The sequence below is a fragment of the Enterocloster aldenensis genome, assembly GCF_003434055.1.
Lineage (GTDB): Bacteria > Bacillota > Clostridia > Lachnospirales > Lachnospiraceae > Enterocloster > Enterocloster aldenensis.
The window spans coordinates 53834-111345 of the sequence record NZ_QVEX01000017.1 but is presented as its reverse complement, the minus strand read 5'-3'; the positions used below and the strand labels follow the sequence as shown (position 1 = coordinate 111345).

Annotated in this window: 58 protein-coding genes and 3 pseudogenes (1 of these 61 cut by a window edge); 48 read left to right on the top strand and 13 right to left on the bottom strand. The window is 49.1% G+C overall.

Going from position 1 to position 57512, the window contains the following annotated elements; genetic code table 11:
* Together DWX59_RS23880 and DWX59_RS23875 are read left to right on the top strand one after the other, a co-directional pair.
* Nucleotides 1–147, top strand: a pseudogene (locus tag DWX59_RS23880) (transposase); its annotated part reaches 759 nt to the left of the window's first position; the annotation flags it as partial.
* A gap of 208 nt (nucleotides 148–355) precedes the next feature.
* Nucleotides 356–680 (top strand): annotated as a pseudogene (locus tag DWX59_RS23875) (transposase); the annotation flags it as partial.
* A gap of 242 nt (nucleotides 681–922) precedes the next feature.
* Here the strand turns inward: DWX59_RS23875 and DWX59_RS23870 are convergent.
* Entirely contained in the window at nucleotides 923–1120 is a 198-nt protein-coding gene (locus DWX59_RS23870) for a hypothetical protein (RefSeq protein ID WP_117562242.1), read from the bottom strand.
* Nucleotides 1121–1148: 28 nt separating this feature from the next.
* Nucleotides 1149–1412, bottom strand: a complete 264-nt coding sequence (locus tag DWX59_RS23865) for a helix-turn-helix domain-containing protein (protein WP_235845156.1) — start codon at nucleotides 1410–1412, stop codon at nucleotides 1149–1151.
* A gap of 700 nt (nucleotides 1413–2112) precedes the next feature.
* On the opposite strand from DWX59_RS23865, the pseudogene DWX59_RS23860 reads away from it, so the two are divergent.
* Nucleotides 2113–3045, top strand: a pseudogene (locus tag DWX59_RS23860) (IS256 family transposase); the annotation flags it as partial.
* A gap of 300 nt (nucleotides 3046–3345) precedes the next feature.
* On the opposite strand, the gene DWX59_RS23855 reads toward DWX59_RS23860, so the two are convergent.
* Nucleotides 3346–4281, bottom strand: coding sequence for a hypothetical protein (locus DWX59_RS23855; protein ID WP_117562238.1), 936 nt, complete (start codon nucleotides 4279–4281; stop codon nucleotides 3346–3348).
* 945 nt (nucleotides 4282–5226) lie between these two features.
* On the opposite strand from DWX59_RS23855, the gene DWX59_RS23850 reads away from it, so the two are divergent.
* The 11 genes from DWX59_RS23850 (at nucleotide 5227) to DWX59_RS23800 (ending at nucleotide 14963) form a co-directional block, all read left to right on the top strand.
* Complete coding sequence (locus DWX59_RS23850; RefSeq protein WP_117562236.1) at nucleotides 5227–6513, top strand: 4Fe-4S dicluster domain-containing protein; 1287 nt, start codon at nucleotides 5227–5229, stop codon at nucleotides 6511–6513.
* Entirely contained in the window at nucleotides 6510–7436 is a 927-nt protein-coding gene (locus tag DWX59_RS23845; RefSeq protein WP_117562234.1) for a DUF1848 domain-containing protein, read from the top strand. Before DWX59_RS23850 ends, DWX59_RS23845 begins: the two co-directional genes overlap by 4 nt.
* 16 nt (nucleotides 7437–7452) lie before the next feature.
* A complete protein-coding gene (locus tag DWX59_RS23840; protein WP_117562232.1) occupies nucleotides 7453–8328 on the top strand; it encodes a glycerophosphodiester phosphodiesterase in 876 nt (291 codons plus the stop codon).
* A gap of 279 nt (nucleotides 8329–8607) precedes the next feature.
* Complete coding sequence (locus tag DWX59_RS23830) at nucleotides 8608–9261, top strand: undecaprenyl diphosphate synthase family protein (protein WP_117562228.1); 654 nt, start codon at nucleotides 8608–8610, stop codon at nucleotides 9259–9261.
* 305 nt (nucleotides 9262–9566) lie between these two features.
* Nucleotides 9567–10298 (top strand): LytR/AlgR family response regulator transcription factor, encoded by a 732-nt coding sequence (locus DWX59_RS23825; RefSeq protein WP_117562226.1) that lies wholly within the window; start codon nucleotides 9567–9569, stop codon nucleotides 10296–10298.
* A gap of 403 nt (nucleotides 10299–10701) precedes the next feature.
* On the top strand, nucleotides 10702–12516 hold the full coding sequence (locus DWX59_RS23820; protein WP_117562224.1) for a phage tail sheath subtilisin-like domain-containing protein: 1815 nt from the start codon (nucleotides 10702–10704) through the stop codon (nucleotides 12514–12516).
* 84 nt (nucleotides 12517–12600) lie between these two features.
* On the top strand, nucleotides 12601–13026 hold the full coding sequence (locus DWX59_RS23815; protein ID WP_117562222.1) for a phage tail protein: 426 nt from the start codon (nucleotides 12601–12603) through the stop codon (nucleotides 13024–13026).
* A gap of 166 nt (nucleotides 13027–13192) precedes the next feature.
* Entirely contained in the window at nucleotides 13193–14005 is an 813-nt protein-coding gene (locus DWX59_RS23810; RefSeq protein WP_117562220.1) for a phage baseplate assembly protein V, read from the top strand.
* Between the two features lie 108 nt (nucleotides 14006–14113).
* Nucleotides 14114–14497: a DUF4280 domain-containing protein gene (locus tag DWX59_RS23805; RefSeq protein ID WP_117562219.1), complete on the top strand. Its 384-nt coding sequence runs from the start codon at nucleotides 14114–14116 to the stop codon at nucleotides 14495–14497.
* A gap of 32 nt (nucleotides 14498–14529) precedes the next feature.
* Nucleotides 14530–14703, top strand: coding sequence for a hypothetical protein (locus DWX59_RS28900; RefSeq protein ID WP_165642847.1), 174 nt, complete (start codon nucleotides 14530–14532; stop codon nucleotides 14701–14703).
* 14 nt (nucleotides 14704–14717) lie between these two features.
* A complete protein-coding gene (locus DWX59_RS23800) occupies nucleotides 14718–14963 on the top strand; it encodes a spore coat protein (protein ID WP_008726341.1) in 246 nt (81 codons plus the stop codon).
* Between the two features lie 56 nt (nucleotides 14964–15019).
* Here the strand turns inward: DWX59_RS23800 and DWX59_RS23795 are convergent, their stop codons facing one another.
* The 3 genes from DWX59_RS23795 to DWX59_RS23785 form a co-directional block, all read right to left on the bottom strand.
* Nucleotides 15020–15625: a cytidylate kinase-like family protein gene (locus tag DWX59_RS23795; RefSeq protein ID WP_117562217.1), complete on the bottom strand. Its 606-nt coding sequence runs from the start codon at nucleotides 15623–15625 to the stop codon at nucleotides 15020–15022.
* 546 nt (nucleotides 15626–16171) lie between these two features.
* Nucleotides 16172–16606, bottom strand: a complete 435-nt coding sequence (locus tag DWX59_RS23790; RefSeq protein ID WP_117562215.1) for a hypothetical protein — start codon at nucleotides 16604–16606, stop codon at nucleotides 16172–16174.
* A 181-nt stretch (nucleotides 16607–16787) separates the two neighbouring features.
* Nucleotides 16788–18152 carry a PspC-like choline-binding domain-containing protein gene (locus tag DWX59_RS23785; protein WP_117562213.1) on the bottom strand — a complete coding sequence of 455 codons (1365 nt, stop codon included), beginning with the start codon at nucleotides 18150–18152 and terminating at the stop codon, nucleotides 16788–16790.
* Nucleotides 18153–18433: 281 nt separating this feature from the next.
* Between DWX59_RS23785 and DWX59_RS23780 the strand changes: the two genes are divergently transcribed.
* The 11 genes from DWX59_RS23780 to clpX all read left to right on the top strand — a co-directional run bounded on the left by DWX59_RS23780 (nucleotide 18434) and on the right by clpX (nucleotide 35605).
* Nucleotides 18434–20497: a thiamine pyrophosphate-binding protein gene (locus DWX59_RS23780; protein WP_117562211.1), complete on the top strand. Its 2064-nt coding sequence runs from the start codon at nucleotides 18434–18436 to the stop codon at nucleotides 20495–20497.
* A 91-nt stretch (nucleotides 20498–20588) separates the two neighbouring features.
* Nucleotides 20589–21536, top strand: a complete 948-nt coding sequence (locus DWX59_RS23775) for an NAD-dependent epimerase/dehydratase family protein (protein WP_117562209.1) — start codon at nucleotides 20589–20591, stop codon at nucleotides 21534–21536.
* Nucleotides 21537–21549: 13 nt separating this feature from the next.
* Nucleotides 21550–22683, top strand: coding sequence for a class I SAM-dependent methyltransferase (locus tag DWX59_RS23770; RefSeq protein ID WP_117562207.1), 1134 nt, complete (start codon nucleotides 21550–21552; stop codon nucleotides 22681–22683).
* Between the two features lie 8 nt (nucleotides 22684–22691).
* The gene (locus tag DWX59_RS23765; RefSeq protein ID WP_235845155.1) at nucleotides 22692–23840 is read left to right on the top strand and encodes an NAD-dependent epimerase/dehydratase family protein; all 1149 of its coding nucleotides are present in this window, start codon (nucleotides 22692–22694) and stop codon (nucleotides 23838–23840) included.
* 6 nt (nucleotides 23841–23846) lie between these two features.
* Nucleotides 23847–24836, top strand: a complete 990-nt coding sequence (locus DWX59_RS23760) for a glycosyltransferase family 2 protein (RefSeq protein ID WP_117562205.1) — start codon at nucleotides 23847–23849, stop codon at nucleotides 24834–24836.
* The gene (locus DWX59_RS23755; RefSeq protein ID WP_117562203.1) at nucleotides 24833–27046 is read left to right on the top strand and encodes a glycosyltransferase family 2 protein; all 2214 of its coding nucleotides are present in this window, start codon (nucleotides 24833–24835) and stop codon (nucleotides 27044–27046) included. Before DWX59_RS23760 ends, DWX59_RS23755 begins: the two co-directional genes overlap by 4 nt.
* 7 nt (nucleotides 27047–27053) lie before the next feature.
* On the top strand, nucleotides 27054–28064 hold the full coding sequence (locus DWX59_RS23750) for a glycosyltransferase family 2 protein (protein WP_117562200.1): 1011 nt from the start codon (nucleotides 27054–27056) through the stop codon (nucleotides 28062–28064).
* A 111-nt stretch (nucleotides 28065–28175) separates the two neighbouring features.
* Nucleotides 28176–29594, top strand: coding sequence for an undecaprenyl-phosphate glucose phosphotransferase (locus tag DWX59_RS23745; protein WP_117562198.1), 1419 nt, complete (start codon nucleotides 28176–28178; stop codon nucleotides 29592–29594).
* Nucleotides 29595–29687: 93 nt separating this feature from the next.
* A complete protein-coding gene (locus DWX59_RS23740; RefSeq protein WP_117562195.1) occupies nucleotides 29688–32489 on the top strand; it encodes an LCP family glycopolymer transferase in 2802 nt (933 codons plus the stop codon).
* Nucleotides 32490–32629: 140 nt separating this feature from the next.
* Nucleotides 32630–34063, top strand: a complete 1434-nt coding sequence (locus DWX59_RS23735) for a S1C family serine protease (protein ID WP_117562192.1) — start codon at nucleotides 32630–32632, stop codon at nucleotides 34061–34063.
* A gap of 123 nt (nucleotides 34064–34186) precedes the next feature.
* Complete coding sequence (clpX, locus tag DWX59_RS23730; protein WP_117562189.1) at nucleotides 34187–35605, top strand: ATP-dependent Clp protease ATP-binding subunit ClpX; 1419 nt, start codon at nucleotides 34187–34189, stop codon at nucleotides 35603–35605.
* Nucleotides 35606–35716: 111 nt separating this feature from the next.
* Here the strand turns inward: clpX and DWX59_RS23725 are convergent, their stop codons facing one another.
* On the bottom strand, nucleotides 35717–37513 hold the full coding sequence (locus DWX59_RS23725; RefSeq protein WP_117562187.1) for a S8 family peptidase: 1797 nt from the start codon (nucleotides 37511–37513) through the stop codon (nucleotides 35717–35719).
* Nucleotides 37514–37632: 119 nt separating this feature from the next.
* Between DWX59_RS23725 and DWX59_RS23720 the strand changes: the two genes are divergently transcribed.
* Nucleotides 37633–38121, top strand: a complete 489-nt coding sequence (locus DWX59_RS23720) for a signal peptidase II (RefSeq protein ID WP_117562184.1) — start codon at nucleotides 37633–37635, stop codon at nucleotides 38119–38121.
* Nucleotides 38122–38242: 121 nt separating this feature from the next.
* Here the strand turns inward: DWX59_RS23720 and DWX59_RS23715 are convergent, their stop codons facing one another.
* Nucleotides 38243–38602: a TIGR04086 family membrane protein gene (locus DWX59_RS23715; protein WP_008726403.1), complete on the bottom strand. Its 360-nt coding sequence runs from the start codon at nucleotides 38600–38602 to the stop codon at nucleotides 38243–38245.
* Between the two features lie 152 nt (nucleotides 38603–38754).
* Between DWX59_RS23715 and scfA the strand changes: the two genes are divergently transcribed.
* The 5 genes from scfA (at nucleotide 38755) to DWX59_RS23690 (ending at nucleotide 42619) form a co-directional block, all read left to right on the top strand.
* Nucleotides 38755–38901, top strand: coding sequence for a six-cysteine ranthipeptide SCIFF (gene scfA / locus DWX59_RS23710; RefSeq protein ID WP_002566540.1), 147 nt, complete (start codon nucleotides 38755–38757; stop codon nucleotides 38899–38901).
* A gap of 135 nt (nucleotides 38902–39036) precedes the next feature.
* Nucleotides 39037–40437 carry a thioether cross-link-forming SCIFF peptide maturase gene (gene scfB / locus DWX59_RS23705; RefSeq protein WP_117562181.1) on the top strand — a complete coding sequence of 467 codons (1401 nt, stop codon included), beginning with the start codon at nucleotides 39037–39039 and terminating at the stop codon, nucleotides 40435–40437.
* A gap of 4 nt (nucleotides 40438–40441) precedes the next feature.
* Complete coding sequence (tgt, locus tag DWX59_RS23700) at nucleotides 40442–41587, top strand: tRNA guanosine(34) transglycosylase Tgt (RefSeq protein WP_117562179.1); 1146 nt, start codon at nucleotides 40442–40444, stop codon at nucleotides 41585–41587.
* A 48-nt stretch (nucleotides 41588–41635) separates the two neighbouring features.
* On the top strand, nucleotides 41636–41917 hold the full coding sequence (gene yajC / locus DWX59_RS23695; protein ID WP_117562177.1) for a preprotein translocase subunit YajC: 282 nt from the start codon (nucleotides 41636–41638) through the stop codon (nucleotides 41915–41917).
* 87 nt (nucleotides 41918–42004) lie between these two features.
* The gene (locus DWX59_RS23690; protein WP_117562175.1) at nucleotides 42005–42619 is read left to right on the top strand and encodes an HAD family hydrolase; all 615 of its coding nucleotides are present in this window, start codon (nucleotides 42005–42007) and stop codon (nucleotides 42617–42619) included.
* A gap of 857 nt (nucleotides 42620–43476) precedes the next feature.
* On the opposite strand, the gene DWX59_RS23685 is transcribed toward DWX59_RS23690, so the two are convergent.
* From DWX59_RS23685 to DWX59_RS23670, 4 genes are all read right to left on the bottom strand, one after another.
* Nucleotides 43477–44511 carry a site-specific integrase gene (locus tag DWX59_RS23685; protein WP_117562173.1) on the bottom strand — a complete coding sequence of 345 codons (1035 nt, stop codon included), beginning with the start codon at nucleotides 44509–44511 and terminating at the stop codon, nucleotides 43477–43479.
* A 190-nt stretch (nucleotides 44512–44701) separates the two neighbouring features.
* Entirely contained in the window at nucleotides 44702–45460 is a 759-nt protein-coding gene (locus DWX59_RS28895) for a zinc ribbon domain-containing protein (protein ID WP_166460286.1), read from the bottom strand.
* Between the two features lie 19 nt (nucleotides 45461–45479).
* A complete protein-coding gene (locus DWX59_RS23675) occupies nucleotides 45480–46193 on the bottom strand; it encodes an ImmA/IrrE family metallo-endopeptidase (protein WP_117562170.1) in 714 nt (237 codons plus the stop codon).
* A 5-nt stretch (nucleotides 46194–46198) separates the two neighbouring features.
* Nucleotides 46199–46534 (bottom strand): helix-turn-helix domain-containing protein, encoded by a 336-nt coding sequence (locus DWX59_RS23670; protein WP_117562168.1) that lies wholly within the window; start codon nucleotides 46532–46534, stop codon nucleotides 46199–46201.
* Between the two features lie 183 nt (nucleotides 46535–46717).
* On the opposite strand from DWX59_RS23670, the gene DWX59_RS23665 reads away from it, so the two are divergent.
* Nucleotides 46718–46924: a DNA-binding protein gene (locus tag DWX59_RS23665; protein WP_117562165.1), complete on the top strand. Its 207-nt coding sequence runs from the start codon at nucleotides 46718–46720 to the stop codon at nucleotides 46922–46924.
* A 142-nt stretch (nucleotides 46925–47066) separates the two neighbouring features.
* Here DWX59_RS23665 and DWX59_RS23660 read toward each other — a convergent pair whose 3' ends face one another.
* Entirely contained in the window at nucleotides 47067–47891 is an 825-nt protein-coding gene (locus DWX59_RS23660) for a hypothetical protein (RefSeq protein ID WP_117562162.1), read from the bottom strand.
* Between the two features lie 95 nt (nucleotides 47892–47986).
* Here DWX59_RS23660 and DWX59_RS23655 point away from each other — a divergent pair, with 95 nt between their 5' ends.
* The 16 genes from DWX59_RS23655 to DWX59_RS28885 all read left to right on the top strand — a co-directional run bounded on the left by DWX59_RS23655 (nucleotide 47987) and on the right by DWX59_RS28885 (nucleotide 57423).
* Nucleotides 47987–48211, top strand: coding sequence for a hypothetical protein (locus DWX59_RS23655; RefSeq protein WP_117562160.1), 225 nt, complete (start codon nucleotides 47987–47989; stop codon nucleotides 48209–48211).
* Nucleotides 48208–48528 carry a hypothetical protein gene (locus DWX59_RS23650; protein ID WP_117562158.1) on the top strand — a complete coding sequence of 107 codons (321 nt, stop codon included), beginning with the start codon at nucleotides 48208–48210 and terminating at the stop codon, nucleotides 48526–48528. Before DWX59_RS23655 ends, DWX59_RS23650 begins: the two co-directional genes overlap by 4 nt.
* A 15-nt stretch (nucleotides 48529–48543) precedes the next feature.
* A complete protein-coding gene (locus tag DWX59_RS23645; RefSeq protein WP_117562155.1) occupies nucleotides 48544–48780 on the top strand; it encodes a hypothetical protein in 237 nt (78 codons plus the stop codon).
* A 26-nt stretch (nucleotides 48781–48806) separates the two neighbouring features.
* Complete coding sequence (locus tag DWX59_RS23640) at nucleotides 48807–49151, top strand: hypothetical protein (protein WP_117562153.1); 345 nt, start codon at nucleotides 48807–48809, stop codon at nucleotides 49149–49151.
* Between the two features lie 157 nt (nucleotides 49152–49308).
* The gene (locus DWX59_RS28890; protein WP_166460291.1) at nucleotides 49309–49476 is read left to right on the top strand and encodes a hypothetical protein; all 168 of its coding nucleotides are present in this window, start codon (nucleotides 49309–49311) and stop codon (nucleotides 49474–49476) included.
* Nucleotides 49477–49479: 3 nt separating this feature from the next.
* Complete coding sequence (locus tag DWX59_RS23635) at nucleotides 49480–50463, top strand: hypothetical protein (RefSeq protein WP_117562150.1); 984 nt, start codon at nucleotides 49480–49482, stop codon at nucleotides 50461–50463.
* Between the two features lie 11 nt (nucleotides 50464–50474).
* Nucleotides 50475–51215, top strand: a complete 741-nt coding sequence (locus DWX59_RS23630) for a PD-(D/E)XK nuclease-like domain-containing protein (RefSeq protein WP_117562148.1) — start codon at nucleotides 50475–50477, stop codon at nucleotides 51213–51215.
* 11 nt (nucleotides 51216–51226) lie between these two features.
* Nucleotides 51227–52774, top strand: coding sequence for an ATP-binding protein (locus tag DWX59_RS23625; protein ID WP_117562146.1), 1548 nt, complete (start codon nucleotides 51227–51229; stop codon nucleotides 52772–52774).
* 16 nt (nucleotides 52775–52790) lie between these two features.
* Complete coding sequence (locus DWX59_RS23620) at nucleotides 52791–53222, top strand: hypothetical protein (protein WP_117562144.1); 432 nt, start codon at nucleotides 52791–52793, stop codon at nucleotides 53220–53222.
* Between the two features lie 18 nt (nucleotides 53223–53240).
* Nucleotides 53241–53996, top strand: coding sequence for a hypothetical protein (locus DWX59_RS23615; RefSeq protein WP_235845154.1), 756 nt, complete (start codon nucleotides 53241–53243; stop codon nucleotides 53994–53996).
* Between the two features lie 32 nt (nucleotides 53997–54028).
* A complete protein-coding gene (locus DWX59_RS29470) occupies nucleotides 54029–55036 on the top strand; it encodes a DUF4373 domain-containing protein (protein ID WP_235845153.1) in 1008 nt (335 codons plus the stop codon).
* Nucleotides 55008–55304, top strand: a complete 297-nt coding sequence (locus DWX59_RS23605) for a LexA family protein (protein ID WP_117562140.1) — start codon at nucleotides 55008–55010, stop codon at nucleotides 55302–55304. Before DWX59_RS29470 ends, DWX59_RS23605 begins: the two co-directional genes overlap by 29 nt.
* Nucleotides 55243–56853: a hypothetical protein gene (locus tag DWX59_RS29465; RefSeq protein ID WP_235845152.1), complete on the top strand. Its 1611-nt coding sequence runs from the start codon at nucleotides 55243–55245 to the stop codon at nucleotides 56851–56853. The genes DWX59_RS23605 and DWX59_RS29465 overlap by 62 nt, the downstream gene beginning before the upstream one ends.
* A complete protein-coding gene (locus DWX59_RS23595) occupies nucleotides 56831–57010 on the top strand; it encodes a hypothetical protein (protein WP_117562138.1) in 180 nt (59 codons plus the stop codon). Before DWX59_RS29465 ends, DWX59_RS23595 begins: the two co-directional genes overlap by 23 nt.
* 20 nt (nucleotides 57011–57030) lie before the next feature.
* Nucleotides 57031–57234, top strand: a complete 204-nt coding sequence (locus tag DWX59_RS23590) for a hypothetical protein (RefSeq protein WP_166460290.1) — start codon at nucleotides 57031–57033, stop codon at nucleotides 57232–57234.
* Between the two features lie 15 nt (nucleotides 57235–57249).
* A complete protein-coding gene (locus DWX59_RS28885; RefSeq protein ID WP_166460289.1) occupies nucleotides 57250–57423 on the top strand; it encodes a hypothetical protein in 174 nt (57 codons plus the stop codon).
* Nucleotides 57424–57512 lie beyond the last annotated feature (89 nt).

The window sequence follows — 57512 nt, the reverse complement described above, 5'->3', positions numbered from 1 at the left end:
TTCCAACGATTCCTGCTGCGGGGTAAGAAGAAGGTAAAACTGGAGATTCTCTTGCTGAGTATGGGGTACAATCTAAATAAACTATATAAAAAAATCCAGAATGAGCGGGCTGGAAGCTATTTGTTTGCTTTAAAAGCGAGTGCATAAATACAAGAAAAGCCGTATGCTTATTAAAGTATGTCCAAAATCAGAAGGAAGTCGAACGAAAATGATTTTCTCCTGATTTTTTTGGCTCTTTGTCAATAGTTGGGGTGGGATTTGTTAAAATCCCGCCCCAATTCTAGGGAGTATCCCAAAGATTGTGTAAACCTCCAAACTGATGTAAGATAGAATGACTCAGTTTGGAGGTTTTATTATGGCAAGGAAAAATGACACACCACAGAAAGCGGCAATGCGGGAACTCATGAGCGGTTACTTGAAGCAGAACAATGTCAAGATCAAAGATGGCACAGATGTCAATGCGATTATGCGGGACATGATGAGTGTCCTATTGGAAGGTGCCCTCGATGAGGAAATGAATGAGGAACTTGGATACTCCAGGTATGATTACCGCAACAAAGAAACAGACAACAGCAGAAACGGACATTCCCAGAATACCATGCATACCAGCTACGGAGATATGGAGATTGATATCCCGCGGGACAGAAAAAGGGGAATACGAACCTCAGGTGGTTAAAAAATAGTATTTGATTTTTCGATATTTAAAAGCATTGAACTGTGAAAACCATTGCAAATACAGACTTTTTCACCCGTTATAACACTTATTACAACAATGATTTTTACCGCTTTGGTGCCAAAATGGTGCCCAGATTTCCTTTGTCGATATAAAGCGATATGGGCAGATATAAGAAAAATTATAATATGAGAGGGCGAAAACACTTGTTGCTTTCGCCCTCTTGGTTTGGTTGCTTATATTATTTTTTTACTCAAAATCTTCATATTCTTTCTTTAATCTTTCTGCATACTCCTCTTTGCTCTCGTCATCATACAAATATTTTTCGAGTGTTTTTTCGCTTATCTTTCCATCATTTACATCTTTAAGAGTATCTTTCGCAGCTTCTTCACCAAACATATCAAAAATTTTGCTAAAATTAATAATATCTAATTTGTTATTCCCCATTGTAGTTATCTCCTTTTTACAATTAATTTTACTTTCGTAAATACTTGCTAATGGTCGCCTGGGATACTCCAAGCATAAGTGCAATCTGTTGTTGTTTATAGCCTTGTTTGCTTAAATCTTTTGCTTGTGCTATTAAGGCATCTCTACCCATATTTACAGCAAATTGGGCGGTGGTTTGTATAACACCATGCAGTTGCTTTGTAAGTGTAATGGTATGCTGGATACCATCTTTAGTGCCAGATACAGTTGCTATCCCTGCTTTGGAATTGAAACTCTGTTTTACATCATTCAAACCAATCTTTGTAACCAAGTCGCTAATTGCAACTAAAAAGTTTTGCGACTGTTTTTTTTTATCTCGTGGCTCATAATAAGTTCACCTCACTCATGCCCATTATAAAGTGATAATTTTTATAACTTTACAATAATATGGTGAGCGGGATTTATCAAGAGTTTTATTGTAAATTATAAGCACTTGAAGATATTTAGTAAGAGTTTAATTCACTAACAACGACATAAAATCTCTCTTATTGTTGAAATTAAAAACAAGTAATTTTACGGAAAGGGTACCACTTTCCTATGCTTGCTACGGAACTTTTTGCAAAAGGAACGGAAAGGATAAACTGAACAGATAGTAACTTGCTTTGAAAGGTTATGCAGTTAAATAGCATTTTTGCAGGAAAAGGTATAATCTCTTGACCCATCGGTTTTAGCTCTGTAAAGCCTTTTCTTTTAAGGCTTGTAGAGACTCTAATGCGTAACATAGTGGTGTAAAGCAAAGTAGCCATAACTGGTCTCTGTCGGTGCGATAATACTGTCCCGCACTTGTGTTTATTGCCTTATTTGTGGTGCTAAAATGGTGACCAACTTTACAAAATCAACTTATATGGAGATATGAGAAGATATAAACAAAAATGGGCAAATCATTTAAAATAAAGGGTTTTCCCTTACTTCTATAAACACTCGCAAGAAGTTATAAGACGATTTTCGTCTATCAAATCAATAAAAAATATCAGAATACCGTCACCCAGGACATGGAAGAAAAAATCCTCTCCATGTACGCCAAGGGCATGACCACCAATGATATCGAAAGCCATATGCGGGAACTGTACGGCATTGAGATTTCAGACAGTACCATCAGCCGTATCACGGACAAGATCCTGCCTATCGTAAAGGAATGGCAGGAACGGCCATTGGAAGAGATTTACGCGGTGGTGTTCCTGGATGCCACCCACTTCCACGTACGCAGCGAAGGGCGTATTGTAAAACAGGCCGTGTATATCGCCATAGGGATTGATATGTCCGGAAGGAAGGATGTCCTTGGTATGTATGTTGGGCAGAATGAAAGCGCGGAGTTCTGGCTTTCCATCCTGAACGGATTAAAGAACCGGGGTGTGGAGGATATCCTGATTGCGTGTGTCGATGGGCTTTCGGGTTTCCCACAGGCGGTAGAAGCCGTTTATCCCCAGACAGAAATCCAGCAGTGTATCATCCATCAGATACGCAATACCACCCGTTTTGTCTCCTACAAAGAGATCAAACCGCTGATGGACGATTTGGAGAAAGTGTATGCGGCACCGACCGAGGAAACCGCGCTATAGGAATTGGACAGTTTTGATGAAAAATGGAGTGGGAAATATCCTAAAATCGCCAAGTCCTGGCGTGATAACTGGGTAAATCTATCCACCTATTTTAAGTATCCAGAGGCAGTCAGACGCCTGATTTATACGACAAATACCATTGAAGGATTTAACCGTCAGCTGAGAAAAGTGACCAAATCAAAGACGGTATTCCCATCCGATGACAGCCTATTAAAAATGCTGTATCCTGCAATGATGGATATCACGAAGAAATGGACGGATCACCGTCAGGATTGGGGGCAGATCCATTCCCAACTGGAAATATTTTTTGAAGAACGGTTGTCCTGATTATAAGCAGTGTAGGGCAGCCCCGCTTGACATACCCAGAATCCGTATTATAATACAAACAAAGGGCAAGGCCCAGAAAGATGGCTTTGCCCTTCGTAACTATCAACTTATCTTATTTCAGTTTTTTGAGTTTACACAAACTTTGAAACGGTCTCGAAAGATTACTGGATTCACGGTTTTTCTGGAACTAAAAAACTGTTAAGCAATACGTGAATTGTCAGGAGTTTTGCCTATATAGCTGAGATGCTTCTTGAGTTGGATGTAATTTTTAATAAAGGGGGCGTTTTGGACTTGATTTTTTTATGACACAACCCGATAACTCCCTCTATCCGGCGTCGCCGTATCCCATTCCGGCATCCAGGCCCCATCGCTTCCAACCCAATAATACATCTCAATCGCATTGGACTTCACATAGCAGTCAGATTCCATATATCCATTATAATTAAAATAATACCACTTATCATTAATGATTCTCCAGCAGTCTGTTGCATAAGTTCCATCCCCATACTTAAACCTCCAGCCGGAGTAAGCCTTTTCCCATGTACCGTTTCCGCGGGACCAGGCATCCTCACGGGTCAGTACCTTGGCATCGGAGTCAGCCGACCAGCCGCTGGATTCTGTGGTATAGGTGCCAAGCGCACGTACATTAAATGTATATCTGCCTTCTGTATTAATATACGAACTGAAATCATGTGAACAACCCGTCTCTGTTACTGTGGCCAGCAGGCGGTTATTTTTATACAGTTTCACCTCATATTTTTCTGAACCCTCTACTTCGTCCCATACAGCAGTATCGCCATTCCAGCTTGTAGCCGTGGTTGCAGGCAGATTGCCGGAAATCTCGGGAAGGTAGACCTGCAGGATTAGTGAACTTCCATCTGATTCAATGTGGGATTCCTTATACTGCACTCCCAGACCGGACAGGGTAAAGTTATTTCTCTTAATGTCAGAGAAGCGGTATCCATCCCGGGCGGATAATTCCACCTCAGCTTCAGGTCGCTCACCAAAGATCCAGGTGTCATCGTCTTTTACATATACCGTTCCCTCAACCTTATACTGGCTACTGCTGGAACTGGCATAGATGTTGCCTACAATATCGCCGCCTCTGGGGGATTTATCCCAGGAAAAGGATAGGGAGACGGAAGTAATGGATTTTTCCTGGGCATAGGCGCTGATAAAACTGCCGGCAGCCAGGCAGGCTGCTAAAATAGAAATTGCAATTACTCTTTTAAACATAGAATTACTCCTTTCCATAGGAATTAAACTGGTAGATGAATGTTTAGTGATTATTTTTATTGTAACGTATAATCGGGAAAATGTCTAATGTTTGCAGAAAAATGATGGAATGCTGGAAATAGTAGAATACTGGAAATAGTGGAATACTGGAAATAATGGAATACTGGAAAGGATGGAATAAGGGCAGCAATGGAACACTGGAAATGAAGAGATATTCAACATAAAAAGGGAACAGATAAAAAATATAAATATTTAAAAAATCATTACGGAAAATGGTCGGATTTCATGATGAAAATTAAGATTACATAATAGCTCACATATACTATAATAGATTAATAGGTATATTCATGGTCGTAGTATTGTCAAATAAAAGAATGTAAGCAGCGCCCTAATATAGAAGAAAGAACAAATGAACGAGATGCATAGAAAAATGGCATGCAAGATGATGAAGGTATATAAACATAAAAATAAATGCATAAAAGAAAGAACATAGATGTACGGAGACTTAAAAGTAGAGAGATATAAAAAAGTATAGGTACATAAAAGTATAGGTAAAAAAAGCGTAGGTAAAAAAAGTATAGGTACACAAAAGCGTAGGTAAAAAAAGCGTAGGTACGCAAAAGCATAGATACATAAAAGCATAGGTAAACAAAAGCATAGGCACACAAAAGTGCAGAGTCATAAAAGCGCAGAGTCACATAAACACAGAGTTATATAGCACAAAGTAACAGATTCATTAAGCCACAAAAGGAATATTACCAAAAAGCCAGTCAATAATTTAATGTGATATACGGTCAATCAAAGCCGGTATCCGCCCAAAGACACATCCATTTCCCTATTTCATAATGAAAAGAAAAAAGCAATGGCGGCTCTGCATTTTCTGGAGCCGCCCTATTGGACCAATATGCCACACAGAGATCAAATAGAAAAGAAGGAGGATAATACATGGGACACCTGACCACCCGCGACGCCTACAAAAACCTGAGTGACCGCATCAACTGGTTTACCCAGGGCGCACCGGCGTCTGAGACATTGTATAAGATTTTGCAGGTATTATATTCGGAGAAGGAGGCGAAGTGGGTTGCGCTGCTTCCTGTGCGTCCGTTTACAGTGAAAAAGGCTGCAAAGATATGGCAGACGTCTGAGTATAAGGCAGAGCGCCTTCTGGACCATCTTTGTGAAAAGGCCCTGCTGGTGGATTCCTGGCACAAAGGGGTCCGCCAGTTCGTGATGCCGCCGCCAATGGCTGGATTCATTGAGTTCGCCCTGATGAGGACCAGGGGGGATATTGACCAGAAATACCTGAGCGAGTTGTATTACCAGTACATGAACGTGGAGGAGGATTTCATCAAGGACCTGTTTTATGCCACGGAGACAAAGCTGGGGCGTGTTTTTGTCCAGGAGCCGGTCCTTACCAACGATAAAATGAACCACATCCTGGATTATGAGCGGGCCACCCATATTGTGGAGGAGGCGGAGTATATCGGACTTGGTTTATGCTATTGCCGCCATAAGATGTCCCATGCAGGCCATCCCTGTGAGATTGACGCGCCCTGGGATGTGTGCCTGACCTTTGACAATGTGGCCCGTTCCCTGGCGGAACATGGGGATTACGCGCGGCTTATCTCCAAGGAAGAGGCCCTGGATGCCCTGGAGCGCTCCTATGCCAGCAATCTGGTGCAGATTGGGGAAAATGTCAGGGAGCACCCGGCATTTATCTGCAACTGCTGTGGCTGCTGCTGTGAAGCCCTGCAGGCGGCCCGGCATTTCAGCCCCATGCAGCCCGTTGCCACAACCAACTATATACCGGACATTTCCGAAGAGAGATGTGTGGGATGCGGGAAGTGCGCAAGGGTCTGTCCGGTACTGGCTATTTCCATGAATGAGGATGGGAATGGGAAACGGAGGCCTCTTTTGGACCGGGACATCTGTCTGGGCTGCGGCGTGTGCGCCAGGAACTGCAGCGTTAAGGCGATTGAACTTAAGAAACGGCCGGAGCAGATCATAACTCCGGTAAACAGTACGCACCGGTTCGTGCTTCAGGCAATCGAAAAGGGTACCCTGCAGAACCTTATTTTTGATAATCAGGCATTTGCCAACCATAGGGCCATGGCGGCCGTGTTCGGCGCTATCCTGGACCTGCCTCCTATTAAGCAGGCCATGGCCAGTAAACAGTTTAAATCTATTTATCTGGACAGGCTGCTGTCCATGCATAAGGAGAGGGGAAAATGATTGTCAGTGTGAGCCGCAGAACCGATATTCCGGCATTTTACCCGGATTGGTTTTTCCGGCGTCTGGAGGAGAAATATGTTTATGTGAGAAACCCCATGAATCCCCGTCAGGTCAGTGAACTGCGTCTGGACCGGGATTCGGTGGACTGTTTTGTGTTCTGGACAAAGAATCCCGGGCCTATGATGGACCGGCTATCCGCGCTGGATGAGATGGGATACCCATATTATTTCCAGTTTACGCTTACTGCTTACGGTACAGATTTGGAACCCGGAGTTGCGGATAAGGATGAAATGATAAAGATTTTTCGCAGGCTTTCCCGGCGCATAGGACCGGAGCGGGTAGTGTGGCGCTATGACCCTGTTCTGCTTGGCGGGGACTATACAATCCAGTACCACAGGGAGTGGTTTGAGAAAATGTGCAGGGCTCTCTGCGGATATACAGAGTCCTGCGTAATCAGTTTTCTCGACATGTATTCCAGGATAAAGAAGAATATGGAATATCAGGGGATTTTACCTCTGAGCCAGGAGCACATCCGTATTCTGGCTTCTATTTTAGGACCAATTGCAGCCAGGTACGGTATAAGGATGAGCACTTGTTCGGAGGAAATGGACCTGGAAGAATATGGGATACGGAAGGGGAAGTGCATTGATGACCGCCTCATAGAATCCATTACGGGACATCATCTGGATGTGAAAAAGGATGATACGCAAAGGGCTTCATGTGGCTGTGTGAAGAGCGTGGATATAGGAACCTACCACACCTGCGCACATTTTTGCAGGTACTGCTATGCGAACCTGAGCCAGCGTCAGGTGGAGGAAAACAGGAGACAGCATAATCCTGATTCGCCTCTTCTGATTGGCAGCCTTCGCGGGGACGAGAAGATAACGCCCCGGGGGATGAAGTCTGTGATAAAAAAGACATAGATTGGAACGACATTAGATGAAGATGAAGATCAGACAGATAACAGCGGCCATGGCATGCGCTCTGGTGATTGCAGGTGAGGCCGCCACCGCTGCCTGCGCAGCAGAACGCTGGAACGGGAATATGGAAGGCCGGAATGCGGAAAGCCAGAATGGAAATACAGAAAGCCCAAATGTGGAGAGCTGGGACGAAAACGTCGAAATCACAGCCCACAGAGGCGATTCATCGGAGGCGCCGGAAAACACAATTCCGGCATTTGAGGCAGCCATTGAAAGCGGGGCCGACTGGATTGAACTGGATGTGGGCGTTACAAAGGATGACGTTCTGGTAGTGCTCCATGATGAGGATTTAAAAAGGGTTGCAGGCGATTCCAGAAAAATAGGGGAACTGACTTTTGAGGAGGTGCGCCGTCTGGATGTAGGAAGCAGTTTTGGTCCAGACTTTAGAGGAGTTGGCATACCCTCATTGGAGGAAGTGCTGGATTACTGTCAAGGCAGGGTCCTGCTGAATATTGAGATTAAATATCGGAAAGGCCAGGACCTGGCTTTCATTCCCCGTCTGGTGGACCTGATCCGTCAAAGGGAAATGCTGGACCAATGTATGATAACCTCTTTTAATTACGGCTGCTTGCAGATGGTGAAGATATTTGAGCCAGCGCTTAAGACCGGACTTATCAGCTCCAGGCCCATTGCGCAGCCCGAGATTTATACGAGTGCGGATAATTTTGTACTCAGCATTGAACTGATTGAACCGGATACCGTGAACCGTATCCATGAACTGGGGAAGGAAGTCATTGCCTGGACGGTTAATGACCAGTATTCGGTGGAGAAATGCAGGAAAGCCAGAACCGATAATATCATTACGGATAATCCGGACAATATCATCCCGGATTGATTGCCAAGACTACAATGACATATCGCCCGGGATACCATATGCAGAATGCCACATGCAGAATACTACATGCGGGATACCGTATGCGGGAAAGCATATGCGGGATACCGTATGCGGGATGCTATATGCGGGATGCTATATGCGGGATACCATATGCGGGATACCATATGAGGAATACCACACTACCACATCCGCAATTGTATCCCGGCAGGTATATATTTTCCAAAAAGGCCCATAATATCCATATATTACCGGCAGGCCGCCGGAAATGGAGGAAAGATTATGAGATTACCGAGGCATATTGGAATCATACCGGATGGAAACCGAAGGTGGGCTTTGGACCGGGGGATGGAGAAGCCGGATGGATACAAACATGGCATTTCACCGGGAATGACGCTATACCATATGTGCCGCCAACTGGGCATTGAGGAAATGTCTTTTTATGGATTTACCGTGGACAACACCAAGCGCCCCAGCGCCCAGCGCCAGGCATTTACAAAAGCATGCGTGGCGGCTGTGGAGGAACTGTCAAAGGAGGATGCCAGCCTGCTTGTACTGGGCAATACCCAGTCCCCCATGTTTCCTCCGGAACTTCTTCCCTATACCCGGCGCCATGATTTTGGGGCTGGCGGGATGAAGATAAATTTTCTGGTTAATTACAGCTGGGAGTGGGATATGGGATTTAAAACGGAAAAGTCCGGTACTGATTCTGCTGCGTCCGGCATGATTGGACCTGTCCTCAAAACGGCTGAGGTTTCCAGGATTGACCTGGTCATCCGCTGGGGCGGCAGGCGGAGACTGTCAGGATTCCTGCCGGTCCAGTCCGTTTATTCGGATATATATGTGGTGGATGATTACTGGCCTGATTTCAGAAAAGAGCATGTGGAGGATGCGCTTAAATGGTATTCTGGCCAGGACGTTACATTGGGAGGTTAAAAAAGATAGGAGTGTGGGAGTGTAAGGCCCTAAGGGTATGTGGCTATGATAGTATGTGGCCTTAAGGGCATGTACCCTTAAGCGTATACTTTTATAAAGTATGGGTTGCCAGGCTGTGGCAGCGCCGGGAAATGTATCTGCGGTTCGTTTGGATTGGCAGCGCATGCATTTTCGGGCGCTGTTGCATATTAGCAGAGGAAAGCGAAATTTCTACAATAAAGCGATTGTTTTCAACATATATGGACAAAATGGTACAGGGGGGTGTAAAATATCATAAATAAATTAAGCAGTACGGGGAAAGTATTATGATACATATAGCAATTTGCGATGATGACATACAGCTATGTAACCAGCTGGAAGATTATATAAGGAAGTGGAGAAAAGAAGGAAGGAAACTGGAAGCAGAGGTATTCAACACAGGGAAGGAATTTGAGAAGGCTCTCAAGGAGCGGTATTTCGATTTGATTTTTCTGGATATCATCATGAAGGACTGCAGTGGGATTGAGTTGGGACGGTTTATCCGCGAGGAGCTTAACAATGACAGCAGCATGATTGTATATATGTCTGGATACGGAGACGAATACGCTTTGGAGTTGTTCCAGTTCCAGCCCTTTCATTTTTTAAAGAAGCCTTTTAAGATTGAAGAATTTCAAGCCATTTTCTGTAAGGCGTGTGAGAAGATACAGGGAGATACGGGTATCTTCGAGTTTAAATCCAACCGGACCGTGTATCGGGTCCCGCTGAAGGATATCCATTATTTTGAAGGGGATAACCGGCGGGTTAAAATCGTAACCGGCACACACACATATCATTGTTACTCCACCATAGAAAATCTGTTTTCAAAAATTGACATGGAGCAGGCTGGGTTCATCCGCCTGCATAAATCCTATGCTGTGAACCTGCGGTATGTGGCAAAGTTCAGCGTCAGGATGGTAACATTGTTTGATGGGGAGGAGTTTACAATCAGCGCCCCGTTTAAGGAAAATGCCCAACGTCAGTATGAGATTTACAGCGAAAAAATCAGCAGGACAAAGTGATTTTGCATGGAAATGAATTATCAGATAAAATGGACAGGAGGCCCGTATTTTAAGATTGGAGGGGCCTCCTGCTTTTTATTAGATATCCGATTTCCTGTTATATGAATGGCGCAGAACAAAATGATTGGTTTAGGAAATATGGTGTATTGGCTCAAAAGCATTGCAAATGGTCATATTTTCAATATAATTAGTATTATATAGGTGCATAAGTGAAATTTAAGACTTGTTGCCATGTGGAATGGAGAAGAAGGCTGCGGCAGGGGGCGGATACGGATGAAAAGGTGCGGCATAAAATGTACCCTATTAAGCGTACACGGCAGGAAGGGCATCTGACCTTTGGCGGCATAGGCATGGAGTTGAGTTGGCAGCCTTTCTGGCTGCGTCAGTTTGAGGGAGGTATTACATGGCAGGATATTTATCACCAGGAGTTTATGTGGAGGAGTACGAATCAGGGACAAAGCCCATGGAAGGCGTAGGGACCAGCACAGCCGGATTCATTGGGGCGGCAGAGAGGGGACCGGTGGAAGGGACTCCTGGGTTGGTGACTAATTTTGCTGAGTTCACGCGGATTTACGGTGGTTATCTGTCGGCTGATGAATATGGTGATTATCGGTTTCTGGCTTATGCGGTGGAACATTTCTTTATCAATGGAGGGTCCAGGGCATTCATTGCCAGGGTGGCGCCCAAAGACGCGGTCTGCGCAAAAGGCATGCTGCCGGATGAAGCGGCTCAGGTGCTTGTGATGACGGCCAGGAATCCCGGAACGTGGGGAAACCGTCTGAAGGTGGTGATTTCTCCCTCCAGCAAGGCTAAGACACAGATAATGGAGGTGATGGGGACCCCGGCAGATAAGTGTTATGCGGTGAAGAACGGAGCCGGCTTCTGTGCAGGGGATGTGGTGGAATTTTCAGATGGGGAACAGTTGGTCTATAACCGGATTATAAAGAGACAGGATAATCTCATTACCTTTGAACAGGAATTTGGGATGGATGTTACGGACCGGCAGCTATTACCATCCAAGGTAATCCGAACCTGTGAATTTAATATGGAAGTCAGGTTTGAGGATATGGTGGAGAATTATGATTACCTATCCTTTAACAGCAGTATTGATGAATTTGTGGAAAGGAAAGCAGCCAAGTCTCGGTTGATAACAGTGGCGTTGCGGAGTCAAAATGCCAATGGCGGCAGTTTTTCCGGGACTGCATTGGATTCAGGAAGCAGGTCTTGGACCGCAGCGGGCGGGGAGGAAAAAAGAGCCTGCATTCCAGCATTCATCCAGCCGGCCGAAAGCGGCAAAGCTGCGATATCTGTTGATTTTGCGGGGGGAAGTAACGGCAGTGCACATGGCATGGCTGCTGCTGATTTCATCGGAGTGGACAGTGGGAGCGGACAGCGTACCGGTATCCAGGCATTTTTGGATAATGATGTGGTTTCTATCATGGCGGTGCCCGGTGTTACGGACCCCGATGTGCAGCTTTCACTGGCAGCCCACTGCGAGAAACTGAACAGCCGGTTTGCGGTCCTGGATATGCCCAGGGCTGCAGGAACCGTGCAGGAAATCCTTAAACACAGGCACATTCTTGATACTACATATGCTGCTTTTTATCATCCCTGGCTCAAGGTGTTTGATCCTCTGGATAAACAGAACATCTGCATACCGCCGTCAGGTTCCATAGCCGGTATCTATGCCAGAAGCGATAACACCAGAGGCGTGCATAAGGCTCCTGCCAATGAGGTGGTTCAGGCCTGCGTTGGGCTGGACATGCAGTTTAACACCGGTCAACAGGATTTGCTGAATCCAGAGGGCGTGAACCTGATACGTGCATTTCCGGGAAGGGGTATCCTGGTATGGGGCGCCAGGACGGCCAGCAGTGACAGCAGATGGAAATACGTTAATGTCCGCAGGCTTTTCATTTTTATGGAGGAATCCATCAAGGCCAATACTAACTGGGTTGTATTTGAACCAAATGATGAGATGCTGTGGGGGCGGGTCCGCAGGACCATAGAAGTGTTCCTGGACGGCTTGTGGAGAGGAGGAGCCTTGGCCGGATCGGTGCCGGAAGAGGCATTTTTTGTGCAGGTCGGGCGTGATACCATGAGTCAGGATGATATCGACAATGGAAGGCTGATTTGTGTTATCGGCGCGGCTCCGGTGAGACCGGCTGAATTTGTGATATTCCGTATCTTTCAGAACACAGGGATGCCCAGTGACATATGATGAGGGCTGGCGGAGTGGGCCAGGACATGTATCCGGCGCCAGGGGCCGGACATTATCAATCATAATCAGGAGGAATTAGATTAGATGGCAGTATATCTAGGAACAGATTTCAGATTTGAATTAGAGATAGAAGGATTGTGCGCAGGTAGGTTTATGGAAGTGTCCGCAGGCGGCGCATCCAACGAATCTGTGGGGTACAGGGACTGCAATATGGCTTTGGAGCTGCCCCATAAGGTGGCAGGTTTGGGAGAATACAGTAATATCATCCTTAAAAAGGGGGTGATTGAGGAATCGGTGCTGCGCGGCTGGCTGGCCAAAGGGCTGACAGAGGCAGTGGAGCGCAGGACGGTTACCGTCAGTCTGCTGGATGAAAACCAGAATGCGGTCGTGTCATGGCAGATCATCAATGCCTGGCCGGTCAAGTACACGACCCCGGATATCAGCGCGGTTTCCAGCGGTATTGCCATTGAGACATTGGAACTGGCCCACGAAGGTATGACTAGGAAATAATAATGATGGAAATGTCTGCTGCCCATATGTAAAAGGCCCCACCGTATTGCCCTGGTGCCAGGAAACTGGATGATTACAGCCAGGTATGCGGCTTATATATCATTAGGAAGGCAGGGAATGTGACGGCAGGGATAAACAGGATAATAGCAGGATTGGGAGGATGCGGATGCAGGATATGGTAACGGGACTGGTTAAACAGAACCTAAATAAAGAACACAAGAATATGGTACTGGTAGAGTACCGGCTGGCTGAAGGGGGAACGATGGAAATGGACTGGATGCCGGTGATGATGCCCTATGGAGGGCCGGGATATGGAATGTACCTGATGCCGGAAACAGGGACCGAGGTGGTGATAGGATTCCGGTTTGGGGACAGGAGCAAGCCATTTGTGATGGGGGCCCTTCTGGAAAATATGGATTCGGTTCCTGAGGCAGTCGGAACCGGGAATATCCCGGCCAGAATGTTGAAAACAAGGACCGGATTCACGGTTTCTGTGGATGAGGAACAGGATGGGTTCATGTTTACGGATCCGGCTGGACAGAATCAAGTGGCCGTCTCTTCTGGGAAGGACCATGGGGGTCTGGTAATTGACATCAGGGAAAAGGTGGAAATCCGTCTGGGCGGGGAAGCATATCTCACCTTGGAGAAAGAGAATGCCACGTTTGCAGGTAATATAACGGTCAGCGGGGAGGAAATCCATCTGAAGGCAGAAAAGGACCTCTCTGTCTGTTCGCGGAACATGACTCTCGATTCGGGCAGGATGCTTACATTGAAAGGACAGGATATTAATGCTTCACCAGTCCAGGGATTTAAGCTGGGCGGGATGAAAGCGGACATAACACCTTCACAGAATATAAATGTAAAGACCATGCATCTGAAAGCAGAGGGAACGGCTGCACAACTGTCTGCCCTGACCAGTCTGCAGCTGAAATCAGACGGTATCGTTGAGGTCAAGGGATCCATGGTGAAGCTGAACTAAAAGGTTTTGGAATAGACAGGGTTATCCGGATATGCAGGTCCAGCTGGGTAGATTCCATATAGAGCGGAGATTCCATATAGAGAAAAATTGATATAGGAGGAAATATATATGCCATGTTGTGTCTGCGCAGGCGCATCCATCACCTGCTCATTCGGTGCTGCGCCATCAGTATTAAATGTTCTGCCTGGGGCCAGGGTCATGAGCTCCCAGGCCCTTGCATCCATCATGGATAACATTTCCGTGATGAATATTATGCCGTTTGGTATGTGCAGCAGTCTTGCCAATCCAAATGTGGCAAGTGCCACTGCTGCGGCTTTGGGAGTGCTGACGCCCATGCCCTGTATGCCTATGATTGCCGGACCTTGGATGCCAGGCAGCCCGAAGCTGTTAATCGGCGGCAGACCTGCCCTTACCAGTGATTCCATGCTCATGTGCCAATGGGGCGGCGTCATTCAGATAGCATTTCCGGGAACCGTGAATATACAATGCTGAGCCGGTGCATACTAATCCCGGAGGTGATATGAATGAGTCCGAAGGAATTAAATTATATTGAGGATGCCCTGGGACATGAGCAGTTTTTAAAAACCCAGTGCCAGGAGGCCATCCAGAACCTGCAGGATCCAACCCTTAAGAACCAGGTCCAGCAGATGACGCAGAAACACCAGCAGATATTTGACAACTTTTATAATCTTGTATAAGGAGGAAGAAGAGAATGGATGACAAGTGTATCATGGAGAACCTTCTCCTGACAACCAAAGGCGTATGCGACTTATATATGCACGGCACCATCGAAGCTTCCACTGCCAATGTGCATCAGACCTTCAACCAGGCTTTAAATGATAGTCTGTGCATGCAGGACGATATTTATAAGGAGATGTCAGCAAAAGGCTGGTATCAGATGGAGCAGGCAGAGCAGCAGAAGATTATGAAGGTAAAGAACCAGTTTGCCGGGATGTAAGTAACAGTCAGGATATAAAAGGAGCGCCAGCTGTAGCGCTCCTTTTTAAATGATAATCATCCAGCCTCATACATATCCTTAATCATCCGTACCGTCCTGTCCATACCAAGGCGGCTTATATTGAGAAGCATCTGATGGGAATCAATGCTGCCCCATTTGCGTTTGGTGTAGTTTTCGTAATAGTTCTTCCTGCGGCGGTCCGTGGATTTGATGGCAGCGACCGCATCCTTTTCGGAGAAATTATAGCGTTCCATGATACGGCGTACCCGGTCTTCCATGGAAGCGCAGATGAATACGTCAATCAAATCCGGATAATTGCGGAGTACATAATCACCGCACCGTCCCACAATGATACATGGCCCCTTTTTGACCAGGGCTTCTATGATAATGGTCTGGGTCACATAAGTACTGTCATTCAGGGAAAGTCCATATCCGGTAACGGAGTTAGGTTCCTTTGGAATCTGATAGTTGGCTAAGAAGGTAGAGAGGGCGGATTCATCAACCTTTTCCACGCTGACAGGGGATTGTCCCATCTTTTCGGCGGCCATCTCCACCAGGTTCCTGTCATAGAGAGGAATCCCCAATTGGTCTGACAGCCTTTGGGCTGCTTCATGTCCTCCGCTTCCGAACTGACGGGCTATGGTGATAATCTTATGGCTCATAGTTCCACTCCTTTCCAACTCAAAGAGTATAAATGTATGAATAAGTTGTTATATATATTATTATAACGCACGATTCATACAATTGATATAAAAAGTTTGAAAATTTTTCCTGTTTTTTATCCATCTGTCCTATCATACCAGTTGGTTTACCTTCCGTATCAGCAGCCGGGGGCCAAGCGCCACATCAGCATCCGCAGACTGATTCCTTACATCAGTGGCTGCAGTCTGATTCCCAATATCCGCAATGATAGCCGCATCCACCACATAAACAGACGGAGAACCATCTGCTATATCTGTAGCCGTAGGCTAATCCCCTACATCCGCATCCGCAGCCATCCTTCACATCAGCATCCGGAGAACCATCTGCCATATCTGTTGCCGGAGTCTGATTCCCTACATCCGCCGCTACAGCCGTATCCTTCACATCAGCCGCCAGAGAACCATCTGCCATATTAGCAGCCGGAGTCTAATCCCCTACATCCGCAGATGCAGCCGTATCCTTCACATCAGCCGCCAGAGAACCATCTGCATATCTGTAGCCGGAGTCTAATCCCCTACATCCGCATCCGCAGCCTCATCCCCCACATCCGTGGCCGCCGCTTCATCCCGGGCCTGTGCCCGCTTTTCGTGCATCAGGTCCCAGATGGTATCGTGCATCCATTTTACCGTATCGTTCAGGATTTTGTTTTCCGTGTCCAGGTTCATGATTACATTGTTCATTTCCGCAATGATTTCACGGCTGTTGTAACGTTTATGCGGGGCGGTCAGCCGCTCCACAAGGGAGGGATTGGTTTTCAGTATCTCCTTTGAAAGGAATTCATCCCGCTCATCACAGGACATCCGCATGAATTCCGTGTAATGCATCCGTACCATATACATTGCCTCTTCACAGCCGCACTTTGGGCATTGCGGATGCCGGGAGGTCTGGTAATAAGCATAATGCCCGCATTTGGGGCAGTAAAATACAGCAAGTTCTCTCATAATCGTCCTCTCCTGATACAGTCTTAATAATATAGATAGCGTTTCAGAAGGGAAAATATACCACTTTTTTGTATAAATAGTGTAATTTCGGCAAAATGCACAAAAAAACGGCAGACTGATTAGCTAGTCTGCCGTGTATATGGGATGCCTTATAGTGAACGGATGATGGCAGTCCCTTTTCTTACTGGATTACACCTTCGGTGTTTACGGTCCAGATTTTATCGTTTTCGTCTTTGAAGTCTTTGAAGCCATTGCCCAGCTCTGGTTTTGCTGTGGACTTGGAGGAGGATCCTGCCTTCTGCACGGTGCCGTTGGCATTTACCAGGTACTGCTTGTCATCTAAGGTTACAGGGGCAAAGCGCAGGTCCTTGTCGGCTTCCTGACGCAATCCGTATACGTACAGCACGTTATCCTTGATGCCGTGGTAACCCTGTCCCTTTCTGGAACCGTCTGTGTGGAAGTACCAGTTCTGTACCTCGCCTAAGTCCTCATCATAGATGGACTGCTTACCGGTCTTCATCACGCCTTCCTCGTCAAAGTAGAAGTTGGCAATGGAACCATTATCAATGTTAACTACCTGCTTGCCGGTCTGCATTTCACCCTTTGTGTTAAATGCATACTTCCTGGAATCAATGGTGAACAGCTCCAGGCCCTTTTCTGCATGGTAAGGCTGGCCTTTCTTAAAGTAGAAGCGGTAGAGTTCTGCCTCTTCGCTGATGCCTTCAACGCCTTCAATGGTTCTCCAGCCGTCAGCGCGCTTGCCGTCTTCATCATAGTACTGATAACCTGCTACAGTTACCTCTGTCTGCGCGGGAGTTGCCTCTGAAGGGGTTGCCTCTGCTGCATTTTCCCCAGATGCTGTCTCGGATGCAGGAAGCTTGAACCATCCTGTCTGCATGCGTCCGTCTACAAATGTATAGTAGTCGCCGTTTATCTTCTTGTCTATTTCATTTTCAACCCTTTTTCCTGTATTGTCAAAGAAGAACCATGACTCAAGGTATTCAGGATCATCGGTTTCATCTTCCAGAAGAACCCATCCTGTTTTTCTGCTGCCGTCCTCACCCAGATAATAATTGAAGCCGTCAACTGTAATGGAACCGGTCTGCATGATACTGTCTTCGTTAAAATAGTACCACTGGCCGTTAATGGATGCCCACTTGGAGGTCAGGGCCTTGCCGTCCCTTCCGTAATAATAGTACAGATGCTCCTGTGCGTCATCCTCATTCCAGAAATCTTCATTCTCTACGGAAACCCATTTCATGCTCACACGTTTTCCGTCTTCTCCTACGTAATACTCATCAATCTGCATGTTGGAGGCGCGGACTCCGTCGGAATCCAGGTAATACCAGTCATCGCCGTTTTTCTTCCAGGTATCGGTTACCGCATCACCATAGGAATCATAGTAATACCAGTTTCCGTTTTCCTCTGTCCAGCCCACGCTTTTAGCGAAAGCAGTGGAAGCGGTTGTTGGTAAGAAAGCAGGGGTTACTGCTGCCATCAGCATTGCAGTGGATAATACAGCCAGAACTTTAGTCTGTTTTTTCATAATATTGAATCTCTCCTTTTTGATATGTGTTTTTGTCTGTGGCCGAAAATCCGTCGTTGCATTACATGGTTCATTATAGCGGACAAATATGTGGAATGATAGTGATGGTTGCTGGAAGTTCTGGAATCCGCTGGGGGCAGGGGGGAGACCCCTTTCTTCTTTATTATGCATGCCTTATCGTAAGAGAAATTTAGTATTATTTTCCCCTATTTTATGCTATACTCTCGATATATGTACATTTTTGCAGCAATGGGATTAAGAACAGGGAGGGAGACCGCAGGATGAAAATCAAGATTTCCAATTATATAGCAGCCAGACTGGTGGAGGCAGGAATCTGCCAGGCGTTCATGGTGACCGGGGGAGGCGCCATGCACCTGAACGATGCCCTGGGCCACCAGGAAGGGCTGCACTGTATCTACAACCACCACGAGCAGGCCAGCGCCATGGGGGCGGAGGCTTATGCGAGGATCCACAACAGGATTGCCGCCCTTTGTGTCACCACGGGGCCAGGGGGAACCAACGCCATTACCGGAGTGGTAGGAGGATGGCTGGATTCCATTCCCATGCTGGTGCTTTCGGGCCAGGTGCGCTATGACACCACGGCACGTTTCTCAGGGGTGGGGATCAGGGCCATGGGCGACCAGGAATTTGACATCTGCAAATCCATTGACTGTATGACCAAGTATTCCGAGATGGTAATCGACCCCATGCGTATCCGTTACTGCCTGGAAAAGGCATTGTATCTTGCCAGGTCAGGCCGTCCGGGACCATGCTGGCTGGATATTCCGCTGAATGTCCAGGGCGCATTTGTGGAAGAAGAGGAATTGGTGGGATTTGATTCCGCGGATTATGAGGCTGGCGGGGACGGCTGGGCAAAGGCCGGGACCATGGAGCATGCACAGGGCGGCGCTGGGAGCGCAGAGGCCGCCTGCGGGGACGGTCACAGCCACAAGATCCTTCAGGACCAGGCCGGCCATGGAGAACACCGCCAGGTGCTTCCGGGCAAAGTAAAGCCATCTGTTGCACAGGAGATTATTGACAGGATAAGAAAGGCCGCCCGTCCGGTCATCAATGCGGGGAACGGCATCCGTATTGCGGGCGCCCATGAGATATTCATGGATGTGGCGGAGAAGCTTGGGATTCCGGTCATTACCGGATGGGACAGTGAGGACTGTATGTATGACGCCCACCCCCTGTACGTGGGCCGGGCCGGCAACATGGGGGACAGGCCTGGCAATTTCGCCATCCAGAACAGTGATTTGGTGCTGTCCATAGGAAGCCGCTTAAGTATCCGGCAGGTTGGGTATAATTATAAGACCTGGGCAAGGGAGGCATTTGTTATTGTCAATGACATTGACGAAGAGGAGCTGAAGAAGCCGTCCATCCATGCAGACATGCCTGTCCATGCAGATGCAAAGGATTTGCTGGAGCAGCTTAATCTTGCCCTGGATGATGTGCTTGCGGCAGAGGCGGACCGGCTGCCTGAGAGCCTGAGCCGTCCTGGCAGAAAGCAGATATTTGATGGGGGAAAAGGCCTTAGGGAAATGAACTGGAGCCAGACCTGCGCCATGTGGAAGGAACGCTATCCCGTTGTCCTGCCAAAGCATTTTGAACACGGGGATGAGGCGCCGGTCAATGTATATGCATTTATTAAGGAAGTAAGCAGCCGTCTGAAGGAAGGCCAGATTACCGTGGTAGGTAATGGGTCTGCCTGTGTGGTGGGCGGACACGCGTATGTGCTTAAGAAGGGACAGCGTTTTATCTCCAATTCAGCCATCGCAGCCATGGGATATGACCTGCCTGCAGCCATTGGGGCCTGGGCTGCATCCAGGAAAAACCAATGCTACAGCATGGGAAGCGATAAGACCGGGGATGACCTGATACTGGTTACAGGGGACGGCAGCCTTCAGATGAATATCCAGGAGCTGCAGACCATCATCCATCACAGGATGAATATAAAGATTTTCGTGATTAATAACGGCGGTTACCATTCCATCCGCCAGACCCAGAAGAACTTCTTTGGGGAACCGCTGGTGGGAATCGGCGTGGACAGCGGGGATTTAAGTTTCCCGTGCCTTGAAAAACTGGCCGGGGTTTATGGATACCCATACAGGGCGGCAAGGCATAACAGCCAGCTGGCCCAGGCAGTGGAGGAGACGCTTGACATGGAAGGACCGGTGATTTGTGAGGTGTTTGTCTCTATGGACCAGAACTTTGAACCCAAATCATCGGCCAAGAGACTGCCGGACGGCACCATGGTGTCCCCGCCCCTAGAGGACCTGTCCCCATTTCTTCCTGAGGAAGAGATGGATGGGAATATGATTATCCCAAGGGTCAGGGAATAACAGGAATCCACGGATTCTGGTCCGGAACAATGGATTTTTATCCGGAATAACGGATTCCGGTCCGTAAAATGAACAGCAGGAGTGAAGGATTATGCGGATAGTTGTGACCGGAGCCACCAGCTTTATCGGGCTGGCGGTTATAGAGAATCTGCTTCACGGCGGTCATGAGGTGCTCGCCGTGGCGCGCCCTGATTCACCGGGGAGGAAGAAGCTGGAAGGAAGGAAGGGAATCCGTATCCTGACCTGCGGGCTGGATCATATCGGGAATCTGACGGATCCGCTGGTCCTGGCAGGACGGCCAGATGGGCCTGGCGGATCCGGAGCGGCCAGGGGTGCGGATGCATGGCTTCACCTGGGCTGGGAAGGCGCGGGCAGCGCCAACCGCCAGAACCCGCAGCTGCAGGCCCGCAATATCGGTTATGCCCTGGAAAGCCTGAGGACAGCGGCAGCCATTGGATGCACCCGGTTCCTGTTCAGCGGTTCCCAGGCCGAGTACGGCATATATCGTACGGTCATGAAAGAGGATGGCGTATGCAGTCCTGTATCAGAGTATGGCAAGGATAAGCTTGAGGTATGCAGGCGGGCTTCAGAGGAAGCGGAAAGGCTGGGCATCACCTATATCCATGCAAGGATTTTCAGCGTATATGGTCCCGGGGACCATCCCTGGTCCCTGGTTTCTACCTGTATCGATACGTTTCTGAGGGGCGGCCATATGGAGATGGGCGCCTGTACCCAAATGTGGAATTTCCTGTATATAACGGATGCGGCCAGGGCTTTGGCAGGCCTTTTGCTTGCCAAAGCCCCCGCTGGCGTGTATAATGTGGCAGGGGAAGATACCAGGCCCTTAAAAGAATATATAGAAGAACTCCATGGTCTCTGTGGAGGGAAAGGCACTTATGAATATGGAAAGCGCCTGCCCAATGCAGAAGGGGTGGTGTCCCTGATGCCGGATATCAGTAAGCTTACAAGGGCGGCAGGTTTCAGGCAGGAAGTATCCTTTGGGGATGGAATCAGGGAAATGCTTAAATTAAGGTATTAAAGGAGACAGACGTATGAAACGATGCATTGCCTGCGGTGCCCCGTTATGGGAGACGCCGTTACTTACGTTAGATAATATGCCGGCCTGTGCCCAGCATATGCCGGATGCCAATGGGCTTGCGGATGACCAGGGGCTTACGCTGGATCTGTGTCAGTGCATGGGCTGCGGACTGGTTCAGTTTGACTGCGAACCCGTGGAATATTACAGGGATGTAATCCGGGCAGGCGGTTTTTCTAAAACCATGGTGGAACTGCGCAGGTACCAGTACAGGAACCTGATTAAGAATTATAATCTGGAAGGAAAGAAGTTCATTGAGGTGGGCTGCGGCCAGGGAGAGTTCCTGAAAGTATTATCAGAATTCCCGGTAGAGGCCCACGGGATTGAACACGACGCCCATCTGGTGGAGCTTGCCAGGGCCCAGGGACTGAACGTGACCCAGGGGTTCACGGAGACAGAGGATACCCGGTTCCCGGACGGTCTTTACGATGCGTTCCTGTCCTTTAATTACCTGGAACACCAGCCGGATCCGGGAACCATGCTGCAGGCCATCTACCGCAATCTGGAGGATGACGCGGTAGGCCTGATTACGGTACCGAGCTTTGAATATATCATGGACCACAGCAGCTATTATGAACTGATCCGGGACCATATTGCTTATTATACATTCGAAACCCTGACCCCTCTTCTGGAACGCAACGGGTTCCTTGTGGAAGAGTGTGAGGTCATTAACAGGGATACCCTGTCCGTGATTGTGAGGAAACGCCCTCAGATGGATACGGACAACCTGTTGGAATGTTATGTGAATCTCCGCAGGGAGATGGAAGGATACATGAAGTATCTGGAAGCATGGAATAAGAAGGTGGCCATATGGGGGGCCAGCCATCAGGGCTTTACCCTGGCAGCCACCACGAAGCTGGGGGAAAAGGCCCGGTATATCATAGATTCCGCACCGTTTAAGCATGGTAAGTTTGCACCTTCTTCCCATCTTCCTATTGTGCCGCCGGATTACTTCATGGACAATCCGGTGGATGCCATCGTAATCACGGCCCCGGGCTACACGGATGAGATTGCGGCCAGCATACGGGATAAGTTCGGCAAGAACGTGGAAATAAGGGCCATGCGCTCAAATCACCTGGAGCTGGTATAAGGATCTGGATGGACGATGGAAATGTTGCAGGGAGGACGATGGATGTGATGTGGACGGATATTGGAGTGCAGCCAGGCGATGGAGAACAGCCGGATACTGAAGTGCGTCCAGGCAATGGAGTGCAGCCGGATACTGAAGTGAGTCCAGGCGATGGAGTGCGGCCGGATACTGAAGTGAGTCCAGGCGATGGAGAACAGCCGGATACTGAAGTACAGCCGGACTCCTCCGGCGCCAGGATTGTCATTACCGGCGCCACCGGATTTATCGGGAGCAACCTGGCCAGGTACTTCCTGGAGCGGGGGGCAATTGTTTACGCCCTGGTGCGCCCGGGTTCTAAAAACAGGGCGGCCCTTCTTGTGCATGAAAATCTTAAAGTTGTGGACTGCGGCCTGGAACACGTAGAGGACTGCATACCGGCCATTGGCCATGCAGACGCATTTTTCCATCTTGCCTGGGGCGGGGTGAACCGGGAGGAAATTGATTCGCCTGAAGTACAGGCCCGCAATGTGTCCGGTTCCCTGGAATGTGTGCGCACGGCTGCCAGGCTGGGGTGCGGTATGTTCATGGACGCCGGCTCCAGGGTGGAGTACGGCGCCGTGGACGGTGTGATGCGGGAGGATGTGGAATGTCATCCCATTAACCAGTACGGCAGGGCCAAATGGGAGTTCTATCAGAAGGCAGCCCCCCTTTGCAGGAAGCTGGGGCTGAATTATTTCCATCTGCGGTTTTTCAGCGTATATGGTTACGGGGACCATCCCTGGTCCATTATCTCCACATTGGTCCGGGATTTGAGGCAGGACAAAAAGGTATCCTTAAGCGCCTGCCTGCATCAGTGGAATTTCATGTATATTGAGGATGCGGTACAGGCAGTATATGAGTTATACAGGCATGGAAGGCCGGAGGGGGAGCCTTGCAGCTATATTGTGAACATAGCTGGTTCGGATATAAGGCCCCTGCGCTCCTTTGTGGAGGAAATCCATGAGATTGTGGGATACAGAGGCGAGCTGGAGTACGGCACATTTGTCCAGGCAAAGGAAGGCGCGCTTTCCATCCGGCCGGATATCTCCAGGCTGTGCAGGCTGACACGGGGCGACTGGAAGGAACAGTATACGTTCCGTCAGGGCATTGAAGAGACTATAGAGAAAGAAGAAGCGTAGAAAGACATGAAGAAAATCAGCGTATTGATTCCCTGTTATAATGAAGCGGAGAATGTAGGCCCTATCAGTAAGGCAGTGACGGACATCATGGAACGTGAACTGTCCCGGTACGATTATGAACTGGTATTTATTGATAATGATTCCACGGATGGGACAAGGGATATCCTCCGGGGCCTGTGTTCAGCCAATCCAAGGATTAAGGCGATTCTTAATGCACGTAATTTCGGCCAGTTCAACTCGCCGTATTATGGGATGCTTCAGGTGACGGGCGACTGCGTTATTGAAATGGTGGCAGATTTCCAGGACCCGGTGGAGATGATTCCAAAATATGTCCATGAATGGGAAAAGGGCTATAAGATTGTCATCGGCATCAAGACCAGCAGCAAAGAGAACCGTATGATGTACTGGCTCAGAAGCTGTTACTATAAGACAATCAAAAAACTGTCGGATGTGGAGCAGATTGAACATTTTACAGGTTCAGGGCTTTATGACAGGGAGTTTGTGGAGGTTTTGAGGAAACTGGACGATCCCACGCCGTTCCTTCGCGGGATTGTGGCCGAACTGGGATACAGGCGCAAGGAAATCCCTTATGAGCAGCCCAAACGCAGGGCGGGCAAGACCCATAATAACTTTTACCGCCTGTATGACGCGGCCATGCTCAGCGTTACTTCCTATACTAAGGCTGGCCTGCGCCTGGCAACCATATTCGGAAGCATCTGTGCTGTCATAAGCATGATTGTGGCCCTGGTGTACCTGGTAATGAAACTGATATGGTGGGACCGTTTCCCGGCAGGCATGGCGCCCATGCTGATCGGGATGCTGTTCCTGGGTTCCGTGCAGCTGTTTTTCATTGGATTTTTAGGCGAATACATTATGAGTATTAACCAGAGGGTGATGAAGCGCCCGCTGGTCATTGAGGAAGAGCGGATTAATTTTGGCAAGGATGTGGATGTCAAAAAAGTCTGCGAAGAAGATAAAGGCGGTGCAGAAGCATGAAATATAAGATTGATGTTGTGCGCATCAGGGAAAACTCCATCACACTGAACGGATGGGCCATCGGCAGGTCGCCGGAAAGCCGCGCCACCTTCCGGGTGGAGGACGGGAAGCACCAGCCTGTTAAGTTCAAACATGTTTCCACCCGGAGGGATGATGTAAGCCAGATATATTATAAGGCGGTCCATGACAGGGAGTTTGGTTTTGATATCCAGTTTCCCTATGAGCGGGGGAAAAGCTACTATCTGCTGATACGGTGCGAGGGGAAGCAGGCTAGGATTAAGTTCAATGAGGAACTGGTTGCAAAGAGGGCCAGCGTGGCACATAAGCGGTTAGAGAAGATTAAGGACCTTATGAACATGGAGACAGTCCATGTGGCCATGGATTTCTGGAAAGAGCACGGCCTTAAGGCCCTGGTACTCAAATCAAAGCACAAGCTTCAGGGAATTGACAATGACTATGATTACAGCGAGTGGTATGACCTTACCAGACCCACGGATGAGGAACTGGCAGCGCAGCGCCAGAAGATATTTGATTTTGAACCCCTGCTGTCCGTGGTGATACCTGCCTATAAGACGCCGGAGCGTTATCTCAGGGAAATGCTGGATTCCATTGTGGACCAGACATACACCAACTGGGAGATATGCATTGCGGACGGCAGCCCCAGGGGACAGGGCCTGGAGCGCGTCCTTAAGAGATACGCTGACAGGGATAAGCGCATCCGTTATGAGATTTTGGGAAGTAACAGGGGGATTGCAGGCAATACCAATGCTGCCCTGGATATGGCCAGGGGTGATTTCGTGATTCTGGCCGACCATGACGATACCCTTCCTCCCCATGCTTTTTATGAGGTGGTAAAAGCCATTCATGAACATCCTGGCTGCCAGGTCATTTACTCGGATGAGGACAAGCTGGACATGGACGGAAAGGCTTTGTTTGACCCGCATTTCAAGCCGGACTTTAACCCGGACCTGCTTACCAGCGTGAATTATATCTGCCATCTCTTCGTGGTCAGGAAGGACCTGCTTGAGAGGGTTGGGGGATTCCGCCAGGAGTTTGACGGCGCCCAGGATTATGATTTCATATTCCGGTGCACGGAAGCAGCCCGGGAGGTTTACCATATTCCCAAGGTGCTGTACCACTGGAGATGCCACCAGGACTCCACTGCCAGCAATCCGGAAAGCAAGATGTATGCCTTTGAGGCCGGTTCCAGGGCCATCATGGCCCACTATGAGCGCATGGGAATCCAGGCGGAGCGGGTGGAAAAAGGCGTGGATTACGGCATTTACCATACTGTTTTCAAACTTCAGGCACAGCCCCTTGTATCTGTCATCATCCCCAATAAGGACCACACCGCGGACCTGGACGTGTGCGTTCAGTCGCTGATGGGAAAGTCATCCTACCGGAACCTGGAATTTATTGTGGTGGAGAATAACAGCAGGGAAAAAGAAACCTTTGAATATTACGGGAAAATGCAGGCAATGCACAGCAATTTCCATGTGGTGACATGGGAAAAAGGCTTTAATTATTCCGCCATCAATAACTTTGGGGCCGGTTTTGCTAAGGGCGAATACCTTCTCCTCCTGAATAATGACACAGAGCTTATAAACCCGGACAGCATTCAGGAAATGCTTGGATTCTGTCAGCGGGAGGATGTGGGAATTGCAGGAGCCAGGCTTCTGTATGAGGATGACACAATCCAGCATGCAGGCGTTGTGATTGGCTTTGGCGGCATTGCAGGACACACGTTCATCGGCCTTCATAAGGCGGAAAACAGTTATTTCCACAGGGCCATGTGCGCCCAGGACTACAGCGCAGTGACAGCTGCATGCCTGATGACGAAAAAGTCCGTGTTTGACGCGGTGGGCGGATTGAGCGAAGAACTGGCAGTGGCATTTAATGACATAGATTACTGCATGAAAGTAAGGGCTCTGGGGAAACTGGTAGTATATGCGCCCTATGCATGCTTTTACCATTATGAATCCAAGTCCAGGGGACTGGAAGATACGCCTGAGAAGGTGGAACGGTTCAACCGGGAAGTCGCTGTTTTTATTAAAAAGTGGCCGGATATCATCAGGAAGGGGGATCCCTATTATAATCCCAACCTGACCCTGCGCAAATCCAACTTTGCCCTCAGGGACCTGCAAAAGGAAAAGATAGGGGAACCATACGACCTTAAGATTTATGAGCAGTTTGCTCCGGAGGATAAGTAGAGTTTATATGAGCTGCACCATAAACAACCCTAAGGGGAACCATAAGAAGGCGACCATCGTCATACCTAATTACAACGGGCTGGCTTTCATGGAGCCGTGTTTTAAGTCGCTGGAGCTTCAGATATGCAGGGATTTCCAGGTCCTGGTGGTGGACAACGGTTCCACGGACGGAAGCGTGGAATGGCTTAAGGAACATGATATCCCGGCCATTTTCCTGGACAGCAACACCGGGTTTTCCGGAGCCGTGAACCGTGGAATCCGTGCGGCTTCCACCCCCTACGTCATTCTTTTGAACAATGATACGGAGCCGGACTGCCACTATGTGGGGGAAATGATTAAGGCCATAGAGCGCTCACCCAGGATATTTTCCGTTAGCTGCAAGATGATACAGCTGTATCATAAGGAACTGATGGATGACGCCGGTGATATGTACAGCCTCCTCGGCTGGGCATACCAAAGGGGCGTGGGACGTCCTTCCTCCGGTTATAACAAGGCGTGCCGCATCTTTTCCGCCTGCGCGGGCGCGGCCATTTACCGCAGGGAAGTATTTCAGGAGATAGGATTGTTTGATGAAATGCATTTTGCCTATCTGGAGGATCTGGATGTGGGATACCGGGCCAGGATTGCGGGATATGATAATATCTACTGCCCCTCCGCAGTGGTTTATCATGTGGGAAGCGGCACCAGCGGTTCTAAGTATAATTCCTTTAAGGTCCGTCTGGCTGCCCGCAATAGTGTTTACCTGAATTACAAGAACATGCCCGCAATCCAGCTGGCCGTGAACCTGGTTCCTATTCTGGCGGGTGTGGGCCTTAAGTATCTGTTTTTCAGGAAACAGGGCTTTGCTAAGGACTATGTGGATGGTCTGATGGAGGGCATTGCAACCGTGGGAAAATGCAGGAAGGTGCCCTATTGTTCCCGGAACCTGCGCAATTATCTGGCCATTGAATGGGAATTGTTTACAGGCACCCTGATTTATATTTATGAGTTCACGGCCAGGCAGCTGGCCAAATTATGAAGTTTTTCGAAATTAAGAGAAATGTTATAGAATAATGCCGTTTTATCATGTATAATAACAACGATATTTACGGTATTAAGGGGAATCCCTGAGAAACCAAGGTGATATACAATGATAAAAGATAACCAGAAAAGGCTGAACCGCCTTCACATTCTGCTGGATATTTTGGTCACGTCCGCAGCCTATGCCCTGGCATGGTTCATTGTGGTCAGCGGCAAGGTACTGCCGGTGGACGTCGGGGTGCTGAAACCTCAGATATATTTTATGGCGCTTGTGTTCATAGTGCCGGTTTATCTGGTTCTGTATGCCAGTTTCCATCTGTATGTACCCAAACGGATACAAGGACGGCGTTCAGAATTTGCCAATATCTGTAAAGCCAACGTCATTGGCCTAATGATTTTTACGTTCGTGCTGTTTGGAGCGCGAAGGTTCATCCAGCATAATGAATATTTTTCCACCAGGATGCTGCTGGCATTTTTTGTTTCCAACATTATCCTGATGGAAACAGAGCGGATGTGCATACGGCTGTTCCTGCGTTCCCTGCGGACCAATGGATACAACCAGAAACATGTCCTGCTTATCGGTTACAGCCGTGCGGCAGAGGGATTCATTGACAGGGTCAGTGTGAATCCGGAGTGGGGGTATCATGTCCAGGGAATCCTGGATGACCATCAGGTACCGGGATATGCATACAGGAAGGTTCAGGTCCTGGGCCCCACGGACCATCTGGAGACATTCTTAGCTTCCAATACACTGGATGAAATCGCAATTACGCTGAGCATAAAGGAATATGCCAATCTGGAGCAGATTGTGGCAGCCTGCGAGAAGTCGGGCGTGCATACAAAGTTTATTCCCGATTATAATAATATAATACCAACCATACCTTATATGGAAGACCTTCAGGGACTTCCGGTTATCCATATCCGCAGGGTGCCCCTCACAGGGGTATTCAATGCCACCACGAAACGGATAGTGGATATTGTCGGCGCCTTGTTTGGTCTGATTGTGTTTTCACCGGTCATGCTGCTGACGGCAGTGCTGATTAAGATTACGTCTCCTGGTCCGGTGTTCTTCAGCCAGGAGCGGATTGGGCTTCACAATCATCCGTTTAAGATGTACAAGTTCCGTTCCATGGAAGTACAGGATCCGGGTAAGGAGAAGAAGCAGTGGACTACCCCCCACGACCCGAGAGTGACGCCGGTGGGGCATTTTATACGCAAGACCAGTATCGATGAGACTCCGCAGTTCTTCAATGTCCTCATAGGGGACATGAGCCTGGTGGGACCGCGTCCGGAGCGGCCGCTTTTTGTTGAGAAATTCAAAGAGGAAATCCCGCGCTATATGATTAAGCACCAGGTACGCCCCGGTCTGACGGGATGGGCCCAGGTGAACGGATACCGGGGGGATACATCTATTACCAAACGGATTGAACATGATTTGTATTATATTGAGAACTGGAGCATCGGTTTTGACTTTAAGATTATGTTTTTAACCGTATTTAAAGGATTTATTAATAAAAATGCATATTGATATGCATGCCGTATACGTTTAAAATACTCCTATGAAGCCTGGCGTGGCCATGAGACACGCCTTGGTGCTGCATGAGGGAATGAGGATGGACGAATGAATCGTGATTTAGAAAATGGATTTGGACAGGAAGATGAAAGACTGAGAAGCCGCAGCAGACAGCGCCGGGACAGCGCTGGCATTGGGGCTGATTCAGATACAGCTTTTCCCAGACGTTCCAGAGCCGGAGCCGAAGACGGCAGTACAGGCCGCCCGGCAGGAGCCGGGGGCAGGCCGGGACCGGCTGTCCGGGGCAGGGATGGACGGGAAGCATATACAGGCCAGGAAGCAGGGAGCCGCGCAGCGGCGGAAAACAGGGCGGCAGGAAGCCGCGCAGCATCCGGGAACCGGGCGGCGGGAAGCCGTGCAGCAGCGGAAAACCGGATGACGGGAAGCCGTTCCGCAATGGAGAACCGTATGTCAGGAGGCCGTACAGCGGCAGGCGGACCCATGGCGGGAAGTCCTGTGCCGGGCCGCCGGATGGCTGGGACCTCCGGGGCAATTGATGGACGGATGGCCGGAACTTCCGGGGCAGCTGAGGGCCGGATGGCCGTGGGCCGTACATCGGCTGAGGGTCAGGTATCAGGAGGACAGGGACCTGCGGATGGCCGTGTGAATGGAAACCGTGCAGGCGCCGATGTCCGTGCGGCCGGAAACCGTGTGGCGGCCGAGGGGCGTGTGACCGGCAGCCGTGCAGCGGCCGGGGGCCGTGCGGCAGGAAGCCGGACATCAGCCGATGACCGGGTGACAGGAAGCCGGACATCAGCCGATGACCGGGGGGCAGGAAGCCGGACATCAGCCGATGACCGGGGGGCAGGAAGTCCGGGAACAGCCGATAACCGCCCGGCAGGAAGTCCGGGAACAGCTGATGGCCGCATGATAGGCAGCCGTGCAGCGGCAGATAAACGGACAGCCGGGACACGCGGAACAGCTGGGAACCCCATGGCCGGAAAAAGCGGGATGGCGGATAACCGGATGGCCGTAAGCCGTAGAGATACGGATAACCGGATGACCGGGGAACGCGGAACTGCCGGAACCAGGCCAAGCCGCATCTATACGCCGGAGACCAACCTGGGTGAAGACAGGGCGCGCGGTGGCAGGGAGAACGCATTCCGCAGGAATGATAAGGACGGCCCGGATGGTCCGGGCAGGAAATCGGTCCGGGAAGCCGCGGCAGCAGATTCTTCGGGAAATGGCGGCAGAAGGAAAGTCAGGACCATTGTGGCTTTGATTATAGCAGAAGTGTTCGCACTGCTGATTATATTCGGCGCCAGGTATGTCCTGCAGCAGGCCAACCGGATCCAGAGGGATCCAAATTTTAAGATAGAAGATGAGACCAACCCGTACCTGGCAATTGACAAGGTTGAAAACATGCAGGGATATTGGACGGTGGCTCTTTTTGGCGTGGACAGCCGTGACAATTCCCTGGGCAAAGGGAACAATACGGATGTCATCATCATTGCCAATGTAAACCAGGCAAACGGTGAGATTAAGCTGGTCAGCATATTCAGGGATACGTACCTGAACCTGGATGATGACGGCACCTATAATAAGATTAACCAGGCATATGCCAGGGGAGGCCCCAAGCAGGCGATTAAGGCCCTGAACAAGAACCTGGATATACAGATTGACGATTACGCCACCTTTAACTGGAAGGCGGTAGCTGATTCCATCAACATATTGGGCGGTGTGGACATAGAATTGAGCAAGGCTGAATTTTATTATATCAATGCATATATCACAGAGACCGTTGAAGCCACCGGCGTTGCATCCCAGCATCTGAAATCAGCGGGCATGAACCATCTGGACGGTGTCCAGGCCGTGGCTTATGCAAGGCTTCGTAAAATGGATACGGATTTTGCAAGGACGGAACGCCAGAGAGAGATTATCCAGCAGTGCTTTGTCAAGCTGAGACAGGCAAATTTCTCAGTGATTAACAATGTAATGGAAGTTGTATTTGAGCAGATTCTCTCCAGCGTGACCCTGAATGATATCATTCCGGCTGCCAAGAACCTGACAAAATATACCATTGTGGATACCATGGGATTCCCGGCTGCCAGAAGCGATGCCAATATGGGCAAGAAAGGCGACTGCGTAATCCCGCAGACACTGGAGAGCAATGTAATTGAGCTTCATAGGTTCCTGTTCGGCGAAGAGGACTACCAGCCCAGTGACATGGTTAAGAATATCAGTAAAAAGATATCAGCCGATTCAGGGCTGTATAAGGAAGGAAAGCCCATTGAAAGCGTAGGAACGGACGGCGGATATATTCCAAAGCCCACAGAACCCTCCAGAAGCACGGAGCCGTCCACTTCCAAGGAAGAGGAGGATGAATCCGGGTCCAGTACGTCCGGGACAGACGAGAGCGTTCTTGACTACGAAAATGAATGGGACCTTGAAACGGATGAATTCGGCCATGTCATAGACCCGCCGGAAGACTATTATCCCGGAGGCACCAGGCCTTCATCCGGAACCAGGCCCGGCGGAAGCGGCTCAGGCACCATCCCGTATCCTGGATACACTACGGCGCCTGCGGATGAATCCAATGGAAACCTGACTTATCCTGGTTCCTCCACATCTCCTGGAGATAGCAGTACGGGACCGGGAGCAATCACGCAGCCATATCCGGGAAGTACCGCCGGGACCACCCAGGCCTATCCCGGAAGCACCAAGGCCCCTACGGCACCTTATCCCGGAAGTACCAAGGCCCCAACGACGCCTTATCCGGGAAGCAACAGCCAAAACACTGCGCCGAGTCCGGGAAGCACCAACGGAACCACGGCGCCCAGTCCGGGCGGCAGCAGTGATGAATATGTACCAGGCGGTCCAGGCTCCATTATCATTGGGCCGGGACAATAGCATCAGGGACCAGCAGGAAACTTTTAGGATCTGCTGGTCCTTTATGTTATACTATATTTAGAAAATGGTCACATTTTTATCACAAATCACTGCTACAGTATAATCTGAACACATGTGAGGATGAGAAAGGGGATACTTGGATGTACAATAACGATCAGGAATACGGATGGAAGTCTTATGACAACCAGGGATATGATGACCGTCAATATAATGGGGCGCAGACAGGGCCGGGATTTCCAGGAGGACAGGGCCCATCCTATAATCAGGGGCCTTCCTATGACCAGCGTCCTCCAAAGAAAAAAGGAGGCCTGCTAAAAAAAGCAGCCCTCATAACGGCTGGCGCTGTTCTGTTCGGCACGGTGTCGGGCGGGGTCATGGTGGGGGTTAATATTGCTGCCTCCAGATATCTGGATATCCATGCGTCAGCGGATGCCCCGGCCAGCCAGGCGGCTAACCCGCCCGCCACGGAACCTGACCAGGGGCAGGCGGATCAGAAGGGCCAGGACAATAACGGCTCCCAGCAGAAACCAAATGGGGCGGCAGTGGCGGATGTCTCGGATATTGTGGAGGAGGCCATGCCCACCGTGGTGGCAATCACCAGTACCACTGTATATCAAAGCAATAACTTCGGCTATGGCTGGTTTTTCGGAGGACCGCAGACTTATGAGGTTCCCAGCAGCGGTTCAGGAATCATTATAGGGGAAAACGACAAGGAGCTTCTGATTGTCACGAATAATCACGTGGTGGAGGAATCCACCTCCCTGAAGGTTTCATTTATTGATAATGAGGTGGTGGACGCGGCCATCAAGGGAACGGATGCAGAGACAGACCTGGCAGTCATATCCGTCCCCCTGGAGCAGATTAAGGCAGATACCAAAAGTAAGATTTCCATTGCCAAGCTGGGGAATTCAGATGAGCTGAAGGTGGGACAGGGTGTCGTTGCCATTGGCAATGCGCTGGGGTACGGACAGTCTGTCACGGTTGGATATGTGAGCGCACTGGACCGTGAAGTCCGTGTGTCCAACAACTCCACCAGGACCCTGCTGCAGACAGACGCAGCCATTAATCCTGGCAACAGCGGGGGCGCGCTTCTCAATATGAAGGGAGAGGTGGTCGGCATCAATGCGGCCAAGTATTCCTCCACGGAGGTGGAAGGCATCGGTTATGCAATCCCCATTTCCAAGGCGCAGGATATCATGAGCCAGCTGATGAACCGGAAGACCATGAATCCGGTGGCGGAGGAAAAACGCGGATATCTGGGTATCCAGGGCACCAGCGTGGACGAGGAAGCCGCTAATTCATTCGGAATGCCCAGGGGCGTCTACATTTACAAAATCCTGGACGACGGTGCGGCGGCTGTGTCGGATCTGCGGGAAAAGGATATCATCACAAAGGTGGACGGCCAGTCTGTGAAGACCATGCCCCAGCTTCAGGAGCTGCTGGCCTGCTATGAACTGGGAGAGCAGATTGAGCTTACGGTCCAGACACAGGCGGGCGGTCAGTATGAAGAACGGACCGTGTCCGTGACGCTTAAGGCAATGCCGGAGGAATCCAGCCAGAATGTACTTCAATAAAATGAAAATGCTTCCTCTTGTTTGGGGAAGCATTTTGTTATATACTTATGCCAATGGCAGGAACAGGCCAGCGCGTTTCCGCATTTTGGCGGGAAGGTTTTTTAACAGAGAGGAGAACTGACTTTGAGCGATAAAGACATCAACCAGGATGTGAACCCATCCGGTCCGGATAAAGAGGAACCAAAAGACGATGAGCATTACGAGAAGGTCTGTTACATGTGCCGCAGGCCGGAGAGCAAGGCCGGCCAGATGATATCCATGCCCGGCGGCATGAACCTGTGCCATGATTGTATGCAGAAGGCATTTGATTCTGTCACCAAGGGCGGCATGGACTTTTCAAAGCTGGGCAATATACCGTACATGAACATGAACCTCAGCGACCTGAACACAACCCCTCCGGTGGCGGAGATACCTAAGAAGCAGAAGATTAAGAAGAAGACCCAGGAACAGCCCGTGCTTACCATGAAGGATATCCCGGCGCCACACATTATAAAGAGCAGGCTGGACGAGTATGTCATCGGACAGGAAAAGGCAAAGAAGGTGGTTGCAGTGGCTGTCTACAACCACTATAAACGTGCATTCCTGGACAATAAGCCAGCGCAGGGGGATGCGGCCCAGGATGGGGAGATTGTGATTGAGAAGTCCAATATCCTGATGATAGGGCCCACAGGAAGCGGCAAGACCTATCTTGTCAAGACCCTGGCCCGTCTCCTGGATGTTCCCCTGGCCATTGCGGATGCAACCTCGCTGACAGAGGCCGGATATATTGGCGATGATATTGAGAGCGTGGTATCCAAGCTTCTGGCAGCAGCTGACAATGATGTGGAACGGGCACAGCGCGGCATTATTTTTATTGATGAGATTGATAAGATTGCCAAGAAGAAGCAGACCAATACCAGGGATGTCAGCGGTGAATCCGTGCAGCAGGAGCTTCTTAAGCTTTTAGAGGGGAGCACGGTGGAGGTGCCGGTGGGCTCCAACCAGAAGAATGCCATGACCCCCATGGCAACGGTGAACACGGATAATATACTGTTTATATGCGGCGGGGCGTTCCCGGACCTGGAGGAAATCATAAAAGAACGTCTTAAGAAGAAATCCTCCATGGGTTTTGGTTCTGTCCTAAAGGATACATATGACAATGACCCTGATATCCTGAAGCATGTGATTAACGAAGACCTGAGGGCGTTCGGCATGATTCCGGAATTCCTTGGAAGGCTGCCGGTGACAGTGACCCTCCAGGGTCTGACTGAGGACATGATGGTCCGCATACTCAAGGAACCTAAGAACGCCATTACCAAGCAGTACGAGAAGCTGCTGTCCATGGACGAGGTGAAGCTGGTATTTGAGGACGATGCCCTCCGCTGGATTGCCGAGGAGGCGGGAAAGCGTGGAACCGGCGCCAGGGCGCTGCGGGCAATCCTGGAGGAGTTCATGCTTGATATCATGTATGAGATACCCAAGGATTCCAACATCGGTTCCGTGGTGGTTACCCGTCCGTATCTTGAGAAAAACGGCGGTCCCCTGATACAGATGAGAGGATAGCAGGCCGCAGTATGATTTCATGCCATAATCATGCCGTAATCATACCGTAGCCAAGCCATGACCATACCGTAGCCATGCCATAATCATACCGGTTACAGGCTGACCCACTGCCTATTCCCTTAAGCGAAGGAATGTTTCATATAAATCCAGTGCCCCATATCCCCATTCACGGTTAGGATATGACAGCGCTGGATTTCTTCTTGCCCCACGGATCAGATATGCCTTGATGGAGGCCTCGCTCATGGTGATGTTATGTCCCTCCACAATCCCCCAGCTCAAAAGGTTTGCAACAGCCCCTGCCACATGGGCCGCTGCCACGGAGGTGCCTGTGCGGGTTGTCATGGGGACCGCGGCCGTCCCAGCAGAACCGGTTCCGCGCCCCGCGGCCGTTCCTGCGGAACCAATCCCGCGCCCCACGGCAGGCCCGGAAATATTGACTCCGGGCGCAGCGATATCAGGTTTAATCAGCCCGCCCACTGTATAACCGCGGCTGGAATGGATATAAATACTGTTATTTAAATGATTATAAGCCCCGACCGTTATGGGGGAAGCCGTATTGCCCGGCATCGTGATGGTGGTATATGGGTTTGGGGTGAGGAATACGGTTTCATCGGATATCAGGCCCTGGGACGGAAGCCACAGATGGAACAGCCCGGTCAGGTATTGCGTATTGAATACACGTATTTTCCAGATTCCGGTAGTAGGAGCCTGGAAGCGCATGAAAATCAATTGTTTTCCGGATCCGGATTCAATCAGCTGGTAATTCACGGTAATGACAGTGGGTTCCAGAAGAAAAGGGATAGAGGTTTCATTTCCGGCTATAATAGGAATACGGCTTATGATTTCGCCGCTGGGGGAAATGAAACCCACTGAGTAGGTGTCTGCGGTGGAAGCCCACAGCTCCACAACAAATCCCAGTTCTGATTCCGGCTGTCCCACACGTATCTCCACGTCATCAAACTCCTGTCCGCCGGGGATGGTGCCTTCATAGTGATGCCCCAGCCCGGTTTCATTGCCGGCCGCAATGACCGTTGCCGCGCCCAGGCTTCGGCTGATGTCCTGAAGCGTGATGCTTAAGGGGGAAGTCCCTTCATGGCTTCCAAGGTTGGACCCCAGGCCCAGAAGGATGACCATGGGCTTTTTCAGGCGGTATGCCTCCACGCGCAGGTATTTAATCCCCATCATGATATCGTTCTCCTGGTAGGCCTCCGCGTCGCTTCTGACAAGATAAAAGTCACGAAGATACTGTTTGGCCGGTTTTAGTTTAACCACCACCAGCTCGCTTTCCGGCGCGGCTCCGGTAAAATCCTGTGCAGGCAGTGAACCGCCTGCTGCAATGCCTGCCAAAAAGGTCCCGTGCCCATTGGTATCGGTGGAGGGGACCAGGGCCAGCGGGGTGTCGGAGGCCAGGGCTGCATTAATCTGTTCCCGCGTATATTCAGTCCCGTAGGACGCCCCGCTGCCGGGATAGCGGTCGGGAACCCCGGGAGGGAGTATGTCCCTGTCTTCAGGCAGGCTCTGGTCCCAGATGCTGCTTATCCTGGTGGTGCCGTCCGGGTTTTGAAACAAAGGATTGGTATAGTCTATCCCTGTGTCAATGAAGCCGATGAGTACACCGCGTCCGCGGTTGCCCAGGGCAGGGGATGCAAAGGTGGAAGTAATGCCGGATACCTCCATGCTGGAGCTGTCCAGAAGACTGAACAGCCCGGGCACGCTGTAGTATGAATATCTGCGCAGGGAGATGGGCAGCACTGTGTCTAAAGGCGTATAGATGATGCTGTAGTCAGGGCTGACATAGTCTATACAGGGAATATCCTCCGGATTTCCCACAATCTGCTGCTGGCTTCCATAGCGATAGATAAAATCTGCGATTGATTCTGAGGCTGGATTAAATGGGCAGTCTGCCATGACACACCTCGAACAGGACATTTGATACTAGTATATGCTGAATTTTAGAAACCTTTCACTGGACGGCTGTGTGAAACCATAGTAAAATGAAAGAAAAATGTGGAAAGGAAGGCTGGTTTATGATATATGGCTGGATAATAGGCGGTCTGACAGCACTGGACCTTGGGATAAAAAGTGTGGTGGAAGGGCAGGAGGACGGGACGTTTCCAAGGGAACTGCCGAATTCCCGGGGGATGATTAAGCTTCATAAGAACCATAATGCCGGTTTCCCATTTGGATTCCTTAAGGAACGGCCGGAACTGGTAAAGACGGTGCCGCTGATGGTCATATCCGCCATGGCAGGCGCGCTGTGTTCCCTTTTGCAGGGAAAAGGAAAGACAGCACAGAAGCTGGGGCTTTCCATCATTATAGGAGGTGCCCTCAGCAATCTCTATGACCGTCTGGCACGCGGGTATGTGGTGGATTATTTTTCAATCGAGTGGGACCGGCTGAAGAAGGTGGTATTCAACCTGGGAGATATGTTCGTGTTCCTGGGCAGCGCCGTCATCGTGGCGGAGCAGGTGGCGGTAAGCCTGGCGGAGACCGCTAAAAAGGTGGGGAAAAAGTAATTATCAAACACACTCTTGGGAATCAGTATAAGATGATAAGACACCGGAATGCATCCGGATAACAGGCGCCTGCGGCAAAGCGGGCGCCTGTTATCCGGCAGATTGCGGTTTTGGGCCTGTTTTAACTGATCATTCCCCCGATGGTCCCGCCCAGCGCGCATACACCCATGACAGTGACAGAGCGTTCCATGTCAATGGGAGAGCCCATGTTCATGGCCCAGGATACGGCGAACAGGACTACAAAATAAAACAGACCGGACAAAAGCCCCCAGAAGAACCGGCGCTGCCGGATTCCTTTTCCGGCCAGCAGGCCGCCGGCCAGGCAGGTGACGAAGTACACTGCAAATACCATGAGATTTACCTGTCCCTCTTTCAGATGCAGTTTATACAGGGCAAATGCCAGGGCAGCCAGGAGGATTCCGGACAGCACATAGGAGATGAGCAGGGAGCGGATCATGGGTTTTACGATGCCATTTTCCATAGGATTGTTCTCCTTCATAAGAATCTATGTTGAAGTATATTCCCGGGGGCGCCATTAATATGACAAACCTTTATAATTTACCGTTGCAAGGGGCTTTAACCTGTGTTATAATTTCAAGGAATTATATTTTGGATAAGAGGAGGTGCCGTAATATGAAGCACGTTAAGACATTGAATACGAATACCTTAAAAGACACCATGAAGAAAGGTGGCTGCGGCGAGTGCCAGACTTCCTGCCAGTCAGCATGTAAGACATCTTGCACGGTTGGCAACCAGAGCTGTGAGAACGCTAACCGCTGATACGTAAGTATGACGCAATACTGATTTGAGATACGTACAGGAATTTGGTAGAAAGCCCCTATGGTCGATGGGATTATAGGGGCTTTGCCACGCAAAGGAGTTGGGGCTTGCCCCTTAGAAAGAGAGAGTAGATCCGTGATTCATCAATTTATAAATAATGGTTACCATATCATACTGGATGTGAACAGCGGTTCCGTCCATGTGGTAGACCCGGTTGTTTATGACGCTGTGGAGGTGGTGTCAGGGCTGGTTCCTGAGATGGAAAAGCCTGAGCCCCTTTCAGCCAAAGTCAAATCAGATGTATTTGACCGCCTGTGGGGCAGATATACACCTGAGGAACTGGGGGAGGCGCTGGAGGATATCCAGGAGCTGATTGACATGGAACAGCTTCTGACAAAGGACATTTACCATGATTTCGTGGTGGATTTTAAAAAACGTAAGACCGTGGTCAAGGCCCTGTGCCTGCATATTGCCCATGACTGCAACCTGGCCTGCCGCTACTGCTTTGCAGAGGAAGGCGAGTACCATGGCCGCCGCGCCCTGATGAGTTATGAGGTGGGGAAAAAGGCCCTGGATTTCCTCATTGCCAATTCCGGCAGCAGGGAACACCTGGAGGTGGACTTCTTTGGCGGCGAACCCCTCATGAACTGGGACGTGGTAAAACGCCTGGTGGAATATGGCCGTTCCAAGGAAGAGCAGTTCCACAAGAAATTCCGTTTTACCATCACCACCAACGGCGTGCTGTTAAATGACGATATAATGGATTTCTGCAACAAGGAAATGAGCAATGTGGTCATGAGCCTGGATGGGCGCAAGGACGTCAATGACAGGATGCGGCCATTCCGCAACGGCAGCGGCAGTTATGAGCTGACGGTTCCCAAGTTCCAGAAATTTGCTAAGAGCAGGGGCCAGAAGGATTATTATGTCCGCGGGACATTTACAAGGCATAACCTGGACTTTGCGGCAGATGTGCTCCATTATGCGGACCTGGGCTTTGAGCAGATGTCCATGGAGCCGGTAGTGTCTGACCCGGCTGAGGAGTATTCCATCCGTGAGGAGGATATCCCGGTCATCCTGGCTGAGTATGACAAGCTGGCCCTGGAGTATATCAAGCGCAAGAAGGAAGGAAGGGGATTTAATTTCTTCCACTTCATGCTGGACCTGACAGCAGGTCCGTGTGTTGCCAAGCGTATGGCGGGATGCGGTTCCGGCACCGAGTACCTGGCAGTCACGCCATGGGGGGACTTCTATCCATGCCATCAGTTTGTGGGGCAGGAGCAGTTCCTCATGGGTAATGTGGACACGGGTATCGTGAATACGGATATCAGGGATGAATTCAAGACATGCAATGTGTATGCCAAGCCGGGCTGCAAGGACTGCTTTGCAAGGTTCTACTGCAGCGGCGGATGTTCAGCCAATGCATACAACTGCAGCGGTTCCATTAACGGCGCTTACGAAATCGGCTGTGAGATGCAGAAAAAGCGTATTGAGTGCGCCATCATGATTAAAGCTGCCCTGGCAGATGACGAGGCTTAACTATATGAAATATCAGGTAATAACAAAGGACGGAAGGGCAAAAAGGGCCAGAATGGAAACCGTCCACGGCGTGATTGAGACACCGGTGTTCATGAACGTGGGGACGGTTGGCGCAATCAAGGGCGCTGTGTCCACGGACGATCTGCGGGAAATCAACACCCAGGTGGAACTGTCCAATACCTACCATCTTCACGTCCGCACAGGCGACAGACTGATTAAGGAATTTGGCGGCCTGCACAGATTCATGAACTGGGACAGGCCCATCCTTACGGATTCCGGCGGCTTTCAGGTATTTTCCCTGACCAAGCTGCGCAGAATCAAAGAGGAAGGCGTTTACTTTAATTCCCACATAGACGGCCATAAGATATTCATGGGGCCTGAGGAGAGCATGCAGATACAGTCCAACCTGGGCTCCACCATTGCCATGGCATTTGACGAATGTCCTCCCAGCCATGCAAGTGATGAATATATCCGCCAGTCCGTTGACCGCACCACAAGGTGGCTTCGCAGGTGCAAGGAGGAGATGGAAAGGCTTAATTCCCTGCCGGACACCGTGAACCGTGAACAGCTTCTGTTCGGTATCAACCAGGGCGGTGTTGTGGACGAAATCCGTGTGGAACATGCCAGGACCATCCGGGAGATGAATCTGGACGGCTATGCGGTGGGCGGGCTTGCGGTGGGCGAGAGCCATGAGGAGATGTATCACATCCTGGATGTGACGGTTCCCCATCTGCCTGAGGAAAAGCCGGTCTATCTCATGGGTGTGGGAACACCCGCCAATATCCTGGAGGCAGTGGACCGGGGCGTGGATTTCTTTGACTGTGTCTATCCGTCCAGAAACGGGCGCCATGGCCACGTGTATACCAACCACGGAAAGCTGAACCTTTTTAATCAGAAATATGAGCTGGATGCAAGGCCCATTGAGGAAGGCTGCGGCTGTCCGGCCTGCCGTTCCTACAGCAGGGCATATATACGCCATCTGCTGAAAGCAAAAGAAATGCTGGGAATGAGATTATGCACCTTGCATAATTTGTATTTTTATAATACAATGATGAAAGAGATTCGCGACGCCATCGAGGAGCACCGCTATGCAGAATACAAAGCGGCCAAGCTTGCAGGCATGGAAAGCTCCGCCAAGTCTAATGAATAAAAAACTACTGTGGCGAGGCGGCAGTAGGCATGAAGGAGGAAAATAAGAATGAATACAAGTAGTCCGATTTTCTGGATTCTCTATATTGTTCTTCTGGGTGGTATGTTATACTTTATGGCAATCCGTCCTCAGAAGAAGGAGAAGCAGAGACAGCAGCAGCTGCTGAATAGTGTTGCGGTAGGCGACACCATATTGACCAGCAGCGGATTTTACGGCGTTATCATCGACATGACGGATGATACCGTAATCGTTGAATTCGGCAGCAACAAGAACTGCCGTATTCCTATGCAGAAGGCTGCCATTGTTCAGGTAGAGAAAGCGGAAGCCTGATCATGACATGAAACCCGGGGCGCTGTCCCGGGTTTTCTGATATATATCATATTTTTTCATATCAATGCCTGACAGGAGGAGAATCGGATGATTAAGAATATAGTCTTTGATATGGGGCAGGTACTGGTCAGCTATGTGGGCAACCTGGTGTGCCAGATATACATAGAGGATGAGCAGGAGAGGAAGGATGTAAGCACCTCCGTATTTGCCTCGCCGGAATGGGTCCTTTTAGACATGGGAGTCATGCCTGAGGAAGAGGCACTTAAGAAAATGCAGGAGCGTTTGGATACGGAGCGCAAGCGTGAACAGGCTGAATGGTGTTTCTGGCATTGGCATGAGTATAACATGAAACCAAAAGAGGGGATGGAGGAATTGGTGCGGTGGCTTAAGTCCATGGGCTATGGAATCTATCTCTGTTCCAATGCATCGGTCCGCCTTCTTAAGTGCTATAAAGAGGTGATTCCGGCCATTGACTGCTTTGACGGCATCCTGTTTTCAGCAGAGGTGCAATGCCTGAAGCCGCAGAAGGAGATGTACGGGCATCTGTTTGACCGTTTCCATCTGAAACCGGAAGGGTGTTTCTTTGTTGATGACCTGAACCTGAATATTGAAGGCGCGCGCAGATGCGGGATGGAAGGGTATTGCTTTGAGGATGGGGACGTAGGTAAGCTGAGGACAGTCCTGGCATCCCTCAACCGGTAGGAAGGTCTGCGTGCGGTATGTACGTATATGTATAGAGGATTTAGACATGGAAGCGTAAATGCATAGAAGAGTATGCGAGTGGAGGATTCCATGAGGGATACATAGAAAAAGCTCCGCACCTTTCGGTACGGAGCAATTTTCTTAGGATTTCGGATTTTCAAAAAGGGTTGAAGGATAGTTGTTAAATATTCGTGCATCTCTTATGTACTTAGTATAGCATGCAATCCTCCAGAATGTTTGAATGTTCCTTGAATAGATTATTAAGAAATTCTTAAAATTGGCCCATCCGCCGGAAAGCCTGAAAATACGTCGTGTTATGCACACTGACCGTATTTTTGGGTATTTTTTACGCAAAAATCAGTATAATCGGAAAAAGCCGGGAAGTGTCTGCGGATAAGCTGGGGAATTTTAACAGTAGATGGTCAGGCGGAAATCCATGACATGGAAAAACATAAAACAGGGAGATGGTTAACAGTACATGACGCGTCCGGTTATCCGGCGGCCTATAAAAGGGGGATGGCCCGGTCTGGTCCGCCCTTATGGGCGCCAGTACCGGGCCGCGTCATCTCTGACTGAAATCAATATATCATAGTTTGGGTCTAAACTCAATAGAAGTCAGATAATCGTAATGAAGCGTAATATTTCTTACAAAAAAGTTTGGACATTGCGAAAGAAAGTATGAAGGGAAAACCGCCTTCAGACAGGATATCCGCCTGCAAAAAAAGAAACCCGCCCATACATCAACGTCAATGTATCCAAGCGGGTTTATCAGTGGAAGTAATGGGGCTCGAACCCATAGTAAAACCTTTATTCTACAAGGGATTCCAGGCCGCGTGTGATACTTCGTGTGATACTTTCTACTTTCTGAGACCGGACACCTTAGTAAAGTGCTTATTGATTTTCTTTGTCTGGCGCACCGCTTCCAGGTCAATGACATCCCTGTAAACCGTCTTCATGACATTATCCGTTGCCCATCCGCCGCGCTGGAGGATGTACTGATCAGGGACGCCGATGGCATGCATGATACTGGCTGCATAATGGCGCAGGTCATGGAACCTGAATTTTGGTAATCCTGTTGACTTGACGGCCCGTTCGAACCGGTGGGTTATCTGGTCTGGAGTGGCCTTCACGATGCGGCCTTCGATACCCTTCATCCTCGCAATCACAAAATCCGGAAACTCAACCTGGCGGTAGCTGCCAAAGGTCTTAGGTGGTTTGATATGCCACATCTTGTCAGGTCCCATGACCATACTCTTATTTACATCCACCATGTTCCCATGTATGTCGCCACTGTCCAATGCGCATATCTCCCCACGGCGTAATGGGCCAAAGGCGGCCAGGAAGATGGCTATCTCCAGTTCCTTTCCCTCCACATGCTGGAGCAGGATCTTTATATCCTGGTCCGATGGCGTGTAAAGGTCCGGGCGTTCCTTGGCAGGAAGCGTGGTCTTGATATGGAAATCCGGATGAAACATCTCCAATGTGCCCGATACAAGGCCGTGGGCGTTCCTGACACTCTTAGGTCCCACCTTGGCAGATATGTCGCTTATCCATACCTGCAGCTTGGTATTGGTCATGTCCGGAAGCTTGGTGCGCCCCAGCGCATAAGGTTTGATATAATTGCGTTGTACGGCCTCATACCCACGTATCGTACTGGGAGATAGGACTCCTCTCTTGGCGTCGATATAACGCGTGACGGCCTTGTACAGGGTGATGTCCTCCTCAGCCATAGCGGCCTTCCCTGCGAGCCACTGGGCGGCCAGGAACTTGGCCTCCTTCTTCGTGGGGGCCGTGAAGGATTTATAGTGTTTCTTTCCGTCGACATCGGTATAATCATATACCTGGATGCGTGAGTTGCCGGATGGTAGTTTGTTCTTGCCTTTTTTTGCCATGCTATCACTCCTTTCGTTGCGATATCGCAACAATTTTTGGGTATAAAAAATACGCCCTCTTGCCAGGACGCTGCAGGAATGATATAATTCAGATGTGTTAGATTGATTTATATCTTCCTGGATTCGTCCGGCAAGAGAAAATCTATGTTAAAAGCTCTGGGAGTTCGCTGCTCCTAGGGCTTTTTGCTTACTATTTATTATGTGTTATAACATCAAAAGCAGATAAGATTTGATGGGCCAAATTGAAGGCTGTCTGGTATTCTTTGCTATTTGTTTTGGTAGATTTAGTGATTAAGGGAATCATTATACACGGAGAAGAAAAATTATTTACAGTTGCTTTTATGTATAAAGATTCTATTTTCTTTTTCTGGACCCTCTTACCAGTGATACCTCCAGCTACTGCTCCAAAACCACCGAATATTGCTCCTCCAATTAAAGCCTGTCCTACACCGCCGCTAGTGACAAGACTATCGTCTTCTAGTAACTCATAATTCAACAAATCGGAAAAGTCAAGCCACTCTTTATTTCCTACTTTTTGTTTTCCACCGCCAATTAATTTTCCGGCAGCAACTGACATCCCCATGGTACCAATGGCCATCATGCCTTTAAACATGGATTTCCCCAAACCATCTGTTTTTCCGTTAATCGGTACAGCCCCATTAATTCTAAACATATTATGGTTTTCATCGATTTGGACTGGTCCTATTTGCTTTGTGGCTTTTATGGCATTTCTATTCTTTTCAATGGCCGATTGTATCCCAGTTTGGACAGAATCCCATACTTTATTTGCTGTGGTTACAGAGTCTGTTTCATCTGCACAGAGGTTTTGCATGTCGGTATCGTTTGATGCGCTATTGCAGATTGCTTCAATAGGGCAGCCACAATTTGGGCAGGCCGATGCCTTATCAGAAAACTCCTTACCACATTCTGAACATATTATCAGCGCCATATTCTTTTCCTCTTTTCATTCATAATAATTGTGCATTCATTGCACCTAATGCTCTGTTTTCTGGTGATAGTAAATCATTAAACGGATTATATAATTCTTGGCTAACCTTGGCGTCACAAATTGGGCAAATACAGTCTCCGGGTTTATTATAAAAAGTCCGACCACAGTAGAAACATGTACTTTCACCGCAGATAAATTTTTTAAAATCTGGGTTATAAAAGTATTGATATACTGCCCAATCAATTGGATACATCCTATGCATTGCGCGCCTGCGCCACCTACGGTAGTCATCAAATGCACAATCAGCCGCTTCTCCAGATATTCCAAAGTGATGCTCAACATCCCAAGCGTTTTTACACTGGCAGTAATGGATTGCCATCCTGGGGGCCAGGAGGTAGCTTGCGAAACAGTTTGCTTCTGACTCATAATACTCTGCTTTGTACGGATGCTCCATCACGATATGCCCCAGTTCATGGGCCAGAGAAAATATAATCCTGTCAGGAGGCATATTTTCATTATAAGCAACAGTACGACTGAATGGCTCGGTATATGCTTCGTCAGAACAAGAAACACATAATTCATAAGCTTCAAGGTTTATTTCCTTTAGTTTACTATACGTATAAATATGATAGCCATATTTTTCAATTGCCTTAAAACAATCAAAAGGAAATTTTTTAAATTCGCAAAAAGTATATGTTTCAAGTACCTTACCAAGTATAAAATCGTGATTCAATCAAATCAGTCCCCATTATTTATTTCGGACAGTAGTTTGATTAGGCGCATCTTCTGTTCAACAGACATATTCTTGCCATTGCGTGCTACAAGACGTTCCACATCCGCATAAGTAGGCTCTGGCTTTATGATTTTTTTGTCGTTTGCCATTTTTTCTAAATCATCCATGGTGATGCCAAGTCCATGACATATAGCCATTACATTATCAACAGTTGCTTTACCGACACCATTTTTCATTATCCCATATAGCGTGGTATATGGGATATCACACTTTGCCGAAAATGACTTAAGGCTATAGCCTTGTTCTTTGATTAAGCGTTCTAAAATTTTAGCTTTTTCCATAGTCGCAACCTCTTTTTCTAAGTAATTCCATTATATATCCAAAATAGAATTTTGTAAACATAAAATATTCGCTTTACCGAATAAATTCGTCAAAGGGAATATTTTGCATTGACAAAATACTGAATTAAGAATATAATCGGTTTATCCAATTCGGAATTCGGAATTAATAGGAGGTGAAAAAAAATGTACAGAAATTTCTTAACGGCTATGAAGGACGAAGGCGTTACATTTGCTCAGATAGGAAGCTTGCTTGGTTGTAGATACCAAACTGTAAGTGATACGGTAAATGGTGAAACCAAAAAAGGTTTCTATCACGAGGATGCAGTAGCAATTCGTAATGTCCTGTTTCCAAAGTACGATTTAGATTATCTATTCACGAGAGAAAAATAACACCAAAACAAACATACGTTCGATAAGGATAACTATACCATTATCACATGCGTGTGTCAACTGGAAAAGGAGGTGAGGGGGATGGAAGAAAAGAAGAAACCGCATATCACTATGGTCTGGATAGTAATAGCGGTTATATCAATTAATCAGGCTGTTGGAGCATATCAAGATTTCCGGATTCACCAGCAGTTGCGGAATCAGATTCGTTTACTTCACGAACAGCATTTGAATCTGTTGCAACAGCTAAACACGAATCTGGATACAATTTTGACTGAGATACTAAATAATCGTTAAGTGTGGACACTGAGGTATTAAGTTGATTTAATGATTCGGTATAGCTTTCAAACATGGTTAATTCAGCCTGCACAGTTGTACTTTGAGAAGATGTGTCTACATTGTGATAATAGATGGTCAACCACACGCTAAATAAAGCAATTATATTTGGCAATACACAGCTTAAAAAGAATTCCAGCGTCATGCGTCGCTTTGGAATTGGGGCTTCAGCGGTAAGCGGGACTTCTTGTGGGTATTCATTCCCATGAATAGTAAAAGAGTATAGGTATTCGGGCACTTCCACATATTCTTGATGAAAGGAAATGTTTTTCAATATTGATGAAAAGTCAGTTGAGATATGGGAACTAAAATCAACAAGGCTGTTCTGAATATTTTTTGTCAAATCTTGGATAGCAGAGTTGTTAAGTGCTAGAGCATTTGCAATATCATTTGAAATTACTCTATTCATAGAAAGCTGCATTTCCTGAATGGGTGCCAATAGAGCTTCATACATAGCTTGTATTTGACTAGCTAAGCTTATCTGCGGATACATGGTGGAAGCAAGTGCACTTTGCATTTGCGAAACAGATTGAATAATGGGAGAGTAAGCGGCGGTTAAATCTGTATTCATCTTTTCTAAAGAACTTTGAAATGCAGACACTGCGGCTATGAGTGATTGGTTATTATTGTTCATATATATAATCCTTCCTTTTGTACTTGGCGCTGCAACGCCTGTAAGTACAGTATACCAAGGAGGGGGAGAAAACACAAGAAAGGAGGATACCCAGCATGAAAAAGAGCGATTACCAACGACAAGAGGATGAAGTGAAACTCCTCATCAGCGAGGCCAAGATAAGGAATAACCTGACCGATAAGGGGCTGGCAAGAAAAATCGGGATGCCGTTTAATACCTTGGGCAAACGGAAATGCCACCCAGGGGACTTTAGGATGCATCATATCTGGTTGATAGAGCAGCTGGCGGGAAGGCCATTGAGGGGAGGGCAGGAACAATGACAAAAACAACCGAGTTAGCCATCCGCGCCAAGGCGGCCATCCGATACCCTGGCTGGCGTCTGGACATCGTAGGCCCCACCACCGCGGTGCTTACCAACATGATGGGCAGACGGCGGATTCTTATAGTCAGGCGGCGCCGGAACCGGCGGGACGGTCCATGGATGCGGCTGGCCAGGTGGATAGCCAACTTCCTGCGGCGCTGTGCCAGGCAGATTGTGGATGCCACGGAATGGATTGTGCCGGCGGTCATATGGCTGCTGGGGATGTGGATGGCAGCTATGGTGGTCATGGCGCTGGCAATGGGTGTGGAGCTGTGAAAGGAGGTGAGGAAGATGTACAGGCCTGAGGAGGAACTGCGGGCCATAATGGACCTGCTGGCAGAATGGCGCAGTAAGACCGGAACTGGAGATGTGAGTATATACATTCTGGCAGATGGGCATGGCAGGGCATATAACTGGGACAACAATAAGTCAACCTACGAAGTCGGAGGGTATTTTGGCCCACAAAAAAAACGGACCCCAGACGGGTGGAGCCGTCAAGAGTCCAAGACAATAACTTATCACCCTTAGTATAAGGGATTCAGGAGGAAAAAACAATGATTAAAGGAACAATTGAGTGCAGTTTCGGAGAAGTTAAGACTAATGCTGAGTTATCCCCATGTGAACTGCTTTTTGCAATAGGAATCCAGGAAACAGAAAACAGCGTCAGCCATGTTAAATACCAGTCCCAGTGCATGCTTGTGGGTGGGGGACTGAATCCTCCCCATGTAATTGAATGCCTTGGGGAATCAATCATGTCAATGTTGGAGGAATACTGCGAGGGTAATGCAGATGCCACCCTGAAAGCCATGATGACGTTCCAAAAACTGGTCAAAGAGGAAACGAATGAATACATGATGAACCATGTCAAAGAAATCCTGGCGGAAAAGGAGAAGATGTGATGCCCCGGCCAGAGCGGTACCCAGACAGCCAGGTAAAGATTACGGCACCTTTTTTTGTACTTAACTGTAGCTGTGGGTTTCGGACCTGGTCCCTATTGGGGGAGATTACACCGTGTCCCTACTGCGGGAGGATTATGGCAAGAGAAGGTGATACGGAATGTATTACAGAGGGATAGGACCTGAGGTTGATAAGGTTGTGGAAGAAGGGAAGGCCTATACATATGCGTTGGAAAGATGCCTGGAAGGGACCGTAGAGGAGCAGGAGGAATTTAAGCAGATGCTGGTGGAGTGGTATTACTCCGGGAACCGGATTAAGGAGGAATGATTTATGGAACAGATTGCAAATATTTTTGAGAACAATGCTGTGGCAGCGCCACGCGGAACAATAACGGAAATGGTAGTAAGCCGTCAGGCCCAGGAAGTACAGGCGGCCATGGTGATTGCCAAGAAGTTCCCGCGAAATGAGTTTGAAAGTTTCAACCGCATCATGAAGGCCTGCCAGCGTAAGGGTCTGGCAGAAAAGTCTATGTACGAATACCCCCGTGGCGGTGAGCGTGTGACTGGGCCATCCATCCGTCTGGCGGAGGCAATGGCCCAGAACTGGGGGAATATTGATTTTGGGATCATTGAGCTGGAGCAAAGAAACGGGGAAAGCCAGGTCATGGCCTATGCTTGGGATTTGGAAACAAATACCCGACAGGCAAAGATTTTCTCCGTGCCGCATGTCAGGGAATCAAAAAAGAACGGCAATGTCCCCCTTACCGCGCCGCGGGACATTTACGAACAGGTAGCAAATTATGGAGCCCGCAGGCTCAGGGCGTGCATCCTGGGCATTATCCCCGGGGATGTGATTGAGGCTGCGGTTGCACAGTGTGGGAAAACGCTGGCGGGTGAGAACGGGGAGCCCCTGGAAGATACAGTCCGCGCGATTGCTGGCACGTTTGAAAGGGAATACGGCGTGACAGTGGCAATGCTGGAGAAGTTCATGGGATGCAAAATAGAGAGTTTTACCATGCAGAACCTAATCCGCCTGAAAAAAGTATACATGTCCCTGCGTGATGGTATGGCAGACCGTGAAGATTATTTTGACATAGCGCCGGCTGTAGATGAATCCGAAATCAATAGGAATCCGTTCGAGGGAAAGGAAGAGGCCGGGAAGGATAGGAAAGGGAAAGCCAGGAAGTCAGAATCCCAGCCGGTAGGAACAGGAAGGCCTGCAGGTGACAGTGCCCGGGAAACAGGGCAGGCCCAGCAGCAGGATCTGGACCCGTCCTTCGTTCCGGATGAAACTCAGGAGCCGAGGTTTAAATAGGGGGGGAAGTTATGGAACTGACATCCGAGAATTATTACAGCCAGGAAGCCAATGAGCAGTACTTTTCAGTGTCCCAATACAAGGATTTTGTCAAATGTGAGGCAATGGCCCTGGCAAAGATACGCGGGGAATACCAGCAGCCCATCACCAGGGCGCTGCTGGTCGGCTCCTTTGTGGATTCCTACTTCGAGGGAGCCCTGCAGCAGTTCATGCAGGATAACCCGGCTCTGTTTACACGGAAAAATGAACTGAAAAGTGAGTTCCGCAAGGCCAATGAGATTATTGGCCGGATAAAGTCAGACCCGTTGTTTATGCGGTTTATGAGCGGGGAAAAGCAGCGGATCATGACCTTTGAGGCATTCCCGGATATCGCCTGGAAGATGAAAATGGACAGCTATTTGGAAGGCATCTGCATCACGGACCTTAAAGTGGTGGCGAACTTTAAGAGCCTGCCGCTTTGGAGGTATGACCTGCAGGGGGCTGTCTATCAGGCAGGGGTTGAGGTTGTGACCGGGGAGCGCCTGCCGTTTTATCTGGCGGTAGCGACCAAGGAGCGGGTGACGGACCTGGATATATTCCAAATCCCCCAGTCAACGCTGGATATGGCCCGGACTGAAATCATCGGAAACATAGAACGCTTCAGTGATGTAAAAAAGGGCCTGGTACCGCCGATGTATTGCGGCAGGTGTGATTACTGTAAATCCGTGAAGGCGGCATCCATCCGTAACTATAACGAGCTTTTGGAACTGTAAGGGAGGAATAAATGAAACTTGTAAAAATATTAAGTGACAGCGTCCAGATAAGGACAAACCTGTCAGAGTTCCGGGATATCCGCATCAATGACCTTTTATCTGTGTCTGATGGGGAGGTGAGCCTTGTGACCATGGTAACAGGGCTGACCGACACTGATCCGGAGGAACGGATTGGGGAGGAGGATTTCCTGGGGGAGATAACCGGGATCAAGAGTATTGACTGTACCATCATCGGCAGCCTAAAGGACGGGCGTTTCTTAAAGGCCATAGACGCATACCCAACAACGAATGTCAGTATCTGCCGTATCGGGATTAGGGAATTTGAGGATATGCTGGGTCGTGGCCGGGGAGGGTTCCGTATTGGTTCCTATGCTGCCTACCCCTGTGACGCGGTTGTGGACGGCAATAAGTTTTTCCAGCGCCATTCCTGTATCGTGGGGAATACTGGTGCCGGCAAGTCGGAGACCGTGGCTAAGATACTGGAAGAAGCCGCAAGGCTCCCAGGGGCTAACCTGGTTGTGTTTGATATCCATGGGGAGTATAGCCAGCTGTCTTATGCATCCAATATCCGCATCGGGGAGGACTCCCCATTCCCGATTTGGATGTTTGGGTTTAACGACATCGTGGCTAATATCCTTAAAATCCGCGAGGAGAGCGCCACCACGGTGATGACGGCGCTCCGCAAGGCATATTACAGGGTATGCCCGGATGGGAAGGAGAATAAGCCGGTGTATTTCAGCTATCAGGGATTAATTGATGAAATGGAAAGCCTGGACAACCAGGTGTCCATGACAGGGGAGTTCTACAAGACCGGGGATAAGGCCGGGATGGCTAAGACGACCAAAGGTGAGTACAACGGGAAACTTACCAGTACGGTGAACCTGCTGAAGGACCGGATGATGGACAGCCGGTACAGCTTCCTGTTCGTGGAGAAGCCGCAGGGCTACCTCTATGAAGTGATGGAAGCTGTCCTGGGAGCGGATAAACCAGTCAAGAACATTGACCTGTCGGCAGTTCCACATGACGTAGCCCTGCCAATCATAGGGGTCATCTCACGGCTTATATTTGATATCCAGCGTCAGCAGGACATGGACAGCATCCGTCCGGTGACCATTGTATGTGACGAGGCCCATGTCTATATACCGGATAACTTCCAGCTGACAGCCAGCCAGAGACGGATGGTGGAAGTGTTTGAGGACATTGCCAAGGAGGGACGTAAGTTCGGCATCACGCTTTTCCCGGCAACACAGAGGCCATCAGAGCTGAATAAGACCATTGTTGCCCAGTGTGCCAACATGATTATCGGAAAGCTAAACAATGAGAATGACAAGGCTTTGATTAAAGGGATGCTGCCGGATGGGGACGACAAGATAATTGATTCTGTTACGATGTTTAACCCAGGCGAGGTGCTGATTGTTGGTGACGCTGTCCCAATACCACTCAAAATCAAAGTGGAGCTGGCAAGGGAGCGTCCTGTTTCAAGGACAATTGATTTCTGGGATGTTTGGGGTCAGGAAAGGGACTATGATATCGCAGGATTGGTTGATAGATATATGTAAAAGAGGAGGTGAGTAAGTGGCAATCACATTTGACAGTATTGGGAATGGTGAGCTGGCTGAGAAGTTCACTATGGCCCTAGCCCAGATAGGCCGGAATATCCTTGACCCTAACATGGACCCGGAGGCGGCCAGGGGGATGACCATCAATCTAAATTTCAAGCCGAAGTCCAATGGAGTGATTGATATCAGGTTTGAGGTCAAGACCAAGCTGGCCGGGTTCCAGAAATCAGAAACGGTATTCCTGGTGGGACAGGATATCAACACAGGGCGTATAGAGATGTCAGAGTATGGAAGTGACCGCCCCCAGGTAACATCTGTTGCAGCGTCACCAGCCGCGGCGTATACAGAAGTACGGCAACCGGCGCAGACATTTGACCCAGAAACCGGCGAGATTTATGAGGAACCCCGCAAAGGCCCTATTGATTTAAGGGCAGCGGCTAACCAATAAAAAGAAAAGGAGATAAGTATGATGATGGAAGGATTAAGAGAAGCGCTGGAACATGTGGAGGAACTGGCACGTGAAAACGAGAAGACTGAGGTAATTGAGATATGTGGCAGGACCTATGCCAACAAGAGCCTGAAACGGTATGATGTACCAGAGAGGGCAGAAGCAATCGAAACCCACAGCCTGTCATCCATGGTGGATTACATAGGCAGCTGTAGCCAGGAGTTCCCAAAAGGAAGGGATATGATCATACATATCATGGGGCCGAAGCGTGTGCGTCTGATGTCCTCCCTGGATGCGGAGCGTAACAGGGAGTGCCTGATTGAGGTGGGTGCGGTGACTTCCGAGTTCCAGTTTGGCCATTGGTACGACCAGGAGAGGTTCATGATTGAGATACAGGCCAACTTCCAGCCAAGTGCTGATTTGGAGTTGATTATGAAGGTAGCCGGGAACGTGGAACGTAAAAACAAGCAGTCCTATTCGGATGACGGCGTGTCCCAGGTTGCGACCATGACCGTGGGGGTGGCTGCCAAGGCTGATGTGATAGTCCCCAATCCGGTAACGCTGATACCTTACCGTACCTTCCAGGAGGTGGCGCAGCCTGCCAGCAAGTTTGTGTTCAGGATTGGGGATAAGGATGAGCCTGCCTTCATGATTGTTGAGGCGGAGAATGGCATCTGGAAGAACGAAGCAGTTGCGAACATCAAGAAATACTTTGCGGATGCCATCATGGAAATGCCCGAGGCAATCAGCAGTCGTATCACAATCATAGGATAATAAGGTGTTTTACCTCCTCTGGACAGGCTGATATGTCACGGTATTGGATGCCGGAGGTGTCACAAGGGGCGGCCAACAATGGACTTTCTGGCCGCCGCCCCGTCCTTTTTAAGTGGAAGGTGGTGGTTTTCCTGGGCAGGGACTGCAGGAAGGACCTGGACTACTTCCCGAAGGTTGTCAATTTCTATGAGGATGATAAGATATTTGATTTGCTGGACGAATATGGCCCACTGGGAGTCACCGTATATGACTGTATGCTGTCAATCGTCTACTCAAATGGCTATTATGCGAATCTATCGAAAGACAAGCTATCCAAGATGGTCATCCGAAAGATTGGAAACAAGTGGATTAAAAGCCAAAAGGCCGTTGTGCAAGTGATAGATTACTGTGCTGATTTAGGACTTTTCGATAAAGACCTCATGCTGCAGAATATTATCACCTCTGTTGGGATTCAAAAACGCTACCACATGATAGCTGTGAAGCTGATGAAGAGACGGCTCTATAGTACGCAATACTGGTTGCTTGATGAAAACGGGGAACCTTTATTAAATACACCCATTTTTCCAATTGATTCCGATGAAAACGGAATTTCCGCGGAGGAAATAAGCAAATCTTCGGAGGAAATGCAGGTAAAAGAAAAGGAAAGTAAAAGAAAAGAAATCTTATATAAAAGAGAGCCGGATATTCCCGCGGAGGAAAGCCTGGATGCGGCCTTTACCCGGTTCGTGGGGTTCCGGAAGGATATCAATAAACCGTTGACAGCTAACGGGGCAGAGCTGATAAAGAAGGAACTGGGACGTATAGGGTGTGATGCTAAGGAACGTATTGCAATCCTAGACCAGAGCATCATGAACAATTGGACTGGGGTATATCCGTTGAAAAAGAAACGGCCAGTCAAGGATAGCGCTGTAAATCCAAAGAACCAGTTCCACAATTTTGACCAGAGGGATACGGACTATGATGCCCTGATGCTAAAGCAGGTGAGGGAGTGGGCCGGGGAAGGAGCAGGGAATGAAGGAAACACACCGGAAGATACTTGACTACATAACCGGTTATATGCTGGACCATGGATACCCACCTACAACCAGGGAGATATCGGAAGGGGTAGGATATACATCGACATCTACGATATTCAACCACTTACGGGATATGCGGGCAGCTGGTCTGATTAATTACATTGACGAATGTCCCAGGACCATCACGGTACCTGGGTATAGATACACAAAAATTGAGGGGAGGAAAGGACATGGAGGAACTGGTAACCGGCGCCGTGGAGAAGACAGCCCCAGCGGCACAGAAATGGTATGAGGGGGTCAGCCTGGAGGATGCTGAAATCTACATACAGGCCAACCTTAAGTCAGCGGCCAGGAGCGTGATAGCAATTGGCTATTATCTCAAATGTGTGAACAGGAATGAACTGTTTAAGGAGGCTGGGTACAAGGATATATGCGAATATGCGAAAGACCGGTTCGGTTTCAGTGCTTCGACCACATCCAGGTACATGACGCGGAATGATAAGTTTTCGGTCAACGGGAACAGCCCAATCCTGGATGATAAATACAAGGATTTCAATAAATCCCAACTCCAGGAGATGTTAAGCCTGGACGCGGAGCAGCTGGAGAAAGTCACCCCGGACATGACAGTGGTACAGATACGGGAGATGAAGAAACCCAAGGAAATACCCTACATTGCCATTCCTGGCCAGATTGAACTGACGGACTTACCCGGCGTGGAACCGGAAGATGTAGCAGCAGCTGCCCAAGCCAGGAAAGAGATGGTGGCCGGCAGTCCTGAAAAACAGACCTATACCATATCCGCGGAGGACCTTCTACCACAGGATGAACCGGATTCTGGGAAGGAAACCATTGCGATATCGCAACAGGAACAATCAGAGAAAACAGGGAGGTGTATCCATAGGCCAGAGTTTGAGTGCACCCTGGAGGAAGCCCATAAACTTATCCCAGGCACCGGGGAAGACTGTAGCCGGGTGTGCTGCTGGGAATGCGTAAAGCATGGGGACTGCAAGCTGGAGTGCTACAGTTCGTCCCGGAGGCCGGTACCACAGGAACATGGGAAGGAGGAACCGAATGCTGTATCGGATTGTCCTCCCGGCATACAGGACTGTCAGAGACAGGAGTGGGGGACCAAACCTGAGGAACAGGAAGCGGGGCACAAGGAGTGTGAGAAGTGCTGGGCATCCTGGAAGCGGGGACAGAATACCCTGGGCGCTGCAGAAGTGCAACGGGAAGCGGAGGATGCTGCGGAAATGCAGCAGGAGCCGGAAGCTGAGAAAACCGTGGACGTACATCCAGAACCAGACCTTCAGGGACAGCTACCCGAGAAGATTCAAGGACCAGAAGGGGAGAATATTGGAGGGGTACCGGTGTTTTCGTTGGAGAATAGGATGACTCATGGGGCCTATGGCTGGAAGCGTTCCGAAATCATCAAAGGATACTTACAGGCCCTGCACCGGGAAGAATGCTATACCGTCTGGAATCAGGTACCGACAATTCAGTTCCAGGTCCTGGGGGATACATATATGGCCAAATATGATGGGTTCTGCTATGTGTGTTTCAAAAATAACGGACAGACAATGATGTTCGTGGAACTTGACCGGTTGAAAGCGGAATATGCTGCAAAGTATCCGCCGAAAATGGCTAAACCAGTGGCAACATATGATAAGTCCATCCTGCAGAACATGATAAAGTTTGAGCAGGACCAGCTGGACATGATGGGGCCATCCTGGATAGAAAAGCAGCCATACCACTATACAAAGCATATGATGGCGCTGGAGGCCTACAGGATGCTGCAGGAGGCGCATGAAGGAGAGGAAAATGAAGGTAAGGTTGTTGGATGAACATCAGGTCATCCGGGTACAGCTGTGGACCAACGGAGCCTGGAGGCATAACATCCGTGGGACGGTCATTGGGAGCCATGACGGGATTGTGGGGGTGTTGCTGGACAGTGGTGAGTATGTGGATGTGCCAGAGGATGGATTGAGGATAGTATCGTAAATCGTTATTTTGAGGAGGACATGATGAAGAAGTATTTGCTTGGTGGAGCAAGCCAAAATGCAGCACAGTGGGACGGTTCGCGATATATTATTAACCACGGAGAGCTTATTACGTTGGTTAAAAGAAGATGGTTACGAGACAGCTTGTTTCGAGTTGAGAGTGATGGGCGAATAGTACAGATTGGCTCAGATATTATTGACCGTTATTTTACAATACTATTTTAGGATTTAGGAGGTTATATGAAAAAACAGAAGGTAGTAAGAACATATCCGAACAATTACACGAATCCGATGACTGCTCTTAGGGACGCCTTAGGCGAAGGCTGGATAGTAGTTATGTGTAACCAGACATATTTAGAAAATAATAGCACTTGTCTGGAATATATTCTGGAAAAGGATATTTCAGAGAATTAAGGTTTAGGAGGTACAAAGCAGAATGAAAGCGTTTCAGTGCAGCCGGTGTGTGCAGTTACAGCAGGATGATTTATCAGATAAGGTTTTCT

Bases quoted from the DNA above. Each gene is read 5' to 3' on its own strand.
- DWX59_RS23870 (WP_117562242.1), bottom strand. From the start codon at position 1,120: ATGGGGAATAACAAATTAGATATTATTAATTTTAGCAAAATTTTTGAT.
- DWX59_RS23855 (WP_117562238.1), bottom strand. From the start codon at position 4,281: ATGTTTAAAAGAGTAATTGCAATTTCTATTTTAGCAGCCTGCCTGGCT.
- DWX59_RS23850 (WP_117562236.1), top strand. From the start codon at position 5,227: ATGGGACACCTGACCACCCGCGACGCCTACAAAAACCTGAGTGACCGC.
- DWX59_RS23845 (WP_117562234.1), top strand. From the start codon at position 6,510: ATGATTGTCAGTGTGAGCCGCAGAACCGATATTCCGGCATTTTACCCG.
- DWX59_RS23840 (WP_117562232.1), top strand. From the start codon at position 7,453: ATGAAGATGAAGATCAGACAGATAACAGCGGCCATGGCATGCGCTCTG.
- DWX59_RS23830 (WP_117562228.1), top strand. From the start codon at position 8,608: ATGAGATTACCGAGGCATATTGGAATCATACCGGATGGAAACCGAAGG.
- DWX59_RS23825 (WP_117562226.1), top strand. From the start codon at position 9,567: ATGATACATATAGCAATTTGCGATGATGACATACAGCTATGTAACCAG.
- DWX59_RS23820 (WP_117562224.1), top strand. From the start codon at position 10,702: ATGGCAGGATATTTATCACCAGGAGTTTATGTGGAGGAGTACGAATCA.
- DWX59_RS23815 (WP_117562222.1), top strand. From the start codon at position 12,601: ATGGCAGTATATCTAGGAACAGATTTCAGATTTGAATTAGAGATAGAA.
- DWX59_RS23810 (WP_117562220.1), top strand. From the start codon at position 13,193: ATGCAGGATATGGTAACGGGACTGGTTAAACAGAACCTAAATAAAGAA.
- DWX59_RS23805 (WP_117562219.1), top strand. From the start codon at position 14,114: ATGCCATGTTGTGTCTGCGCAGGCGCATCCATCACCTGCTCATTCGGT.
- DWX59_RS28900 (WP_165642847.1), top strand. From the start codon at position 14,530: ATGAGTCCGAAGGAATTAAATTATATTGAGGATGCCCTGGGACATGAG.
- DWX59_RS23800 (WP_008726341.1), top strand. From the start codon at position 14,718: ATGGATGACAAGTGTATCATGGAGAACCTTCTCCTGACAACCAAAGGC.
- DWX59_RS23795 (WP_117562217.1), bottom strand. From the start codon at position 15,625: ATGAGCCATAAGATTATCACCATAGCCCGTCAGTTCGGAAGCGGAGGA.
- DWX59_RS23790 (WP_117562215.1), bottom strand. From the start codon at position 16,606: ATGAGAGAACTTGCTGTATTTTACTGCCCCAAATGCGGGCATTATGCT.
- DWX59_RS23785 (WP_117562213.1), bottom strand. From the start codon at position 18,152: ATGAAAAAACAGACTAAAGTTCTGGCTGTATTATCCACTGCAATGCTG.
- DWX59_RS23780 (WP_117562211.1), top strand. From the start codon at position 18,434: ATGAAAATCAAGATTTCCAATTATATAGCAGCCAGACTGGTGGAGGCA.
- DWX59_RS23775 (WP_117562209.1), top strand. From the start codon at position 20,589: ATGCGGATAGTTGTGACCGGAGCCACCAGCTTTATCGGGCTGGCGGTT.
- DWX59_RS23770 (WP_117562207.1), top strand. From the start codon at position 21,550: ATGAAACGATGCATTGCCTGCGGTGCCCCGTTATGGGAGACGCCGTTA.
- DWX59_RS23765 (WP_235845155.1), top strand. From the start codon at position 22,692: ATGGACGATGGAAATGTTGCAGGGAGGACGATGGATGTGATGTGGACG.
- DWX59_RS23760 (WP_117562205.1), top strand. From the start codon at position 23,847: ATGAAGAAAATCAGCGTATTGATTCCCTGTTATAATGAAGCGGAGAAT.
- DWX59_RS23755 (WP_117562203.1), top strand. From the start codon at position 24,833: ATGAAATATAAGATTGATGTTGTGCGCATCAGGGAAAACTCCATCACA.
- DWX59_RS23750 (WP_117562200.1), top strand. From the start codon at position 27,054: ATGAGCTGCACCATAAACAACCCTAAGGGGAACCATAAGAAGGCGACC.
- DWX59_RS23745 (WP_117562198.1), top strand. From the start codon at position 28,176: ATGATAAAAGATAACCAGAAAAGGCTGAACCGCCTTCACATTCTGCTG.
- DWX59_RS23740 (WP_117562195.1), top strand. From the start codon at position 29,688: ATGAATCGTGATTTAGAAAATGGATTTGGACAGGAAGATGAAAGACTG.
- DWX59_RS23735 (WP_117562192.1), top strand. From the start codon at position 32,630: ATGTACAATAACGATCAGGAATACGGATGGAAGTCTTATGACAACCAG.
- DWX59_RS23725 (WP_117562187.1), bottom strand. From the start codon at position 37,513: ATGGCAGACTGCCCATTTAATCCAGCCTCAGAATCAATCGCAGATTTT.
- DWX59_RS23720 (WP_117562184.1), top strand. From the start codon at position 37,633: ATGATATATGGCTGGATAATAGGCGGTCTGACAGCACTGGACCTTGGG.
- DWX59_RS23715 (WP_008726403.1), bottom strand. From the start codon at position 38,602: ATGGAAAATGGCATCGTAAAACCCATGATCCGCTCCCTGCTCATCTCC.
- scfA (WP_002566540.1), top strand. From the start codon at position 38,755: ATGAAGCACGTTAAGACATTGAATACGAATACCTTAAAAGACACCATG.
- tgt (WP_117562179.1), top strand. From the start codon at position 40,442: ATGAAATATCAGGTAATAACAAAGGACGGAAGGGCAAAAAGGGCCAGA.
- yajC (WP_117562177.1), top strand. From the start codon at position 41,636: ATGAATACAAGTAGTCCGATTTTCTGGATTCTCTATATTGTTCTTCTG.
- DWX59_RS23690 (WP_117562175.1), top strand. From the start codon at position 42,005: ATGATTAAGAATATAGTCTTTGATATGGGGCAGGTACTGGTCAGCTAT.
- DWX59_RS23685 (WP_117562173.1), bottom strand. From the start codon at position 44,511: ATGGCAAAAAAAGGCAAGAACAAACTACCATCCGGCAACTCACGCATC.
- DWX59_RS28895 (WP_166460286.1), bottom strand. From the start codon at position 45,460: ATGGCGCTGATAATATGTTCAGAATGTGGTAAGGAGTTTTCTGATAAG.
- DWX59_RS23670 (WP_117562168.1), bottom strand. From the start codon at position 46,534: ATGGAAAAAGCTAAAATTTTAGAACGCTTAATCAAAGAACAAGGCTAT.
- DWX59_RS23665 (WP_117562165.1), top strand. From the start codon at position 46,718: ATGTACAGAAATTTCTTAACGGCTATGAAGGACGAAGGCGTTACATTT.
- DWX59_RS23660 (WP_117562162.1), bottom strand. From the start codon at position 47,891: ATGAACAATAATAACCAATCACTCATAGCCGCAGTGTCTGCATTTCAA.
- DWX59_RS23655 (WP_117562160.1), top strand. From the start codon at position 47,987: ATGAAAAAGAGCGATTACCAACGACAAGAGGATGAAGTGAAACTCCTC.
- DWX59_RS23650 (WP_117562158.1), top strand. From the start codon at position 48,208: ATGACAAAAACAACCGAGTTAGCCATCCGCGCCAAGGCGGCCATCCGA.
- DWX59_RS23645 (WP_117562155.1), top strand. From the start codon at position 48,544: ATGTACAGGCCTGAGGAGGAACTGCGGGCCATAATGGACCTGCTGGCA.
- DWX59_RS23640 (WP_117562153.1), top strand. From the start codon at position 48,807: ATGATTAAAGGAACAATTGAGTGCAGTTTCGGAGAAGTTAAGACTAAT.
- DWX59_RS28890 (WP_166460291.1), top strand. From the start codon at position 49,309: ATGTATTACAGAGGGATAGGACCTGAGGTTGATAAGGTTGTGGAAGAA.
- DWX59_RS23635 (WP_117562150.1), top strand. From the start codon at position 49,480: ATGGAACAGATTGCAAATATTTTTGAGAACAATGCTGTGGCAGCGCCA.
- DWX59_RS23630 (WP_117562148.1), top strand. From the start codon at position 50,475: ATGGAACTGACATCCGAGAATTATTACAGCCAGGAAGCCAATGAGCAG.
- DWX59_RS23625 (WP_117562146.1), top strand. From the start codon at position 51,227: ATGAAACTTGTAAAAATATTAAGTGACAGCGTCCAGATAAGGACAAAC.
- DWX59_RS23615 (WP_235845154.1), top strand. From the start codon at position 53,241: ATGATGATGGAAGGATTAAGAGAAGCGCTGGAACATGTGGAGGAACTG.
- DWX59_RS29470 (WP_235845153.1), top strand. From the start codon at position 54,029: ATGTCACGGTATTGGATGCCGGAGGTGTCACAAGGGGCGGCCAACAAT.
- DWX59_RS23605 (WP_117562140.1), top strand. From the start codon at position 55,008: ATGAAGGAAACACACCGGAAGATACTTGACTACATAACCGGTTATATG.
- DWX59_RS29465 (WP_235845152.1), top strand. From the start codon at position 55,243: ATGGAGGAACTGGTAACCGGCGCCGTGGAGAAGACAGCCCCAGCGGCA.
- DWX59_RS23595 (WP_117562138.1), top strand. From the start codon at position 56,831: ATGAAGGTAAGGTTGTTGGATGAACATCAGGTCATCCGGGTACAGCTG.
- DWX59_RS23590 (WP_166460290.1), top strand. From the start codon at position 57,031: ATGATGAAGAAGTATTTGCTTGGTGGAGCAAGCCAAAATGCAGCACAG.
- DWX59_RS28885 (WP_166460289.1), top strand. From the start codon at position 57,250: ATGAAAAAACAGAAGGTAGTAAGAACATATCCGAACAATTACACGAAT.